Genomic DNA, 56,694 nt, shown 5'->3' on the forward strand with positions numbered 1-56,694 from the left:
AGCACCGATCCCGGACCCCTTTTTCGAGAAGTCCAACATGTCGCTGCCACCAGCGATCTTGGCGATCATATCGGATCGGTCAGCGCCGGCAGTTTCCATCTCGTCGACGAGCGTTTCGACCCCGGTATCGGCGAACTTGGCAGGATTGCCACCATCGACCTCGTCGGCTGCGGGCAACATGACGTGGACCAGTCCTGATGCCCCGATGGCCTCATCCCGGATCGCAACGCCGATACACGACCCGAGTCCGCTGGTCGTCAACACGGCCCCGTTCGTCGAGACCTCGTACTCGGCGATACCGACCTTGATCCGTTCGGTCGTACTTGCATCCGCCTGTTCCGAGCCGTCGTAGACCTTCATTGGAACAGTTCGTCGGGATCTGCCTCAGTTTTGTCTGCGCGCTCAACCATGAGTTCGTCCAGGGCCTGGCGTAACTCGCGTTCGTTGGGGAGTGCGTGAATCTCGGCTTCGAACTCGATCTCGTCAGTCCGCATCCGAGAGTCGATACTGAACGCGTGTTCCTGGTGTTGGCCGACCTGTGCAGCCAGCGGGTCGAGGATTGCCTGGCCCATATCGTGGACCAATCGCGGAGGCGTATGATCGACAGACGTCTCGAGGACGTTGGCCCAGCCGTCGACGAACCCACTGGTCATGATGTTACCCAATTCCTCGATTGCAGCGGTGTGCTGGTCCGTCAATTCGTCGCTATCGACGTCAGTTGGCATCAGCGCCTCGGCGACGTTTTTGGCCGACTGCTCGTCGAACAACACCAGAAGGAAGCCACTCGGGAGGCCAGTAAACTCCACGACAGTGCCGACGTACTGAGCGTTCCCGATCTGCTTTGGAACGTCCTCGATGCGGGCGAAGCTGATCTGGCTCACTTCCGCCTCCGTCTCGATGCCGGTCATCATCGAGACGTTGTCGGCTGCCTTCTCGGTCCCACGCTCGGTCATCCGATTGAACACCTGCAGCTTGTCGATCGGAATGGCGTCGCCCGCGGTGTCGGCGTGGGTCATCATCAGATCGGTCAGCGAGTCGTAGTCGGGCAACATGTAGATGTAAAAATCGACTGACTCTTCGAGCCACTCGATTTGACTCTTGAAGACGAACAACTGGTCGGCACCGTCGGCTGGAGTCTCAGACGGCTTCGAATCGGGAATGACGTCCCGGCCGACTCCCTCGATGTACGTCGGTGGCGAGTGATCGATCGTCGTCTCGAGGTAATCGGCCCAGCCGTCGATGAACCCACTCATCATGATGTTGCCGATCTCTTTGACGCCGCTTTCGGCCATCTCGGCTGCGGAGTCTCCCGGAAGCAGGGCGTCGGTAAGCGTCTCACTGCAGGACTGATCCATCACGAGAGCGGTCTGGCCGGACAGTTCGCCCTCGAAGTCGAACTGGACGCCGACGAAATCCCGCTCGTCCAGTTGCTCACCGATATCGTCTCGGTCGACCAGCGTGATCTTGGTCACGTCGACCGCTGCATCGATGCCTGTCATCTGGGCCATCGATGCAGTCGCTTGCTGGGCACCCTCGTGAGCGAGCTGATTGAACGTCCCGAGCGACTGAATATCGACCTTCATCGGTCAGGATGGAACGACGTCTTCGATGGCTTCCATCACGCTCGGTTTCTGGAAGGGCTTGGTGATATACCCGTCAGCACCCGCCTTGACGGCCTCTTTCATCTTCTCTTCCTGCCCGACACTCGTACACATGATGACGTTGGCACTGGGGTCTGTGGACTTGATCTCGTCTGTTGCTTCGATCCCGTCCCTGATCGGCATGACGATGTCCATCATGACGAGATCTGGGTTGTTCTCTTTGTAGGCCTCGACGGCTTCGACGCCGTTCTCGACCTCGTCGACGATCCGATGATCTTCCTCCAAGATCTCACGTAGCAGGTTCCGCATGAACTCCGAGTCGTCCGCGATCAATACTTCTGGCATGTCTTGTACCTCGCAGGTTGGCGAATTCAGCAAATAAATGCTTCCGTACGATTATCGCGATTGATACCGATTTGAGTAGCCGATAACCGAACGACGGTCCGCACAAGTGCAAGACACGCCGGGGACTCACAACTCGAAGCCATCCTCATCGACGCATTCCAGGAGGTCTCCGATCGAATCATCCGGCCCAAGGTCGTGTGATTTTACGAGCGAAGAGAGGCGCTCTGTTGGGTAACTGATCGGAACGTTCGATTCGGTGAGTAAGATCCCGAGAATTTCTTCGACTGGTGTCTCGCTATCGATGTGCTGGGCGTACCAGAGAATCAGGCTTTCGAAGATCGTCACCACGTCGTTAGACATCATCCGCCGTTGGGAGACACGCCCGTCGAACGTCGCCGTGACGTGAAAGCCGTACCGAGAATTAGCCGATTTGAAGGACTCGCGCAGCCAGGCTTCGATGTCCGCTTCCGTGAGTTCCTGAGAGTCAGTCTGCTCCGTAGTCGCTGACGGTGGGTCTGTCTCGTCGGATTGTCGCTGTGTCGAGGGCGCAGAGTCTGATTCGTCCCGTTCGTCAGGCGCATCCGCAACCGGATCAGCAGAAGTCGACGGTGCGGAGTCGGTAGTGCCGATTCCGTTAACGTCACCGATCGGATCGTTCGGAGAGACGACGTAGCGACCGTCTTCGATCTCTGCGACGTGCTCATCGTCAGATATGTCGAGCTCTTCCGGTGCGAGCACACGACCATCATCCTCGTCGTCAGGGTCGTCCCCCGTCTCCATGCATGAGATTCAGTGACGGGCGACAATAATTCCGTCGGTGGGAGGAACTTCGATAGTCAAACAGCGACACTTCGAGAGAGGGAAGGACCAAGTCGTTGTGGCAAAATACAAGAAGAAACGGAAGTCAGCTTAGAGAAGGACAGTTTTCTTCCCGGAGAGAGACTGTGGCACGACCAGCGTTGAAGTCGTCGTCCCGCCCGACCGGGTGTTGATCGTCACTTCGACCGTGTCACCTGCTTTGAGAGGCGATATTTTGTTGCTGTCGGCGCTGTTTTGGAGAGTAATGGGTGACGTGCTATCGTCAGTACTCACGAAGTGCAAGACAGCACGGTCAGTCTGAGAGTTTAGCGTGTCGTCGTTCGAGATCGATGAATCGTCCGCTCCTTCGTCGTCTCGGAGTGCCGACCAGTTGAACACAGCATCACCCTGAGGATTGTCAAGCCGATCTGAGACGAGGTTGAAACTGTCAGTATCAGTCACCCACTGGATTGTCGTCTCGTTCAGATTGACGTTGTTCGATCCTGGGGCCAGCCGCACCGTCATATTGACTCGGTCCACGGATTCGCTGGTCGTGTTCCCGACAGCGTTTTGGACGAGCAGCCGATTCGTGACCTGCTCGGCTGCTTGTTCACCACTCTCTTCGGCACTACTCTGCAGGAACCCAGCCGTGTTGATCAACACGCCCGCCGCGATCGCCGCGACCAGCACCATCGCGATGAACACGATCAGTGTGCCGATCCCGACCTGGGCCCGTTCGTTCCGATTGGTGTCGTTGCGTTCGAACATTGTCTGTCCACTTGGGCTCTACTTCTCAGAGGCTACCGAATTGTCCTCGTGTATTCACTTAAGAACAATCCCCTAATTATCGGAGTTGAAAATATCTGTATAGGCCGAAAAAACAGGCACGCAGAACCGAAAAAGACTGCGGAGTTGGCCTAGAGGGAGACAGTTTCCTTGCCGGAGAGGGACTGTGGCACGACCAACGTCGAGGTCGTCGTCCCGCCCGACCGGGTGTTGATCGTCACTTCAACTGTGTCACCCGGGTCAAGCGCCGAAACGTTATTCCCAGTAGTGATAACAGAGCCGCTAGTATCCTCATCACTGGGGAAATGCAAGACAGCACGGTCAGTCTGAGAGTTTAGCGTGTCGTCGTTCGAGATCGATGAATCGTCTGCTCCTTCGTCGTCTCGCAGTGCCGACCAGTTGAACACAGCATCACCCTGGGGATTGTCGAGTCGATCTGAGACGAGGTTGAAACTATCAGTATCAGTCACCCACTGGATTGTCGTCTCGTTCAGATTGACGTTGTTCGACCCTGGGGCCAATCGCACCGTCATGTTAACTCGATCAACTAAATCGCCGGTCGTGTTCCCGACAGCATTTTCGACGACCAGTCGATTCGTCACTTGCTCTGCTGCTTGTTCACCACTCTCTTCGGCACTACTCTGCAGGAACCCAGCCGTGTTGATCAACACGCCCGCCGCGATCGCCGCGACCAGCACCATCGCGATGAACACGATCAGTGTGCCGATCCCGACCTGGGCTCGCTCGTTCGGTTTGTCGCTTTTGCGTTCGAACATTGTATCTCCGCCTGGGCTCTACTTCCCAGACTCTATCCGAACAGTTCTCACGCGTTCACTTAAGAACAGGCCCCCGATTCTCATGGATGAAAATGTCTGTTGAGGTCGAAAAATCGGCACGCAGAACCGAAGAAGACTGCGGAGTTAGCCTAGAGGGAGACAGTTTCCTTTCCGGAGAGGGACTGTGGCACGACCAACGTCGAGGTCGTCGTCCCGCCTGACCGGGTGTTGATCGTCACTTCAACCGTGTCACCCGCTTCGAGAGCACTTATCGTGCCAGCGCCTGAGCTGTTGACGAACGAGCTAGAGCTATTTGTCTCGAAGACCAGGACTGCCCGGTCAGTTTGAGAGTTCAGCGTGTCGTCGTTCTCAATCGACGAGTCGGTCTCTCCTTCGTCATCCCGAAGTGCCGTCCAATTAAACACGGCATCGCCCTGGGGACTGTCGAGTCGATCTGAGACGAGGTTGAAACTGTCAGTATCAGTCACCCACTGAATCGTCGTCTCGTTCAGATTGACGTTGTTCGATCCTGGGGCTAGTCGCACCGTCATGTTAACTCGATCAACGTCCTCGCCAGTCGTATTCCCGACAGCGTTTTCGACGACTAGCCGATTCGTCACTTGCTCTGCTGCTTGTTCACCACTCTCTTCGGCACTACTCTGCAGGAACCCAGCCGTGTTGATCAACACGCCCGCCGCGATCGCCGCGACCAGCACCATCGCGATGAACACGATCAGTGTGCCGATCCCGACCTGGGCTCGTTCGTTCCGATTGTTGTCGTTGCGTTCGAACATTGTATCTCCGCCTGGGCTCTACTTCCCAGACTCTATCCGAACGGTTCTCACGCATTTACTTAACAATAGTCCCTCGATTATCGCACATGAAAACAACAATCACGGGCAGAAATGAGTGGTAACAAAATCGAAAACAGCGGAGAAACCACCCAACAGAAAGAGCAAGCGCGCAACGTCAAGCCGATTCGATCACGCCTCGTACGTGACGAGACTGTACATCACGAACAAGTAGCCGAACGTGGTCAGTCCACTATTGACGAGCAACAGCCCCCGCGTTCCGCTGAATCCAGTCAGGAACGCACTGATCATCGTCGACGCGGCGCCCGCGACTGCCAGGGCAAACCCCAACGACAGGTGAAGCATAGCACGACGCGACGTCTGAACGTACGCCCGCATTGCCATCCCGACCATCGTCAGGCCTGCGACGACGAAGACGAGCGTCAACACCGCATAGAGGAGTTCTATCACTGGCACCGACTGATGATTACCGAGGTCACCTATTAAATCATTCCTCGAAAATATCTGCTTTGATAATCGGCCGGTCCCGGCCAGAGTAGGCACGTATGCAGTAACAAACGACGACAATATGGCGGTAGGGGCGACGACGAATAGAAGACGGGCGACACACGCGCAGGCGCGCTAGGACTCGGATAACGTACGCCAGGCTTCGTCGAGTTTGTTCGTGACTTCCGATCGTTCTTCGACGTCGATCAGCATCGATTCCTCGAAGGAGACCTCGATTGCGTCGACGTTCCGCCGGTACACCTTGATGCGTCGACGGTCGTCCGAGAGAACGTTGTCGTGGAGCTCGAGCAGATTGTGGTCGGTGAGTTCGTCGATCCGCCGATAGCACGTCGCGATCGGGATATCCAGCTGATCGCTCAACTCTTGGGCAGATTTCGGTTCCTCGGTCGCGTCCAGAATCTCGGCGCTGTACTTGTTTCCGAGGGTCCGGAGCAAATCGACCGATACCATTGTTATCAGATAATGAAGCACAGTAAAGTAAAGGTATCGACCATGAAAGCGCGGTAAAATCGATATCCCGAGACGGAAGCGAGAAATGACGTTTGACGGCGATTGCGGTGGTGAAACGGTCGTTTTCACGAATGAGAAGAGATTCTCACTACGGGAGAGGGGCTCAGAGCGGCGACTCGGAGTCGTTCATCATCGAGAACGCACTGGCGTTGTCGTGGACCGCAATGCCACCCTGGGTTATTTCCATGGGATAGATATCTGTCTCGATATCTTGTTTGCGCATCTTCGCGACCCAGACGTAGCGGTTGACGCCAGATTCTGTCGGCGTCTGGATGAGGTAGATATTGCCGTCGGTGAGGAAGTTCTCCAGTCCGATATCAGTATCCGGGAATACCGTCGACTGCTCGTTCGTCAACAGGCTCGTCAACCCGTTTTGTTTGAGGATGTCGGTGAACTTCAGGAGATACGTCCGGTGTTCGCTCTCGTCGTCGAAAAAGAGCTCGAACATCGCAAGTGAGTCTAACACGAGCCGATCGTACTCGTCTTGCTCGATGTCGTCGAGGAGGACTTCGAGTGTGTCCGAGAAATCGTTCTCCCGCAGGAGACGACGCTTATCGTAGACCTTGATATCGCCTGCCTCGACGTGTTCGGCCCACCGATCGAAGCCGATCGACTCGGCCGCAGCGGCCAAGTCCTCACGATTTTCCTCGAAGGACAAGAAGATCCCACGCTCGTCGAACTGCTCGACGCCGTTGTAGATGAACTGCAAGCCCAGGATACTCTTGCCAGCGCCGGGCGTCCCGATAACGAGCGTCGTCGAGTTGGTGACGATCCCGCCGTTGAGGATCGAGTCGAGCCCGTCGATACCGGTTGTGGTGAGTTCAACCATCGTAGATAGTCCCAGGTTGGGTCATAGTGGATTGGTAGGCGAACAGTCAAAAAGGCTTCTGCATCGTGCGGGGACTGACCGTACGGCGACAGGCGTTACGCCGAGTGTACCGCGACTGGATCGACCCAGATCACGAATCCGTCGTCGCGTTTGACGACGCCCTTGATCGAGGCCGCGCCAGCACCGGCGGGCGAGGGGTCGACGTTCTCCTCGTCGACCGCCCGAACCTGATAGACTTCGTCGACGAGCCACCCGGCAGCTTCCTGATCGGCCGTGATTTCCGGATCGAACACGATGATCCGGCGCTGCTCTCCGGACTCTTCGATGTCGAAGACGACCTTCGGATCGACGATCGAGGTCGTGCGACCTCGGAGGTCCATGACACCCTCGACGTGGCGCGGCGAATTCGGGACGGCCGTGAGCTCGCCGACGTCGACGATCTCGGTCACGTAGTCGATACTGACACAATACCGCTCGTCGCCGAGCTTGAACTCTAGGACTTGGCCGGTCGAATTTGACATCTGTGATAGCCTCCCAGTGGCGACCGCTCCGCGGTGGGGGACGCCGCTGAATCGTTTCTGACCATTAGTTCCGCGAAAATCACCTTAAGTGTGTTCATCAGGTTATCAGCGATGATTCCGACGGCGGAGTCTTTATTTGCTGCGTTGGGCAAGATTGTCCAAGGAGTGACCCGCCAATGACCGGACGAGATCGAGCCGCGGTGATCACCTTTAACCGAACTGCCCCATAGGGTATCATACTGAATATGTCAGCACGGTCATCGCCTCGCGCCGTCGTCGCGGATGACAGCCATTTCATGCGGAGTGTCATCTCGGATATCCTCGAGGAGGGCGGAGTCGAGGTCATCGCGACTGCGAAGAACGGTCGCGAGGCAACCGAAATCGTGTGCGAGCAGGAACCGGACGTCGTGACGATGGACGTCGAGATGCCGGAGATGAACGGCATCGAAGCAGTCGAGCAGATCATGGCCGAGTGTCCGACGCCGGTCCTGATGCTCAGCGCCCATACCGACGAGAACGCCAACGTGACCTTCGAAGCCCTCGAAAAAGGGGCCGTGGACTTCTTCACGAAACCCGGCGGCGAGGTGTCCATGGAGATGTCCCGCCTGAAAGACCAGCTCGTCGAAATGGTGCGGACGGTTGCGGACGTAGACCCAGTTGCGAGGGCCGCCCGGAACAGTCAAGGAGCCACGACGGAATCGGCGACACCAGCCGGTGGTGCCGAGCAGTACGTCGACAATCCGACGCTGGTGATCGGTTCCTCGACGGGAGGGCCGACCGTCGTCGAACGGGTCCTCTCGGAGTTGCCCGTCGCGGCCAACTTACGGATCCTCGTCGTCCAACACATGCCCGACGAGTTTACCAGCCGATTCGCCAACCGACTCGATGGCCGCAGCGAGTACACGGTCCGTGAGGCCAGCGACGGCGATCGGATCGGTGGCGGTGATGCCCTCGTCGCAGCGGGCGGCTATCACATGGAGGTCTCGAACTACACGCATGGACGACTCCGCGTCGCGTTGACCGAAGACGCGCCGGTCAACAGTGTCCGGCCGTCGGTCGACGTGACAATGGAGAGTGCGGCAGCCGCGATTGACGATCCGCTCGTCGGCGTCATCCTCACTGGGATGGGCGAAGACGGTGCCAACGGCATTCGTGCGATCAAAGATGCCGGTGGCACGACGCTCGCACAGAACGAGGCGTCTTCGGCGGTCTATGGCATGCCAAAGCGAGCCGTCGAAACCGGAAAGATAGACGACGTCTGTTCGCTCGACTCGATCTCGACCCGGATCATCGAGGCAGTCAAACCGGAGGTGCACTAATCACAATGGACGATCAATACCTCGACGCCTTCATCCGCGAGAGCGAGGAGGCGATCACGCAGTTGAACAACTCGTTGCTCGAACTCGAATCGGACCCCGAAAACCAGGAGGCGATGGAATCGATCTTCCGGACGGCCCACACGCTGAAGGGTAACTTCGGCGCGATGGGCTTTGACGACGCCAGCGACCTGGCCCACGCGGTCGAAGACTTACTCGACCAGATGCGCCAGGGCGAGATGGAGGTCACCCCCGAAGTAATGGACCTCGTGTTCGCCGGTGTCGACCAGATCGAGGCCATCGTCAACGAAATCGAGCAAAGCGGTGAGCCGACAGCCGACACGACCGCCATCGTCGATGACATCCGGACCGTCATCGAGGAAGGATCCCAAGCAGCTGGATCCAGCGGCGACGAAAACAGCCAGGAGTCTGCTACCGAGGACACGGCAGACGACGACACCGACTCTACGGACAGCGACGTGACGGCAATTCTCGACCGGACCGACGTCCCAGAACCAGACGAGGGCGAGGTCTATCACATCGACGTCGACGTCGGTGACGGGAACATGCAGGGTGTCGACGCCATGTTGGCCGTCGAATCACTGGCCGAGTCGCTTGACCTGCTGGCGACCGATCCCGATCGAGATGACGTCGAGAACGGGGACTTCGAGGATCGATTCTCGGTGTTCGCCGCTGCTGGGGACGAAACAACCGTCCGAGCCGCAATCGACGAGGCAGGTTCGATCGAGCGGGCGACGGTCGACGACGTCACAGCGGCGGTCGCCGCCGCCGACACTGGGTCCGAAGACGACGATGCTGGGGCAGCCGCCTCCGCCAGCAACGGGGACTCGTCTGTCGACGAGATCAAATCCGTCCGGGTCGACGTCGGTCAACTCGATGATTTGCACGGCCAGGTCGAGCAGCTGGTGACCAGCCGGATCAAGCTCCGGCGGGCGACCGAACAGGAGAACGTGGATTCGGCGACCGAGACACTCAACGAACTCGATAAGATCACTGCCAACCTCCAGAACACGGTCATGGACATGCGGTTGATCCCGTTGCGAAAGGTCGTCGGGAAGTTCCCGCGGCTGGTCCGTGACCTCTCACGGGATCTGGGCAAGGAAGTCGAGTTCACCATCGAGGGCGAAGACATCGAACTCGACCGGACGATCCTGACCGAGATCTCCGATCCGCTGATGCACATCCTTCGGAACGCGGTCGATCACGGGATCGAGTCGCCCGACGAGCGCGAACGCGCGGGCAAGCCTCGCGAAGGGCACATCGAACTGCGCGCTCGCCGTGAGCGCGACCACGTCGTCATCACCGTCGAGGACGACGGGGCCGGGCTGGACGTCGAGGAGATCCGCGAGAAAGCCCTCGAAAAGGGGGTTCGATCCGCCGAAGAGATCGAACGGATGGACGATTCAGCGATCTACGATCTGGTCTTTCACCCCGGGTTCTCGACGGCTGAGGAGGTCACCGACACGTCGGGCCGCGGGGTCGGTATGGACGTCGTCCACGAGACAGTAACGCAACTCGATGGGTCCGTCAACGTCGAATCGACACCCGGAGACGGAACGTCCGTCTCGCTACGCCTGCCGGTGACGATGGCCATCGTGAAGGTACTGTTCGTCCAAGTCGGTGACGAGCAGTACGGCATCCCGATCAAGAACGTCGACGAGATCACCGCCGCCACGGAAGCCCGGACGATCAACGGCAGCGAGGTCATCAAACACAACGACGAGATCTACCCGATCATCCATCTCGAAGATGCTTTTGATGTCCCCGGGGAGACGAAAAACGGCGACGGCATGCTGGTTCGCGTCCGGGAATCGGAACGCAAAGTGGCCTTACGCTGTGACGAGGTCAACAGCCAGGAGGAAGTCGTCGTCAAGCCCCTCGAGGGAATCCTCTCGGGGACGCCCGGACTTTCGGGCACGGCGGTCCTGGGCGACGGGAACATCGTCCACATCCTCGACGTCGTGACGCTGTAGACCGGTGACCTCATTACCAACGAGCCATGAGAAAACATAACGTGATGCATCGATGAGTCGCCGGTCGGGATCACAGCGGGGATTCGAATCGCTGCTCGCCTACATCGGGTCGGAACTGGCCTTCGAGTCGGACTTTTACAACGACTCCTACCTGGATCGCCGGATCACTGCTCGCATCCGGCGGACCGGGAGTGACGACTACCAGGCCTACGAACGACTCCTCCAGCGCGATTCGGACGAGCAAGCAGCACTGTTAGACTCACTATCGATCAATGTCACCGGCTTCTTCCGGAACCCGGACGCCTGGGAGGGGGTGCGGTCGGTTCTCCGGACACTGACGGCTGAAAACCGCCAAGTGCAAGCCTGGAGTGCGCCCTGTGCGGACGGTCGCGAGCCCTACTCCCTGGCGATGCTCGCTCTCGACGATCCGGAAATCGACGCCCGTCGGCTGGATATTCTGGCGACAGACATCAACCCGGACATCCTCGAAGTAGCTCGGGAGGGGGTTTACGAGGCCTCACAGACGTCGGATATCGCCGAGGAATTAGCGCCGCTGACGAACAACCAGCAATACGTCGATCGTGATGCAGACACCTTCTCGGTGACCGACCGTGTGAAGAACATGGTCACCTTCGAGCAACACGACCTCATCAGAGGTGACCCGAAACAGGACCTCGACCTCCTGTTGTGTCGGAATTTCCTCATCTACATCGACGGCTCCTACAAGGACCCGATCTTCGAGACGATCCGCGGGTCACTCCGGGGCGGCGGCTACCTGATGATCGGCATGACGGAGACGATCCCGGCCGGGGCGCGCTCGGATTTCGACGCGGTCGACAAACAACACCGGATCTACGAACGCCGCTGACATGTCTCTGTTCGATCTACACCGGGAAGGCAACGTTCAGGAACTCATCAGACTGCTCCGTGAGAGTGACACCGAGGAAGTCCGCCAACGAGCCGCCGAAATGCTGGGTGAATTCGGCGAGCACGAAGATCGGCGAGACATCATCAGTGCGCTGGTCAGAGCCGCCAAAGAAGACGACGCAGACACGGTGACCGCGGCGGCCGTCGACTCACTCGAAGAACTCGGCCAGGGGGCCATCGAGCAACTGATCGAGACGATGGCTAGCGTCGATTTCGAGGGCGAGGAAGCAGAGTGGGTGCGTGCGAAGGCATTCGTCCAAGCACTGGATGCCGGCATTCCGGAGTTGCGGATGGCCGCGGCAAACGGACTCGGGCAGTTCGGGGAGAGTGACGCGGTCGAACCGCTAGTTGGGTGCTTCGAGGACGACGACCCACGCGTTCGGGCACGCGCAGCCCGGGCCTGCGGGTCGATCGGTGATCCACGAGCCTGTAGTCCGCTCGAAACACTACTCGACGACAGGGTCGCAAGCGTTCGTCGCGAGGCAGCCGATGCCCTGGGACGGATCGGTAATCGCCAGGCGTTGCAGGCGTTGCTCGAGATGTACGACGACCCGTCCGATCAGGTCCGCCGGGTGGCCGTCAGCTCGTTTGGCAACTTCGACAACGCTGCCCCAGTCGACCCGCTGGTCACGGCGCTGAGCGACGAATCGGCGATCGTCCGCCGAACGGCAGTCTACGCGCTCATCCAATTGCTTGCGAACGTCCCGACACAGAAGAGTCACCAGATCCGCGAGGAGATCGTCGACAAGTTGAGCGAGACCGACGACGAGAGCGTCGTCGTGCCTTTGGTCGAAATCATCGAAGAAGGAACCCAGGCGGCCCAGCGACGCAACACCGCGTGGTTACTCGGGCGTGTCGTGACGGACCCGGACGAGCGGGCAGTCGGCGCACTGATCACCGCACTCGAAGACGACGATCAGATGACCGCCCAATTCGCCGCGACCAGTCTGGCCGAGCTAGATGCAGACGAACGCGTGGCCGATCGGCTGCTCGACGTCGTAACCGACACGGACCGTCCGACCGACGCTCGCGCACAAGCGATTTTCACGCTCGGGAAAGTCGGCGGTGAGGAAGCCAGACAAACACTCGATACGTTGCTCGACGAGACCGACACCGAAGAGATCCGAAAGCGAGCGTTCTCTGCGATCTCGAAGCTCGGCGGTCGGTCGTGAATCGTCGCGAGTGACCGACTACACCGAGGGCGATCAGGCGAAGAGTGGAATCTTCTCGGCGGCGACAGTCTCCCAGTTGGCGTTCTTGACCGTGATACGGCCGTCACGCTCGGGTGCGATCGGGGTTTCGGCTTCGATACGGCGGATGAGCAGACTGGAAAGCAACGGGCCGTTGACCGGCTTGAGGGTCTGTGGAGCGTCGGCTAGCATCTCGTAGCCGTCGCCACCACCAGAGATGAAGTTGTTCGTGGCCAGAGCATAGGTCGTGTCGGGATCGAGTGGGTCCCCATCGACAGTCACCTCAGTGATACGCTCGCCGACCTCGTTGCTCATGTCCCAGGTGTACTCCATGCCGGCGACCTGTGGGAACCGGCCGGAGAGACGCTCGACCTCGCTGACTCCGTTCTCGAGGGCCGAGCGGAGCGTTTCGCCAGTGACTTCCAAGACAGTCAGGCGGTTGCCAAACGGGAAGATGTTGATGATGTCACGCTGGGTGAGCGTTCCGGGTCCGTACTGTTCGCTCGTTCGGATTCCGCCGCCGTTCATGAGCGCGACGTCGACATCTGCATCGAGGTGGTTGCGCATCTTCTCGGCGACGTAGTTCCCGAGGTTTGACTCCTCACGGCGAACGACTTTTTCACGCGCGTCGAGGGTCGTCTCGGTACGGCCGATTTCCTCTCCGACTTCTTCCTCGAGTTGGTCCTGATAGGACCGCACGAGGTCTGCCACTTCTGTGTTTGGTTCGAGGCCGCGATCGACCGCTTCGGCCAGCGAGTGACGGGTGAACTCGTGGGAGACGACCTCGCCGTCCTCGACATCGAGGTGAAGTTCGGCGAGATATTTGAACTCGTCTCCGATGATCGAGACGAGACTGCCGTTGACGACCTTCGGCGTCTCGTAGTCGAGTGCCGCGTGGTCGCCGACGTAGGCGTCGACGCCGTCGACTTTCGGGGCGACTTCCTCTTCGACGACCGGACTGGCCACGTGTGAGAGAACGACGACGACATCAGCCCCTTTTGTCGCATCTCCGGGACGACTTCCTGTAGCGCAGATGCCGGATCGCGCACTTCGGCGTTCCCGACCGTCGCGACGTTGGGCGTCTCTTCAGTGAGGATGCCCGTCACGCCGACTGTGATGCCATCGACTTCGGTGAGTTCGTATCGCTTTGCGCCCTCCGCTTTAGCGAACATCTCTCCCGTCTCACCGTTGATCGTGTTAGCACTGAGCCACGGAAAGTCGCTGTTTGCGACTTGCTCGCGGAACGTGTCCGGCCCCATGTCGAAGTCATGGTTGCCGAACCCATCGTAGTCGAGCGAGCCGGCGTTGAGGGCGTCGACGATGTGTTTGCCGTCGAAGACAGACGACAGGACTGACGACGCGAGGTCGTCACCGACCCCGAGGCGCAGGGCATTGGGATATTCCTCGTTGAGTTGATCCATCAACCCGATGTAGTTGGCGATGTTCTCGGTCTCGTCGAGTTCCCCGTAGCGACCCTGCAAGTGGGTATCGTGAATGATCGACACCGTACCAGTCGCCGATTCGGTTTCTGTCGGCGTTTCCGTGGGCGTTTCGGTCGCCGTCTCGGTCGGCGTCGCAGTTTGGGACGGTTCGGCCGTCTCCGTCTCGTCCGACGACGAACAACCGGCCAGGCCAACGAAGACGCCTGCCGATCCGATCGTTTTCAGCAAAGTACGTCGGGAAACGGATGTGTTATTTCGAGACACGGCTTACATTTATAATTACATACTCATATAAAGATTTGGTAAAGCGTTTTCGTTGCCGCTTCGATCTGAGGACCACAACTCGAACCGAAACGGGGCCAAGCGGAGCGAACGTGGAAAATGGATGGCGAATTTTCGCGTCGATAGAGGAGCCAAGAGAATGATCTCGATGCCCGTCAGCAACTGTCTCGTCCCGATATTCGGCTACTTTATAAGTATCTGCGTATATAAATCCCGAAGAGTATTCAGTGTCACATCGTGGCGTCGTGGATCATTCAATCTAGAAGAAAGCAGCGGGAGCCGAGATGTTATTACGGTGGCTGACCAACCGTCGTGGGACGACAGTCGAAACAAATGAGCGAAGGCGAACACACGCTCGCCGATGCCAAGGGCAGGTTCGTCCAGGTGGTCAAGGACGGCCGGAAGCTCAACGATGTCGAGTGGATTCCCGGGCGATTGGTCCTCTCGAACAAACGACTCGTGCTGGCGAGCAACGAAGGCAAGCGGACCATAAGCGTCGCAGACATTCGGAGCATCCGGACTCGCCAGAACGTCAACGAGGCGATCGCACAGGTGTCGGGCTACATTTCGATCCAACACGGCCGAGACGTATTGTTGCTCTCACCGGCCGACGAGGAACAATTCGCGACGGAACTCTTTCGTGCTCGGCTCGACCAGCAGGTTGTCCTGGCGAAGCATCCGGCCGTCAAAGGCGGCGTCGTCCAGGATACTGATTGGGAGAAAGCACGTGTCAAAGTCGGCGAAGACGCCGTCGAATTGGCGATCTCGAGTGGGCAGTTCGTCGAGATTGCACTCGACGACGTCGGGACGGTCGCCGAAACTGAACGGACCGTCATGGGCGACGAACGGACCGTCCTGGAAGCCGAGCACGCGATCGACGGCACGAGTATCAAGACGTACCTGTCTGGATCGTCCGGTGACAGTGCGGTCCTGGCATCGCTGTTACGGTCGGGTGACCAACACGTCGAATCCGATATCGATCTCAGTGACGACGAGCGTGAGGTCCTGATGGCGCTATATTCGGGCGTTTCACCGTTCGAAATCCCCGATTTCGTCGGAATAGACGTCGATGAAGTTGAGGCCATCTTCGACGACCTCGCCGAGCGCGATGTCGTCGAAAGGGTACGGACCCGCCGCGAGGTCGGCCTCAAACCACGAGGGCGGTCGATCGCCGGCGACGTGATCGGCGATCGCTAGCTCCCAGTCGGCCGGCCCCTCAATCGTTGACGTCGTCTAAGTGCTTGTTGACGATAACCCGACCTTTAGACGTGAGCGTCGGGCCGGCGTCCGTCGAAGCGAGGAGGTCTTTGCTCTGTAGGTCGTTGAGGAGCATCGTCACTTGGCTTGCCTCCCGGTCGAGAACGTTCGCCAGCGGGACGTTTTCGATATCGCCGGCGGAGTAAACCGCAACCAGTAGTTCGATCTCCGCGTCCGAGAGCTCGATGTCCTTGAGATCTGCCATGAGATCGCTGTACTCCAGCCGGATGTAGCGGCCCAAGAGTGAGAGCTTTCGAGCGGAGGGAAGAGCAGCGATCGTGGTCACAGCTTGCCCATTTGGATTGTGCTTGACAGTCAGCGTCGCTCGCTGGGCGCCGGCGACGTCGCGTGTTTCACGCGTAAACTCCGTCACCTGAGACAGTGAAACGGTGATCGCGTCGTCTGCGCGATTGAACGTCACTGCTTTGGGCCGTAACGCGAGTTTCGCAGGCGCATACGTCTGGTCGGTGACCCGGCCGCCGATCTCGGCGGGGTGTTTGACTGTCGCCTCAGTCCCGTTCAGCAACGCCTTGTACAGGACTGTCGAGAATTTATCGATCTTTTCGTCGTCAGTTTCGATGACGGCGACGAGGCGGCGATCGTCCTTCTTGAAGGCGACCGTCACTGTCGAGTCGAAAAAATCACCCAGATCGGGGGGAACGTGACCGACCGCAACATCGATGACGTCGCCCAGCGGAATCGTCGTCTTCGTCTCGTCGGCCGCGAGAACGAGTCGCTTCTGACTCAACAGCACCCGTCCAGTCGTCGGTTCGGACCGGGCGGTATGCTCCGAGTTGAACTTGCCGACGAAATCCGCGATGACTGATTCCGACATGTGTATCCGCGAGTATGTACCGGTATACGAAGGGCCAAGTATTGAGGGTTTCGTGTGAATATCAATCGAAAAAACGGCACGAGAAGATACTCGTGGACGGGTGCCGTTACTCGTCGTCGCTCAGCAGCTCGGCGACGTCGCCCTCACCGTGCTCGACGATCCGCACGTTGAGTTGGCGGACCGCGTCGCTGACTTCTCGGCCACGAACAGTCACGCGCTTGCGCTCGCCCTCCCGATCGGGGTTGAAGCCAGTTCCGCCCTCGAGAAGCACCGATTTGAGGTCGGGACCACGGACATCTTCCCGAAGCGGGCGGCCCGCATCGTCCGAGCCACCGGTCAACGAGAGCGTGAAGCCGTCGAGACCGACGGCGCTGCCTGCCACGTCGTCGCCGATTTCGCGGCCCATGAATCGATTTGCGTTCTGTCCGTCTACGTCGACCTGGTAGGTGTCGCCGGTGTCCGGGTCGGCCACCGCGACGGTGAAGTCGGCCATACCCGATCCAAGCCGGGCACGCTAAAAAAGCCCGTCGGAATGTCGCGCCGGACGATTCCGGACGCACGTCGCCGACATACCAGCGCAGCCGGTCGAAAAGAGAGGAGACAGGACAGATCTGAAAGCCCACCCCTAGATCCAAACGGCTTTGCCCGCACGTGACTGTCAGGACAGCATGGAACAGACAACCCGCGAGCGGATCGCCGACCGACTCCGCGAGAAAGCCCTCTCGGCGACAGCGATCGCCGCGGCGTTCGACCTCTCGACGGCGACCGCGATCGAGCACGTCGAACACGTCGCAGCGTCGCTGTCCGGCAGCGACGAACAGCTACTGGTCGCTCCACCCGAATGTTCCGACTGCGGGTTCACGAACTTCGACGACCGCGTGAACGTCCCGAGTCGCTGCCCGGATTGCCACAGCGAGAGCATCGACCCCCCGGTCTTCCGGATCGAAGATCAGTAACAGCTGCGTTCGACCCGACGGTCGTAGAGGCGAGCCAGCAACTGGGTGACGGGGCCGCCGCCGATCGACTGGCCATCGACACGATCGACCGGCCGGATCTCCCAGGTCGTGTTCGTCAGGAAGGCCTCCTCGGCGGCACGCAACCGTGCTGGCTCGTACCGCCCTTCCTCGACCGGTAATCCTTCCGCACGGGCGAGATCGAGGACGGTCGAGCGGGTCACACCGGGCAGGATCGATTGCTCGCTCGTCGGGGTGTGGAGCACGCCGTCAGCGACGAAACAGAGGTTGCTCGTCGCGCCCTCCGTGAGATATCCCTGGGTGTCGAGCATGAGTGCCTCCTCGCAGTCGGCGGCGAGGTCCAGACGCGCGAGAATGCCGTTGAGATAGTTATGCGTCTTGGCGCCGGCGGGGATCGCTGCCGACGGGACGCGCTCGGTATCGACGGTTGCGACGGTGGCCGGACCGTCCCAGACGGGTTGCCCGTCGACGCCGCCCCGCGGCAGCGAGTCGACGAGCACCACGATCGTCGGGTCGACGGCTGGATCGGGCGTCAGTTTGCCGGGCTGGCTGCCACGCGTGATCGAGAGCTTCACGTAGGCATCGTCGAGATCGTTGGCGAATACCGTCTCGTCGATTCGCGCACGGAGGTCGTCCCGGGACGGGATCGCCTCGGCAAATCCGAGCGTCTGGGCAGTCGCTTCGAGGCGGTCGGCGTGAGCGTCCCAGGCGAAGATCTCGCCGCCGTAGGCCCGGAGTGTCTCGAAAGCCCCATCGCCGTACTGAAAGCCCCGATCCCGGACGGAGACAGTTGCTTCCTCGGCAGGGACGATCTCGCCGTCGACGTGATACTGCATCACGCCGTCGTTGGGGCGGTCGGGGCTTGTGTGTTGGCGTTCGAGCAGGGGGCTCCCGCTACTGGCCCAAAGCCGGATATTCGAGGCGCAACTCGCCGTCGAGGGTGTACTCGGTGCTGAGGATGCCGCCGGCAGAAAGGCCCATCGTGACGTCGAAGACGACGGTCGTGGCCGACGCCGAGCGCGGCCGCACGAGCAGTTCGAGTGTGCTGATCGTCTCGTCGGCCAGGTCATCCAGATCCGTCACCTCGATCGCCGTGCCGCTCGCGCGGTCGGGCGTATACAGCCGGATCTCGGGTGGGGGCGAACTGTCGCCCTCAACCGGGGAGACGACAGCGACCTGTGGAGGCGTTTCTGCCTCGGGCAGCCACACCCGAAGTTCGACCGACTCGACGGTCGTCCCCTCGCGGTGCCAGATCTCGGTCCGGAGCGGGATCACACCGTCCGCAACCGCGCCGTCGACGCCGAAATGGCCGATCTCGGATCCCTCGTCACTGAAGTGAATGCTGGCTCGACCCTGGCCATCCGAGTGACGGGTCGGATTCGAGAGCATTTGCTCGGTACCCAATGTGCCACAACCCGCAGTCGCCGTGACACCGGCGGCACCCGCAGTCGTGAGGAAACGACGCCTACGCATACCGGTCCTCCGGTCGCGACCCACGGAGAGGTGAGATTGGCTGAGACAAATCCCCAAGCGGTGATTCAATCAGCGCTACCTTCGTCATGTGTGGCGGTCAAACGGATCGGTCAAAAACCTGGTTCACGATCAAACGTCGATTTGAGCGACCGACGCCGATCCAACGTCCCGTCAGTGGACGTATCGCTTCAGGAACGCGGCGATCATCGCTTTGCCGTGGTCGGTCAATATACTCTCCGGATGGAACTGGACACCGACATGTGGCTTCGATCGATGCCGGACACCCATGACAACTGATCGTTCGTCGTCGGTGTGGGCGGTCTCGACGAGACAGCCTGGCAAGTCATCGTGGTCGACCGCAAGCGAGTGATACCGCCCCACGTCGAAACCCTGGGGCAAGTCGGTGAAGACGCCCTCGCCATCGTGAGAGACGGTCGAGGACTTGCCGTGGACGACTGACGGCGCGTGGCCAACCGGGGCACCGTGGACAGCACACAGCGCCTGGTGACCCAGACACACCCCCAGCGTCGGCTTCGCCAGCGACTCGAAGATCGGCATCGAGACGCCCGCCGCCTGGGGCGTGCCTGGGCCGGGCGAAACGACGATCGCGTCGGGGTCGATCTCGCGGATGTCCGCGAGGTCAACGGCGTCGTTGCGCCTGACGAGAACCTCGCCATCGACGGCTGGCAGCCACGCGTCGGTCGTCACCACCTCGCCGACGTACTGGACGAGGTTGTACGCGAACGAATCGTAGTTGTCGACGACGAGGACCGTCACGTGTCGGCCCCCCGGCCTGTGGTCGTCTCCCTGTCGCCAGTGACGCCGACCTCGCGGTCCAGGGCGTCTCCGACTGCCTTGACCAGCCCGCGGGCCTTATCGAGCGTCTCGTCGTACTCCCGATCGGGGACGGAGTCGGCGACGATACCGGCCCCGACGCGCAAGTGATACTCCCCCTGGTGTCGGACCAGCGTCCGGATGATGATGTTCAGCGTCGCTCGGTCGTCGAACCCGAAGATCCCTATACTGCCTGTGTATGGACCGCGCCACGTCGCCTCAACCTCGTCGATGATCGCCATCGTCCGGGGTTTGGGTGCGCCGGTGATCGTCCCGCCAGGGAAGACGGCCCGGATCGCGTCGGCCAGATCCTGACCGGCCCGGAGGCGTCCCTCGACCAGCGAGACGAGATGCATGACTTCCGAGTACCGGTCGATGCGACGATACTCCGTGACGTCGACGCTTCCGAACTGGCTGACTTTGCCCAGGTCGTTGCGTTCGAGATCGACCAGCATCGCGTGCTCGGCACGTTCTTTCTCGTCTGTACGCAGGTCGGCTTCCAGGCCCTGGTCGCGGTCCGGCGTCTCGCCGCGAGGCCGGGTACCGGCGATCGGTTCAGTTACCAACCGGTCACCGTCCCGATCCAAGAGGAGTTCCGGACTCGCGCTGACGAGATCCGCGTCCGGGAACTCGAGCAGCCCCGAGTAAGGTGCCGGATTGACTGCTCGGAGCGCCGCAAACGTCGTCACCGGGTGGACCGCGGCGGGTGCCCGGAGTCGATGGGAGACGTTCGCCTGGAAGGTATCACCGTCACGGACGTACTGTTTGACGCGATCGACGCGATCGCTAAACGCCTCGCGACCGCAGTCACTCTCGAAGTGGACCGGACCCTCGACGGCCGGTTGCTCGATCGTCGGATCGCCGTCGTGTGCGCGTCGGGCCAACGTGAGTGCCGTCTCTCGGCCGCCCTCGAAGGCAGCGTCTGGATCGTCACCGACGCGTGGACAGACCGTCACGTGGAGAGTCACCGGCGAGTCGGCCGGTTCGCGCCAGGCGACCAGCGCGTCGTAGATGCCGACCTGCACACGCGGCAGGTTGCGGTCGCGTTCGGCGTCCGTGGGAAGGTCCTCGATTTCACGGGCGAGATCGTAGGAGAGCCACCCGATTGCCCCGCAGGGATACGGGACTGCACAGTCGCCCCGGACGAGGGACTCGTCGGCCAGTCGCTCGACCAGTGTCTCGATCGCCTGGCCGTCCGGCCCGACAGTCAGCCACTCGACGGGATCGACGCCGAAGTAACTCCAGCCCTCGGCGCCGCCGCTGGTTTCGAGAACGCAGCCGCCCGGCCCGTCACGGGCCCGACGGTAGGCTGTAAACGGGTCATCGACCGTCGTCCGCACCTCGATCGGGACGCGTGCCGTTGGGGTAGCATCGGACGCGAGGTCTCGGAACGTCGCCCGGTCAGTTACCAGCCGCGGCTCGGTCATCACGAAGAGTCAAGCAGGGCAACGACTACCGTGTTGCGGTCGATGTACTATTCGCCGGCCCGGTCGATCCACGTTGTGACGCGTGATTGAGCGATGCCTGTCTGCTCTGAGAGGGTGCCGGCGTCTGCCGCGGCCAGGTCGCCGACCGTCTCGACGTCTGCATCGGCCAGTCGTTCGGCGTAGGCCGGGCCAATACCCTTGATCGACTGGACGTCTTCGGTCGCGGTTCCATCGGGTTCAGGCGCCGTCTGGCTGGCTTCGGCGGCCGATTCGGGCTCGTCTGCGGTCGATTCTGATTCCGCAGCCGATGTCGTAGTCAGTTCGTCGTCGGCTGCCGTCGCTGTCTCCTCACTGGCGTCGGATGTCGTCTCGTCGGCCTCGTCGTCGGTCCCTTTCACCGCGTCCTCGGTCGTCGTGTCCGGTTGACGTTCGACCGTGACGCCGACGTCCTGTGCCGTCGATTCGTCACTCGAAGTCGACCGACCACCCTGACGCCGAGAGGTGTCCAATCCCAGGGCAGCCTTGATCCGTTCGATGAGTCCCATGTACGGTGATACGACCGCCACGACTTAAAGCCGTCCACGTTGACCGTCCGGCTACAACGCACGGCGGAGTGTTTCGTTCATCGCCTCGACTGGCGCGTCCCGACCGGTCCAGCGCTCGAACGCTTCGACACCTTGATAGAGGAGCATCCACGCGCCGTCGACGGTTTTCGCGCCTGCCGCGGCAGCATCGCGCAGCAATCGTGTTTCAAGCGGGCTGTAGACGGCATCCAAGACGGCAAGTCCGTCGTGGAGGGCGTCGGCCGGAACCGGCGATCGGTCCTCGTCCATCCCGACGCTGGTGGCGTTGACCAGCACGTCGGCGTCGGCGAGGAGCGCACCCAACTCGTCGAGGCTGTGGCCACTTGCCCCGGGGACATCCGCCGCCAGGTCGTGGGCTGTCTCGACGGTCCGGTTGGCGATCGAAACTGTCAGGCCTTCGTCTGCGAGGCCGAAGGCAACCGCCCGGCCGGCACCGCCCGCGCCGACGACGACAGCCGACCCCGCCAGCGTGACATCGTGGTTCTGTAGCGCACGCACCGCCCCGATCGCGTCGGTGTTGTGCCCGGTCGGGGCTTGGCCAGTCAAGTCGATCGTGTTGACGGCCCCGATGCGGGCAGCCAGGTCGTCCGGCTGGACGGCCTCGAGGACGGCCTGCTTGAACGGGATCGTCACGTTCAGTCCCGAGATGCCGAGTGTCTGGGCCGCCGCGACGGCCTCAGGGGCCTCGTCTACGGGCGGTTCGAACGTGACGTATCGGGCATCGAGGCCGAGTTCGTCGTAGCCAGCCTCGTGCATCGGCGGCGACAGTGAGTGCTCGACCGGATTGCCGATGAGTCCGTAGACATCCATGGACCGAGCAACGACGGGGACGACCAAAACCGCGGCGATTGGGCCAGAGAACGGATAGGGCCACGGCCCACACGCGACGTGTGAGAAACTGCCACGCCGATCTCGACTCCGCAAGACATTATTTCTGAGGGGCGAGACGTCTGGACGTGTCTCGTTTACGCCATCCGCTGACTGCTGTCGCCGCGGCCGTCGCACTGTCGCTGCCGTGGGTGGTCGTCGAGGGGTCTCGCCTCGCAGCCGCGACCGCATGGATACCGATCGGGACTGGGCTCTCACTGTCGACCGGGTTGACGGTGCTGGTGACGGGGCTTGCCGTCGTCGGTGCGTCCTTCCTGCTCGCCTGGGGAGCCGAGACTGCCGAGAAAGACGTCCCGCGGGCGTTCGCGCTGGCCGTCCTTGCAGTGCTTGCCGTCGCCCCGGAATACGCCGTCGACGCGCTGTACGCCTGGCAGGCAGGGGCGGGCGCCGGAACGGCCGCGGGCGCCGAGGCCGGCAACCTCGCCATCGCGAACATGACCGGGGCCAACCGAATCTTGATCGGGTTGGGCTGGTCCGGGATCGCCATGTTCACCGTCTATCGGGCCTATCAGGTTCGAGACGACAACGTCGAGAAGCGATCGGGGTTCCTCGCGGACATCGTCACGCTCGATAAGGCCTTGACGACCGAGATTACGTTCCTCTGGCTGGCGACACTGTGGGCCTTTTTGGTCCCGCTGGGCGGCGGCATCGACCTGATCGACACCGTTGTCCTCGTTGGCCTGTACGTGAGCTACATCCTCGTCATCATCCGGTCGGGCATCGAAACGGAGGACGAACAGATCGGCGTCCCTGGCTACCTGCAATCCTACCGCAAGCCCAAGCGGATCGCAACCGTACTCGGGCTGTTCATCTACTCGGGCATCATGATCCTGATCGCCGTCGAGCCCTTCGCCCACGGACTCGAGAAGCTCGGTCTCCAGTACGGCGTACCGAAGTTCTTCATGATCCAATGGATCGCCCCGCTTGCCAGTGAGTCCCCCGAGTTGATCGTCGTCGTCTATCTGGTCAACAAGGCCCGATCCTCGGCCGGGTTCAACGCCCTGATCTCCTCGAAGCTCAACCAGTGGACGCTACTGATCGGGACACTCGCGATCGTCTACTCCATCGCAGCCGGGCATCTCGGGGTCCTCGAATTCGACTACAAACAGAGCCTGGAGATCTGGATTACCGCTGCCCAGTCGTTCTTCGCGCTGGCGATCCTGGTCAACTTCAACATCAGCCTCCGGGAGGCAGTTTCGTTGCTCGTGTTGTTCGCCAGCCAAGTGTTCGCCGAGTTCATGGTGTTGAACGTCCTCTCGCTGGCCCATCCCGAAGCAGTCAGCCACCAGATCCTGCTCGGCTACACTGCAGTCTACCTCATCGCCGGGCTAGGGCTGTTCGTCCACCGCCGGCAGGCGGTCACGGAGATGCTCGCGATGACGGCCGAAGTGGTCCAGACGGCGTTTGGCCGACGGAGTGACTTCGAGCGCCTCGACGAGCCATGACCGACGCCACGGACCACACAGTCGGGATCGTCGTCTCGGCGGCCGACCGCGCGTCCGAACACATCCACGACCACCTGCTCGATCTGGCAGACTGGACGATCACCGAAGACACCGACCACCCCGCAGCCGACGGGGGAGGGGACGTCTTCCGGACCGGCGGCTTCGAGATGCGGACCTTCGAGGAGTGGCACCTGGAACTCGACGGCGTAGCAACGGTCTTCGACGATCCGGATCTCGTCGTCTTCGCCTCCCGCCACTCCGGCGAGACCGGGGCGCTGTTGACGGCCCACCACACGGGCAACTTCGGACCAGCCGAGTACGGCGGCGAGGAGCGCGCTCTCGCCCGCGCCGCACCGAACGCACAGAGCCAGGTCGTCGAGGCGCTGGCTACCCACGCCCCCGAAGCCTACGAAGTCGGGATGGAATGTACCCACCACGGTCCGACGGACGTGGGGGTCCCCTCGCTGTTCGTCGAAGTCGGGAGCGGCCCCGACCAGTGGGACGATCCCGACGCCGCGGCGGCCGCGGCGCGAGCGATCCTCGACCTCCGCGGGACGGCTCCCGACGTGGCCCGCGAGGACGGCGAGGAAAGCGCCCGCCGGCATCTCGTTGGGTTGGGTGGGAACCACTACGTCCCACGGTTCGAGCGCATCGTCCGCGAGACAGACTGGGCGGTCGGCCACATCGCCGCCGACTGGGGGCTTGCAGAGCTGGGCGATCCTGCCGAGCACGAGGATGTACTCGAGGCAGCCTTCGCCGAGAGCGGGGCCGAATACGCCTTGATCGACGGCGAGTACCCGCAGATCGAAGCGGCAATCGAGGACGCGGGACACACCGTGGTCGGCGAGACGTGGCTGCGGGCCGTCGAAGGCGTCCCGCTTCCGTTCGTCCATCGTGTCGAACAGCGACTGGCGTCCGTCGAGGACGGGCTTCGCTTTGGCGCCCCGGCCCGCGATTACGATGGCGACTTCGAAATCGTCGAACTACCCAGCGAGCTGTTGGACGAAGCCCAGGGAATCGACCGTGAGGCGACCCGCGAGGCCGTCGAGGGCGTTGGGCTGGCGTTCACGACCGAGCAAAGTGCCACGCGAGTCGGTGATCGAGCCGCCGTCGCCGACAGTGCGGACCGGGAAGCGTTGATACGCAGACTCGTGGACGTACTCCAGGTCGACTACGACGCGGTAGTCGTCGAAGACGATCGCGTCGTCGCGAGGAAAGAAGCGTTCGATCCCGCACTCGCGGCGGAAGCTGGCGTCCCGGAGGGGCCGAAATTCGGACAGCTAGCCAACGGGCAGGCTGTCGAAGTAGACGGCGAAAGCGTCGAGCCAGCGGCAGTGACTCGGGAGCGAGAAGTGACGTTCCCGGTCTGAGCGGATGAGTGTCTACCAGCCAATCAAGGGTCGACAGCGTTGGCTTTCAGCGTCTCCAGATCGATCGCTTCGAGCACGGTCTCGTTGGTCGCTTCGAGGACGACCGGCGGGGCAACCCCGGCCTCGTGGGCTTCCAGCCAGCGGCCGACACAGAGACACCAGCGGTCTTTCGGATTCAATCCAGGGAAATCACGTTCCGGCCGCGGCGTGATCAGATCGTTGCCCTGCGCGCGGGAAAACTCCAGAAACGCCTGGGTCATCTTCGCACAGAGATGGTGCTGGCCGCGGTCGCCGGGAACAGCCCTGCAGTGGCCATCGCGCTGATAGCCGGTCGAGAGCGGATCGCTGCAGGGTGCAAGCGGCTCGCCGAGGACGTTTTGCTGGGCGTCGGGGTCGCTCTGTGACATACCGGCCGTTACCACGAAGCGGGGGTAACAGTTGGTTTCGAGACGGGTTTTGCCGTAATCTCTCAGTCTTCGCCCGGTACGCTGTCGGCGTGATTACACAGCACCTCGGGCACCGTCGGCAGGCCACTGGTGTCGTGAGTCCCCGTCGGCGGCAGGTTCACCTCGGCAGCCGGCGAGTTTGTGAGGTCGACATCGGCGTCCAGTCCATCCATCTCCTCGCCGTCTCTCGTATCCTGGTCGATTCGCATCGAACAGAACTCAGCGCCACACATCGAGCAGTACCGTGCCTCCTTGTAGTTGTCTTCCGGGAGTGTCTGGTCGTGGTACTCGCGGGCGCGGTCGGGGTCGAGTGCGAGGGAGAACTGTTCGCGCCAGTCGAAGTCGTATCGCGCCTGTGAGATGGCATCGTCCCAGTCGCGAGCACCGGGTTTCCCGGCAGCGACGTCACCCGCGTGGGCGGCGATGCGATACGCGGCGAGGCCGTCGCGGACGTCTTGGGCATCCGGGAGTCCGAGGTGTTCTTTGGGCGTGACGTAACACAGCATCGCCGCGCCGTGACGGGCAGCCTCAGTCGCCCCGATGGCGCTTGTGATGTGGTCATAGCCCGGCGCAACGTCGGTCACCAGCGGACCCAGGAGGTAGAAGGGCGCGCCGTCACAGACGGCCTGTTGGTGGCGGACGTGCTCGCCGATCTCGTCGAGCGGGACGTGGCCCGGCCCCTCGACCATGACTTGGACGCCGTGGGCGTGAGCGCGTTCGGTGAGTTCGCCCAACGTCTCTAACTCCGCCAGTTGTGCCTCGTCGTTGGCATCCGCGATCGATCCGGGCCGGAGGCCGTCACCGAGGCTGATCGTGACGTCGTACTCGGCGAGGATCGCACAGATCTCCTCGAAGTGCGTATAAAACGGGTTCTGCTCGCCGTGGGCTTCCATCCACTCGGCGAGGATCGACCCACCTCGCGAGACGATCCCCGTGATCCGGCCGTCAGTCAGCGACAGGTGTTCCTGGAGGATGCCCGCGTGAATCGTCTGGTAGTCGGTTCCCTGAGCGGCCTGAGATTCGATAACGTCCAACAGGAGAGAAGCCGTCAGATCTGAAGGAGATCCCACTTGCTTCAGCGCTTCGTAGATCGGGACGGTTCCGAGCGGGACTGGTGAGTGTTCGATCTGGCCAGCACGGAGCGCCGGAATATCACCCCCCGTCGAGAGGTCCATCACCGTGTCCGCACCGTACTGGATGGCAGTGTGCAGTTTCTCCCGCTCGGTTTCGCGGTCGCTCTCGGGTTCGCTGTTGCCGATGTTGGCGTTGATCTTCGTCGCAAAGTCCTGTCCGATGATCATCGGATCGAGAGACTCGTGTTCGTGGTTGTTCGGGATCACCGCCTCGCCGGCGGCGACTTTCTCGCGAACGAATGCGGGCTCGCGGTTCTCCCGTTTGGCAACCCGTTCCATCGCCGGAGTGATCTCGCCGTCGCGTGCACGCGAAAGTTGTGTCGCTGTCATCACTGGCCCGTCGTACTACTTTGTTATATAACCTAGTGATAATCGACGAGACGAGCGGGGGCTAGTCGTGGAGCAAGATCGAAGGGAAACCAAGACGTCAGTCGCTGGTGTCGTACTTGTAGGTCGCCTCGTCAGCGTCGATACCGAAGTCCTCGGCCGTTTCTTCGGGTTCGTCGTCGCTGTCTGCAGCCGCGGCAGCCTTGAAGGCATCCCGGAACCGCTGTGGCATCGAGAACGCCGCCACTTCGATACGCATCGGGACCGCATCGGGATCGAGGGAGTCGCGTTTCGACTCCAAGCGATCCTGCAACACCCCTGGAAGATCCGTCTCGTCGATGGCCTCGAAGCCGAACTGCGCGAGATACTCGGGTTCGCCCGAAAGCGTGTAGACGGTGTCGAAGGCCTGGTCGCTCGCTTCCTGGACGAGTCGCTCGACGACGTGTGCGCCGACGCCCTGGCCGCGCCAGGCCTCGAGGACGCCGATACTCGTCAATTCACAGATGTCTTCGGCCGCCTTGTGGATGCGAATGCGCCCGAAGCCGGCACGTTCGTCGCTCCGTTCGTCGACCGCGATGACGTAATCCCGCGAACGGAAGGCCGTCTCGTCGAGGCCTAACGCCTCGATATAATCCAATAGCCAGACCTCGTCGCGGTTGCGTGCGTCCCGGACGTACATACTACGTGGTAGCACCCCCGCGGGAAAAGTATTTGCTGGCGGGACAGCGGGCGAGCCAATTTCGTCGGCGTCGCTACCGAGCGGACAGACAGACGGCCGGGCGAGCAGCTGGCTCAAAAGCCACTGCCGTCGCCCCCTTCCAGTCGATCGACAACCTCGCGGATGTCCGCAGAGTCTTCGATTGACTCTTTGACCTTCTCACGCCGGCGGACTTCGGCGGCACTGGCGTTGTAGGCCCGGACGTACTCGGCCCGAGAGTGTTCCTCGAAGGCGTGCCGGATGGCGAAGTATCCGTCGGGCAAGACCGTCCCGCAGACCGCACACTCGATGCGCTCGTGGCTGGTCGACTGATGGACGATCAAGTCCTCGACCCGGTCGAAGGACTCACCACAGCCTTCGAGCGCACATTCCCAGCGTGGCATACCCGGTCATACGCCCCACCGAGGGTAAAAACCCACCCATCGCCGTCCGCGAATCAGAACGGCTTTTGTCGCCGCCGGGATACCACCGGGCGTGACAACGACGTCGGTCGATCTCCACGTGAAAGTGCTCGACGAAGCAGTCGTGCGACGGGCCAAAGCCAGGGGACTTGACGTCCTGGTGTACGCCCCGCACTTCCAGCGCCTGCCACGGACACGAGCGACCGCCAAGAAATTTTCCGACGAGGAGTTGCTGGTCGTCCCCGGACGAGAGGTGTTTACTGGCTCGTGGCGCACTCGCCGGCACGTCCTCGCGATCGGGCTGGCCGACCCAGTACCCGATTTCATCACGCTCGAAGCCGCGATGGACGCCTTCGACCGCCAGGACGCCGCCGTCCTGGTGCCACATCCGACGTTCTTGTCTGTGAGTCTCGGTCCCACGTTGATCGACCGCTACCGGGACTCGATCGATGCGATCGAGACGTACAACCCGAAACATTGGCCCCACCACAACCGCCGGGCGCGACGGATTGCCACGGATCAAGAGCTTCCCACCTTCACCTCGTCGTACGCCCACCGTCGGCAGACAGTTGGTGAGGCGTGGGTCGAATTCGACCGCCAGATCGACGACGAAGATGATCTCGTCGAGGCCCTCAAAGACGGGGCCACGCGAGCGGTTCGCCACCGATCCGGACTCGTCCACCAGGGCCGGTGTGCACTGGAGTTTTCCCACCTCGGGTGGGAGAACTCCTGGAAGAAGCTCGATCGGATCCTACTTTCAGGCCGCGAAGCGACCCACCCCGAGGATCCGGCCTACGACGGACGCTTCGAAGAGGCGAGCGTCTACTGACGCCGGTGGATCGTGAGAGGCCACTCAGGCGAATCCGATCGCCTGCAGGCCCATCCCGAAGGCCCGTTGTGGAACCTGGTAGATGATCGCGGCGGCCACGACGAGTTCGAAGCCGGTCACGGCAAGCATCATGGGTGTCGAGTACTTGCTGTCGACGCGGACACCGATCGGCAGGTCGAACTCCCGACTGAGCAAGGGATAGAACAATGCGAGGCCGCGACGGGTCCCGAGGATGTCCAGTGCGTAGTGAGAGAGGACACCGATCCAGACGTACTGGAGATTGCCGAAATAATGCGGGTAGGCCCCCACGATCCCGAGTACGAAGAGGTTGTGAAGCGTCTTGCGGTGGGTGCCAAAAGCAGTGTCGACGTCCGGAAACAACGCTCCAAGCACCATCGGGACCGAGACCGCCGCGATCGTCACGAACGTCTCGACGTCGCCGGACGGCTCCAACAAGTACCCGATCCCGAGGCTCAACAGCAGGGCGTTGAGGACGTGGCCGCGCTTGTTCATCGATCGGGTAGACGCCGGGCGGCACCGAAAGCGTTTCTCACTCGCGACGGGCGAGGAGGGGCATCCCGCCACTCACGGCGCGCCGCCGTCGACGGCCGCCAGGAGGTCTTCTAGGGCCTGTTCGGCGATCTGGCGCTTGATCTCGGTCCGCGAGCCGTCGAACTCGTACCGACGCACGCGCGTCGACGAGTTACCACTGCCCCACGGCGCGGCGTAGGCGATACCGACGAAGACCGTTCCCACCGGCTTCTCGTCCGTCCCGCCGGTCGGTCCAGCGATGCCCGTCGTCGAGACGCCCCACGTCGTGCCCGCCCGATCTCGGACGCCCTGGGCCATCTGCCGGGCGACCGGTTCGCTGACCGCCCCTTCCGCATCGAGCGCCTCGCGACTGACCGCCAGTGCTTCTCGCTTGGCGTCGTAGGAATAGGTCACCAGCGAGCGATCAAAATAGTCGGAGGAACCGGGAACGTCTGTCAACAGTGAGCCGATCAATCCTCCAGTACAGGACTCGGCAACCGCGACTGTGGCGTCGGCCTCGCAGAGGGCCTGGCCGACGGGTTCCGCGATCGGCACCTCGGATTCCGTCATACGCGCTGGTGGGGCTGCCCGGACCAAAAGCGTCCGGTCCCGGACGGAGCGCCACTGCCCCTGGGAGCGGCGCGAGGCCTCGACGACTGCGAACGGAAAGACAAACCTGCCGGGACCGTCCACCACGAGTATGGACTACGAGACGCCGCAGTTCTACCGCGTCATGCAGTACGCGGCCGAGGCCGATCGGGACGTCGTCGATATGGTCTCGGGGAGCCCCGACTGGGGGCCACCGCCAGCCGTGCGCGATGGCCTCCGGGCGTACGCGGATCTCGACGCCGAGGCCTACGGCTACCCGCCCAGTCCCGGCATCCCGACACTCCGCGAGGAAATCGCCAAGCGTCGCGACGTCCCGACGGAAGCCGTGCTCGTCACCAACGGCGCTGGCGAGGCCAACCACCTCGCGACGGCCACGGCCCTGGACGAACGCGACGGCGACGAGGTGCTGGTGACCGACCCCGTCTATCCGTACTACGCTGGCCGGGCGAGCGTGCTGGGTGCCGAACCGCGGTTCGTGCCGACGGATGAAGACGGCCATCTCGACCCGGATGTAGTCCGAGAGACAGCCAATGGAGACACCGCGGCGATCGTCGTCACGACGCCGAACAACCCGACTGGGGCAGTCTACGGCGCGAAGACGATGGCCGAACTCGTCGCGATCGCCGAGGACAACGGCGCCGTCCTGATCAGCGACGAGGTGTACGACCACTTCGACTACTCGGGCCGGTTCGCCAGCGTACTCGACGTGGACTCGCCGGCCCGCATCGTCACGAACTCCTTCTCGAAGACGCTCTCGGTGACGGGGTTACGGATCGGCTACATCGTGATTACCGACGAACAGCTACGGGAGCGGGCACAAACGCGGCACATGCTGACCAACGTCGCGGTGAGTCGGCCGGCACAGTACGCCGTGGCCCACGCCCTCCAGAACACGACCCCGGAGTGGTACGCCAACAACCGCCAGCGCGTCCGGGACCGAATCGAGCGCTTCACCGACACGCTGGAGACGATCGGTGCCGACTACCTCGATCCCGAGGGTGCTTTCTACGTCATGGCCCGCATCGACGGCCTCGATGGCTCGATCGACGCTGCCTTCGACCTCATCGATACGGCGGGTATCTCGGCGATGCCGGGGTCGGCTTTCGGGGAGACGAAGGCTGACTGGCTCCGCTTTTCGCTGTTGACGCCACGGATCGCGGAAGCGAGTCGACGCCTGGAGGCCTTCGTCGCCAGCGAGGATTGAGCGAACGCGCCGGAACCGTCACTCGCCGCCGAGTGTGGCCGCCAGGTCGTCGAACTGCCGGCGGTAGTACGCCTCTGCGCGCGAGCGAGCAAGCGACCCCTCACCGTCGTAGAGATCGTCGAACCCGCCCATCCGCCACAGGAGCGTCGAAAACTGATAGAGGGGTTTGCTCTTCGCGTACCGCTGGTCGGGATCGAAGTCGCGCTCGGACCGATACCCGTCGTGGAGGTGCGCGCGTAATTGCTCACACTCCTCGGGGTCGCGAAAGACCGAATCGATAAACAGGAACTCCACCTGCGCGAGGTTGTACATCGGTTCGCCCGCGAGTGTTTGCTCCCAGTCGAGGACGGCCGAGATCGGCGACGTGCCGTCCGGTTCGAACAGGAGATTCCCCGGCCGAAAGTCGTCGTGGACCACGCGGGGAATGCCCTGGCGAGGCACCGTCGAGAGACGCGCTCGCAGTCGCTCTCTGGCAGTGTCCTGTAAGTCCTCGAAGGTAGTGGCGGCCAGCCCATCGATGTGCCCACGCGTCAGATCGGCGAAGTACGCCCGCCAGTCACTAGAGAAGTCACGGACGGACAGCCGCCCGTCACGAAGGGCGAGGCGGCCGTACCCTTCGAAGGCGATCGTCGAGTGGAGATCCCCCAGAATCCGGCCGACTGCTTCGAGAAGCTCGCTGCGCTGATCGAGCGCGAGGCCTTCGAAGCGCTCGTCGAGGTTGGTGCCATGCATCCGCTCGGTCACGAAGTACGGCGGGACGTCTTGGTCCGGATCCTCCTCGAAAACGAGAATCCCCGGCAGCGGCACGTCGGTCCGCTCGGCGATGAACTCGTGTAAGAACGGCTCGACGGCGAACGTAGAGCCCGTCTCCGGGGCGAACTTGACGACGACTTCGTACTCGGTGCCCTCGTACTGCAACGTCACTCGGTAGACGGCCGCTCGCGTCCCGCCGGTGAGTTGCTGAGAGGAGAACGTCTCGTAATCCGGGCCGGACTCTTCGAGGACGGCCTCGATCGCACCAGCAGACCTAGACACGGTTGTCCGTACACTCGGCGCATCACGTAATATCCCTGTCGAAATGCATCCCTGAGGAAAGATTATTGGCATCAAGGAGAGCCAAACCCGTGGGTTCAAATCCGGCTGGGCCACAGTACCGTCGATGTCACGGTCTGGGGATTCCGGCCAGCCGGACTGGGCGCAGTACTTCGGCTTTCAGGCCCCCTACGACGATCAGGCTGCGGCAATCGAGTCGGCACTACAGGCCGGCCAGTCGCGGGGCTTTCTGGCGATGGAAGGCCCGTGCGGAACTGGCAAGACGATGGCCGCCCTGACCGCGGGGGCGACCCTGATCCGGGAGGGTGATTACGAGCGGCTGCTGGTCGTCACACCGGTTAAACAGCAGCGTCGCCAGTTCGTCGAGGATCTCCGTCGGCTGAACGCGGGACTGGCCGACCCACTCGACGGCCTCGCACTCGTCGGCAAGCGCGACCTCTGTCCGTACGGCCGCGAGGACGTGTTCCCGCCGGACGCCAGCGTCCAAGATCGCTGTGAGGACCTGCGGGAGAACACGGCCGGGTTGGTCGAAAGCGACGGCCAAAGCGACGACAGACCAGTCGGCCAGGCAGCTGTCAGCCCTCGTCTCGACGATATCTGGTGGGATCCACAGGTTGCCAGCGATCTCACGAAAGCGGCCCGGACGGGCGGGATCGGCCAGCAGGCTGTCGCGGGCGCGCTCTCGACGGCCGGGGGGGAATCGCCGTATCGCCGGACCCAGCCGACCGCCCCCGATGAGATCGGTGGCGACGATCCGCCGCTGTACTGTCCCTTCGAGGCCGACTGGTTCGCCCGGAACAAGGGCTCGCCGATCGGTTTCGAGGCCGGCGATGAGAACGTCCTCACGGCCGAGGAGTACCTCCCGAATGCGGTCGAGCGCGGGACCTGTCCCCACCGGGCGATGGGTGTCCTGGTGGAAGCGGCCGACGTCGTGATCGGCAACTACAACCACCTCTTCGATCCCGGCTCACGCCCGCTGATCGAGGGGATCCTCGACGAGCGAACCTTCGTCGTCGTCGACGAAGCCCACCGCCTGGAGGGACGGGTCAGGGACTTGCTGTCGGATCGCCTCGGCCGCCAGACCATCGTCCAGGCGCGCAACGACTGCTACCAGTTGCTCTCGCAGGCGCGACAAAGTGCCGACCACAAACGCGAAGTTCGGGCCCGGCTGGGGGATCACGACATCCCGTTGGCAGTGATCGATCGGGCGCGAGATTTCTTCGACGATCTGCTTGGCTGGCTGGACGACCGCATCGCCGAATTCCTCGACGCGGAAGTGGGCCGAGACTGGCGGACTGACGAGAGTGTGTTCCCGGAGGGCAACCTGGAAGTTCCGTTACGGGACCCAGAGGAACCCGAGCCCGACGAACTGACGCGGTGGGCCGAGCAGGCGGGCTACGACGGGGACTTCTGGCGACAGCTGGATACGGTCGGGCTGGCCGTCGAAGAGACCCTGGAAGCGCTCGATATCTCGCGAGCACCCGTCGTCGCCGCCGCGGGCATGATCATGCGGCGCTGGTGGGAGCGCGATCACGCCACGACCTTCCGAGAGATCGAACTCGAACACGCGGCCCAGGACGACCAGCGAATCGATGGCTGGCGTGACACCTACACCGCCGGACTGACGCTGTTTGACTGCCTGCCGGCCCAACCGCTGGCCCGGACGTTCGACGACGTGGGCGGTGGCGTCCTGATGAGTGCGACCCTGGAACCACTCGACGTGTTCACCCGCGTCGCGGGACTGGACGCCCTGGCTGACGGTGACGACGGCCGGGAAGAACACGACGAGGGCCGCCCCGTCCTGACCCGTTCGTACGGGCTGACCTTCCCGCCCGAGAACCGCGCAAGCTGGATCGTCGACGCGACGCCCTTTACGGCGCGCAACCGCGGCGACCCCGCGACGATGGACCCGCTTGGCGGGGAGTGGAACGCGACGCGAGACGAGTACGCCCATGTCCTCCGATCGATCGCACGCAATCCTGGCAACGTCCTGATCGCAATGCCCAACTATCGGGAAGCAACCTGGGCCGGCGCGTACCTCGATGAGGTCGTCGAAAAGGCGATTCTCGTCGATGAATCCTCGAGTGAGGAAGCGACCGAATCGCTGAAGGCTGAGTTCTTCGCCGGGGAGGGGAAAGTCTTGGTGACGAGTACGCGGGGCACGCTCACCGAAGGCGTCGACTACGACGGGGCGAAGCTGCAGGCGGCCGCAGTCGTCGGGGTCCCGTTAGTCAACATCGGCTCACCGCGGGTCCGGGCCGTCCAGCGCGCCTATGGCGACGTTTTCGGCGACGAGCAGGCCTTCGAGTACGCGTTGACGATCCCTGCCATCAGGCGTGCCCGGCAGGCGATCGGCCGGGTGATCCGCGGGACCGACGAGGTCGGGGTGCGAGCGCTGGTCGGCGCGCGATATACGCCCGACGCACGCCACTCGGTCTATGGCTATCTGTCGCCGGCCGAACGCGAGGAATTCGTCCAGATGAGCCCGGAGTTTCTCGCCGACCAGATCGACCGGTTCTGGACCGAGCGGTGACTCGTCGGTCAGCGGAAACTGTCCCAACGGGTTCGCCAAGCGACCCCCCATCGCAGACGCCCAAGCACGTAGACTGGTTTCGTGACCTCCAGCAGTGTCGCCACGCAGGCGGCACGCGAAGCCACACAGAGGACCGCTGGGTTGATATGGCGGGTATTAGCCGACTGCGTCGTGGTCACGATCAGCAGGACTGACTGCCAGTCGCCCATCGCTGTGAACTGAAACGACACACTCCGAAACCAGGAACTTGACAACACCCGTCGAAGGCGTTGATGGGTCGTCGTCTTCGCCGAACAACTGACTGAGTGCCACCGCGTGTGCCCGGTCGTATCGAGAGGCGACTGCCGAACGGGCATCGCCGGTGACGGCCGAAACGGCGTCGGTGACGGCCTCGTAGAGGGGTGTCTCAGCCCCCCAGCGAGTGAGGTAGCGACCGTGCCACGGTGCGGTTGATTCGTCAGTGGGTCGGGATTGGTCGGTCATAGTGTACTTTGGCGTTTGGTTTACGCCGCAGCACATACTGAACGTTCGGTAAGTATCAATCTTTCCCCTCCGGACCCTGCCTGCAAGCGCTCTCTCAGTTACGAACCAGTAACGACTGAACGTAGGTTTAGGCCCCTCTTTCGGTCGATTCTAGCTAGAGAGGAGTGACGTCGCCTCTGGCCGTGTTCGTTGGAATCTGGACGAAGGGTTTAACACCTAACGATCGATTAGTCAGTACCATGGCACGAGAATCGCTCCGAAACAATCCAGTACTCGCTGCGTTGTTGGGAACAGTGATGGCCGGACTCGGCCACATCTATCTCCGACGGTGGTTGAGAGCACTTGGATGGCTGGGGGTGACGGTCGCTACGTCCACTCTGGCCGTCCCTGACTCTGCGGTGTCGACGATTCGTTCGGGCACACTCCCCGATCCCATCGCCATTCTGCCAATCGTCTTGATCAGTGCCGCTAGCGTCTTCGACGCGTATCTCATCGCGAAGATGAGAAGACAGACCGAGAGTGCCGACACAGACGGTTCTGTTGGGCCAGCGAAGGCGGATGCATCGCCGGCCTGTCCTACCTGTGGCAAGCCGGTCGACCCCGATCTCGAATTCTGTCACTGGTGTACGACCGAATTCGACGTCGAGGACGTCACCGAACGAACGCAACTCGACGAAAACTACTCGAACGATTGATGGCACCCGAGCAACCCGGCACACACTGGAGTTCCGCCGAAGAGGAGATCATGGAAGCGACGTATCGAGCGCTGGGTGAACACGGCTACGCCGAGCTGTCGATCTCTCGGATCGCCGCGGAACTCGACAAATCGAAGGCTGCGCTGTACTATCACTACGACACGAAAGACGACCTTCTGGTCGCGTTCCTCCAGTTCGCTATCGATAGATTCGAAACGACAATCGAAACCGAAACGGGTGATGCACCGGCAGAAGATCTCGAACACATCATCGAGAAGCTCCTCCCACTGCAACTCGACGAGGAGCGACAGCAACTTCAAACAGTGCTGACCGGACTCCGGTCACAGGCCGTGACAAACGAGGAGTTCCGCGAGCAATTCACGCAAATCGATGAGCGACTAGCGACGACCATTCGAGAGATCGTCGAGAGTGGCATCGAGGATGGGACGTTCTGTGACGTGGACTCGTCGCGGGTCGCAGAGCATATATTAGCGACCATAAACGGTGCAAAGTACGGTCGTGCGACGACAGACCGCCGCGGTGCCACGGCAGCGGCACGCGTCTCGCTGGCCTCGTACATCGATACCGAACTGAGACGACACTGATGCGGACTGGGATGTCACCGTATCGGAGACTGAGATCGCTGCCAGCGCGTGGTGGCTGTGAGGAAAGCAGCATCCGGTAGTGTGGTTGAAAATCGAGCCACTGAGCTTATTACACACGTATGTGTACTTATACCACATGACTGAACCGGCGGATATCCAAGTCCTCCACGTCGATGACGAACCGGATTTCGTGGAGTTAGCAGCGGAGATGCTCGAACGTGAGGACGACCGGTTCTCCGTCGAGACCGCCACGAGCGCCGATGAAGGATTGGATCGACTTGCTGGGAACGACTTTGACTGTATCGTGAGTGACTTTCAGATGCCCGATCAGAACGGCATCGAGTTCCTCAAATCGGTTCGTGGGGAGGATGCTGACCTCCCATTCATCTTGTACACGGGGAGAGGAAACGAAGAAGTCGCCAGCGACGCTCTCTCTGCCGGCGCGACCGACTACCTGCAAAAAGGGAGTGGAACCGACCAGTACGAACTCCTGGCAAATCGCATTCAGAACGCGGTCGAAAAGTCTCGTTCACAACGGCGAGCTGCGGAACTCGAACGGGTCCGGACGCTCGTCGCAGACGTCAATCAAGCACTGGTGCGGGCGAACTCGCGGTCCGAGATCGAAACCCGCATCTGCGAGATTATCAGTCAGTCCGATCCGTATCTGTTCGCCTGGATCGGCGAGGTAGACAGAGAGAGCGATCGCATCGAACCACGCGCATGGGCCGGCGTCGAGGATGGATATCTGAAAGATATCACGGTCACCGCAGACGAGACGGCGACGGGTCGCGGTCCTGGCGGTACGGCGATTCGGGAGCGACGTGTCGCTGCGTTTCAAAATATCCACGAAGACCCCGACTTCGAGCCGTGGCGCCAAGACGCAATCGAGCGTGGGTATCAGTCGGCCGCCGGTGCCCCGATTGAACACGAAGATTCGCTGTACGGCGTGCTGTTAGTGTACTCAGATCGTGTCGACGCCTTCGACGCGGATGAACGCGCGTTGCTCGCAGAACTCGGCAGCGATATCGGGCACGCAATCCATGCAATGGCAGTCAAAGATGGCTTGCAGACGGCCCGGCAACGAGCCGAGCGGTACTTCGAGACGGCCGGAAATATCATGGTCGTCCTGAACACAGACATGACCGTCGATCATATCAACGAGCGAGGGTGCGATCTCCTTGGCTACGAGCGTTCGGAACTCGTCGGTTCGGACTGGATGGATCTGCTCGTGCCCGAGCAGATCGAAGGCGAACTCGATGAGCTATTTTCTGCGTTCTGGAGCGAGGACGGGAACCCCGTCCAGAAGAACGTGAATGCCATCGTGACAAAGAGCGGCGAACAGGTCGTCGTCGAGTGGCACAACACCGTAATACAGGACGAGCAAGGAGACGTGACTGGCGTTCTCTCCTCCGGGATCGACATCACCGAGCGAACACAGAAAGAACAGGAAATTCAAGCCCTCAAAGAACGGTTCGACCTGGCTGTCGAAGCGGCCGAGATCGGCATCTGGGACTGGGACATGCAGACCGATACGGTACAGTTCAACGACCAGTGGGCGAGGATATTCGGGCACTCGCCAGCGGATATCGAGCCCCATTTCGACGCCTGGGAGGAGCGCATCCATCCCGACGATCTGTCGGCAGTCCAGGCAAAAATCCAGACACACATCTCCGGCGAGACGGCGTATTTCGACGACGAAAACCGGATGCGCACTGCCGACGGCTCCTGGATGTGGGTGCGTGGCGTCGGGAGGGTCGTCGATCGGGACGAACAGGGAAGTCCGGTCCGTGCGGCCGGGATTCATCAGGACATCGACGAGCGCAAGCAACGCGAGCGAGCCCTCGAAGTGAGTGAACGCCGGTATCGATCCTTGTTCGAGTCGAATCCAGCGGTCGTCTGGGTCGAGGATTTCTCGGCAGTGAGAGAGCATATCGAGACACTCCGAACCGACGTCGACGACGTGCAGGCGTATCTCGAAGCGAACCCACAAGAGGCCCAGACGGTCCTCGAACAGGTCGAGATTCTGGACGTCTCCGAGCAGGCTCTGGACCGCTACGGTGCGCCGTCGAAAGAGGCCCTGTTGGCAAACGTGGATGACCTCTTCACCCCGGAAGCATACGAGGCGAACGCCGAACTCTGGCGTCGGCTCGCGGACGGCGAGACTCACTTCAGGATCCAGACCGTCGCCGAGACGTTCGACGGCGACCATCTCGACGAGATCCTCGACATTCGGGTCCCGGACGCACACACCGACGATTACTCCCGGGTGTACCTGACGGCCATCGACGTCACGGACCGCGAACGATACAAGCGGAAGCTCGCGGCCGTACACGACATCGCGACGTCCCTCCAGGCGGGGACGTCGGCGGAGTCCGTCTACGAACGGACGATCGAGGCCAGCCGGGAAATTCTCGAGTTCGATCTCAGCGTGATCGACATCGCGGCGGACGGCGTTCTCCGGACCGTCGCTCTCTCGGCGGACACTCCAGAGCGCGCGACGGCTGAAATGTCGATCGAGAAGGGACTCGCCGGGAAGAGCTATCGGACGGGTGAGTCGCTGTTGATCGACGATATCCAGGCCCACCCGGAGGCCGAACCCCAGGGGCCGTTCCGGTCGGGGATCAGTGTCCCGATCGGTGACCACGGCGTGTTCCAGGCCGTCGCCGAGCAGCCGGGTGCGTTCGACGAATCCGACCTCGAACTGGCGGAACTTCTCGTGAGTCACGCCGAGAGTGCCCTCGATCGCCTCGAACACGAACAGCAACTCGAACGCCACAACGAACGGTTAGATCAGTTCGCCAGTGTCGTCAGCCACGACCTGCGCAACCCACTACAAGTCGCGCAGGGGCGGTTGGACCTGGCCCGAGAAGAGTGTGACAGCACTCATCTTGACGCCGTAGCCCAAGCACACGAACGGGTAGAAACACTCATCGATAACCTTCTGACGCTCGCCCAGACGGACTCTCAGATCAATGCGCCCACAGCTGTCACGCTCGCTGATGTACTCGACAGCAGTTGGCAAGCCGTCGAGGCGACAGAGGCGACCCTCACCAGCGAGATAGACAAGACGATCCAGGCCGACCCGAACCGACTGCAACAATTGCTAGAGAACCTGTTCCGCAATGCGGTCGAACACGGAGACGAAGACGTGACTATCAGGATCGGCCCACTGCCCGAGGGGTTTTACGTCGAGGACGACGGCCCTGGTATCCCCGAAGGCGAACGTGAAGATATCTGGGAGGATGGCTACTCAGGGACCGAAGAAGGGACCGGGTTCGGGTTGGCTATCGTCGAGCAGATCGTGGAAGGCCACGGGTGGAACATCCGTCTCACCGACGGCTCGGATGGTGGAGCACGGTTCGAAATCACTGGCGTCGAATCCGCTACTGAATGAACGCCGCTGTCTCTACAGTACCACCCACCCATCGCGTTCTCGCTATCGATTACCCCACGTGCACCGAGCAAATCGCCGTCGGAATCGAATCGAGGTTCTCACGGATTTGGGCGTGATCGAGCCCCCACTAGCCGAGTCGGTACTCGAATCCGGGCGTCGAAAGCACCTCGGAGAACGCCCAAGACCCGGACCGATCGCTGAGGGGATCGCGCGCGTGCAACGACCGAGAAGTTCTCAAGGCCAGGCGGAAAACACCGCACATGAACGATATCGACGTCGAAGCCGTCGAAGAAATCGACGAATCTGTCGTGCCAAGCGGGATCGAAGGGCCAGAATACGTCCTCTATGGCGGGAAAGGTGGCGTCGGCAAGACGACGATGGCGGCGGCGACCGCCCTCGCCAGCGCCCGTGACGATACCGCGACGCTGGTCATCTCGACCGATCCCGCCCACTCGTTGTCAGACACCCTGGAGACAGACATCCCCGCCGAGCCCGGACGGATCCGTGAGGACATCCCACTCTATGCGGCCGAGATCGATCCCGAGGCCGCGCTGGGCGACGATCCGCTCGGAATCCAGGACGGAATGGGTGGGCTCGACAAACTGCTGGGCGAAGACGTTACCGATCCGTTCACGAACGCCATGCCCGGGACCGACGAGGCGGCGGCGATTCGGCTCTTGATCCGCTATCTCGACGACGAGCGCTTCGATCGGGTCGTAGTCGACACCGCGCCGACCGGTCACACACTCCGTTTGCTCGAACTCCCGGAAGTCATGGATTCGATGGTCGGGAAGTTCCTCTCCTTTCGGGAGCGCCTGAGCGGGATGATGGGATCCATCACCGGGATGTTCGGCGATGCCGACGAACAAGACATCGAGGAGGGCTTAGACGACCTGCGCGTGCTTCGAGAGCGCATCGAGCGTCTCCGTTCGATCCTCCAGGACCCCACGAAGACGGACTTCCGGGTCGTCATGGTCCCTGAAGAGTTGAGCGTCATGGAGTCCGAACGATTGCTCGATCGCCTCGCCGCTTTCGACATTCCAGTCGAGACTGTCGTCGTCAATCGCGTGATGGAAGACCTGGCTGACGTGGCAGACGTCGACGCCGACTGGTACGTCTCGCCGAACCTCGAAACGTGTGAGTTCTGCCAGCGCCGCTGGAACGTCCAACAAGAGGCGCTCGAACGGTCACAGGACGTCTTCCGGGGTCACGACGTGCGTCGGGTACCGCTGTTTGCCGACGAAGTTCGGGGCGAGCAGTTGCTCCGGGTCGTCGCCGCGTGTCTGGAAGAGTGAAAGCGATCGGTGCGTGACGATACTACTCGTTGATCACGAACACGCGCAAGTCATTGACGTTGGTTCCCGTCGGCCCGGTTTCGATCACCGCGTCGCTCGCTTCGAGAGGCCTCAACGCATCGTTTTCGACCAGTGCCGCCCGGCCACGCTGGGGGTTTTCGAGCGTCTGCCCGTCGACGATCGCCCCCGCGATATCGGTCCCGCCGTCCTCGCCGTCGGTGTCGACGCTGGCACAGACGACCCGCTCCGGTCGCTCGATGGCCACCCGGAGCGCGAACTCCAGGTTCGGTCCGCCATCGCCGTTGCCCGTGACCGAAACTGTCGTCTCGCCCCCCGAAAGGAGGACGGCGGGCGGTTCGACCGGTGTGCCGGTCGCCGCCGACTCCGCTGCGATCGCCAGTTGTGACAGGGCGGCCTCGGTCGCCTCGCCCCGGACCCGGGAGGAAACGACCAGGGGCTCGTAGCCGGCCTCGCGGGCGGCATCGCGGGCCGCTTCCAGCGCGGTCCAGGCATCGGCGAGGACGTGATTGTCGACGTGAGCCAGTGCCGCGGACTCGGCCGGCGTCTCCGCACGCTCACCGGCGGCACCAGCTTCGAGATGTGCACGGACCGGCGCGGGCACGCCCACGTCGTAGCGGTCCAAGATATCGAGGGCGTCCGCGTAGGTCGTCTCGTCGACGGCGGTCGGTCCGCTGGCGATCACGCCGGGATCGTCACCGACGACATCTGAAAAGAGGAGTCCGACCACTGTCGCTGGCGCGGCCACCCTGGCCAGGCCGCCACCCTTGATCGCCGAGCAGTGCTTGCGGACAGCGTTGATCTCACGAATCGAGGCCCCGCTCTCGACCAACTGCTCGGTCGCATCCTGCAGATCCACGAGCGTAATATCGCCAGCCGGCAACGCCAACAGCGCGCTGCCACCACCCGTGATCGGGGCCAGAACCAGCGTCCCCTCGCCCAATCCCTTCGCCCGTTGGAAGACGCGTCGAGCGCCTTCCAGGCTGGCTTCGTCCGGGATGGGATGGCTGCCGGCTGCCGTCTCGACGGTCTCCGTCGCGACTGGGGTCGTCGAGACAACAAGCCCCCGGTCGAGGTACCCCTCAAGTGTTCGTTCGAGTTCGCGTGCGACCATATCGGCTGCTTTGCCACCGCCGAGGACGACCACCGAGTCGTAGGCCTCGAGGTCGTACTCGCTGTCGGCGACAGTGAGAATGTCGTCCTCGACGATGAGTGACTCTCGCAAGACGTGCTGGGGCGTCGCCGCCTCGATCCCCGCCTCGATGGAAGCGAGTGCAACCTCGTGGGCCGGCGTCTTCGCCAGCCGATCGCGATCGGCGATCATCGCCCGAGGCTCGTCGCCTTCCGTACCAGGCGGAAGGCAGCGTCTCGCCACCGGTCGGGGAGATATCGCAACGCCAGGATCAGCTTCGCGCCGCGCCCGATCGCGTAGCGTGGGTCCGGATCAGTCATCGCCGCGGCGTCGAAGATGGCAGTCGCGACGTCTTCCGGAGGGATTCCGAACAGGCCGTCGTACTCGATGGCTCGGCGATCGTCCTGGCCCTCGTAGACCGCCTCGTAGGCGCCGGATTCTTCGAGTCGCTCGCGGGTGGCGTCTGCCGTGTCGGCAAAGTCCGTCTCGACGACACCCGGCTCGACCAGCACGACGTCGATTCCGTGTGGGTCGACCTCGGCACGGAGGGCGTCGCTCATCGCTTCGAGAGCGAACTTCGAGGCCGAGTAGACGCCCATCCCGGGCGTGGTGATCCGACCGTACAGACTCGAGACGTTGATGATCGTCCCCGCCTCTCGGTCGCGCATGTGGGGCAACACTGCCCGCGTCAAGCGGTGTGGACCGTAGACGTTCACGTCGAACTGATCGTGGAAGCCGTCGGTCGGCACGTCCTCGACGGGGCCAAACTGGCCGTACCCGGCGTTGTTGACCAGACAGTCGATCCGGCCCTGTTCGTCGACGATCCGATCGACGACGCGCTCGACCGCGCGCGCGTTCGTCACGTCCAGATTTGCCGTCTCCGCGCCGGCCTCGGCGAGGTCGGCGAGGTCGTCAGTGTCCCGGGCAGTCGCATAGACCGTCCAGTCTTCTTCGAGGAACCGTTCGGCGCTGGCCCGGCCGATGCCCGAGGAACAGCCCGTGATGAGTGCGATACGGTCGTCCATACCGTCGCCTCGGGTGCCCGCAAGTAAGCCCTGGCGGTCGATTGCCGAATCGCTACCCATCGAGGCACTCACGTTTGTGCCGGTCGGCCGCCCGGTCGGCGAGTCGTGTCGGCTCCGGGAGTTTGTACCCGCCAGCACACTGGGTCACGAGGTCAGCAGCCGTCGCCGCGCACACGCGATGGCCGGGACTGACGGACAGCGGATTGATCGACGTCGACCCGGACTCGTACTGACGGGTCTGGACGGCGTGGCCGATGACCGTCCCTGACTCGGCGGTCACGTCCGCGTCGGCCGCGATCGGAACGCGCTCGCCCGCCGGCATGCGGTCGGGGATCGACTCGACCGGCGTCCCACAGAGCAGGTTCTTCGCGACACCGATCGCCGGGACGTCGACGGTCACACCGACGTGGGTCGCCAGCCCCGCCTCCCGGAAGTGAATGCGACCGCTCCCGTCGACGACCAGAAGATCGGGTTCGACAGTGAGATTCGAGAGCGCGGCCAGAATGGCTCCGCCCTCGCGGAAACTCAGAAGGCCAGGAATGTACGGGATTTCGGTGTCGACGACTGCGTGCGTCCGGTCGACGATTGCCCCGTCCTGCAGGGCGACGACGGCACTCAGGGCGCGGTCGCCGTCGTCGAGAAACGCCTGATCGACGCCGGCGACGATCGGACCGTCGTCCGTGAGTCGCTGCTGGGTGTCGTCGAGCAGTTCGACGGGCGAATCGACGGCGACCGCCGCCGGATCGAAGTCGAAATCATCGTCGAAAACTGCGGCGTCGGCGATGTCACGCTGAAGGGCTTTCATCGCCTCGTGAGACAGCGACGGATCGGGGACGAACTCGGGGCGAACGGACTCCATCACTCAGAACGGGCCGCGACGGCGACCGGGACCGCCAGGGCCGCCGGGACCGCCCGGGCCACCGCCGAACTGCAACTGGTTGGGGACTCGGATCTGGCTCTGGACGCGTCGGCCATAGATAAGTCCAATTGCCAGTCCGACCAGGTGGGCCACGTTGGCGACGCCTTGTCCGCCCGTGCCGAAGATACCGAGGACGTTGATCGCGACCAGGCCGATCGTCAACATCCAGATCGGGATCGGGAAGATGAAGTACAAGTACACGCGCAGGTCAGGGTTCAACACCGTCAGCACGCCCATGATCGCCAGGGCGGCACCCGACGCGCCGAGGACGGGTGCCAGATTCCCCTGTATCGACATGATCGCGATCTGGCCGAGACCGGCCAGGACACCACTTCCCAAAAATAGCAGTGTGAAGTCTCTGGAGCCGATGTACTGCTCGACCAGACGGCCGAAAAAGAAGATCACGATCCCGTTGACGACGATGTGGCTGACCCCACCGTGGGCGAAGATCGACGTGAACCACGTCCAGACGTACTCGGGATTGCCAGGCTGGAGGGTAAAGATCGTGTGATAGAGGTCCCAGGCCTCCGGTGTGGTCGTGATTATTCCCCCTGGAACCTGTTTGAATTCGACGAAGAACGCCTTGAACAGCTCCTGGGCAAAGAACGTTACTGCCATCAGGATCAGGAACACGTAGGTCATGTTCCCACGGAAGTATCCGAGGACACCACCTGGTCCAGTGTCGGGCTTCAAGCGGTCCAACGTACTCCTCGACGAACTGGTAGTGGACCCGCTGCCAGTCGTCACACTCTCGTCGAACCCGCTATCGAAGACACCTTCTGGGTCACCCCAATCCTCTAGGCCCGGACAGTCGTGATTCTCGGGCAGGCGATGTTCGGCGCAGAAAGTCCCACCGCAGTGTTTGCAGTGATACGGCATGTTCGTCTGTGTGCTACAGACGTCACAGGTCGTCATTGCTGGTGCGTAACGGACCCTCGGGCAAAGAGATTGTGCTTGCCGCGACCAACTCGGGCAAGCTAGACGGCCGTCCCAGATGATCTCGTCCCGACGGAGAGGTTTTTGTCACTTGCACTCGGAGACGTCCCTGTGCACGACTACGAGCGCAAGCAACTCCTCGAACGGATCGAGCGCGAGGGGGCCACGGTCGGGACCGAGATTCCCGAGACCATCGAGATCGACGGGGAGCCCCTCAGCCTGCACGCGTTCGTCTTCGAGACGCGACAGCGCGACTCCATCCCGCCGGCCCACCGCGAGCGTGTCGAGGACGTCAAGACGACGCTCAGACGCGAACGAGGAGCCCGCAAGGAACGCCTCGAATCTGCGGATCTATCCCGGGAGACCGGCGAGGGACTCGCCGAATCGATCGTCGGCATCGACCGGGCGCTGAACGCCCTGAACGATCTCGGCTCTGCCGATCTCGAACAGGAACGGGCGGCCGCCGAAACGGCCGACCAGAAGCGTTGGGTGCGATTCCTCAAGCAGGCACTCGGCCAAGACGACACCGACGATCGACGGGCACAGGGTGGTGTCGAGCCATGAGTGCCAACGCAGCGATCGCCGACCGCCTCGAAGAGTTCGCCGACCGCCTCGAGGCCAAAGACGTTGCGTACAAACCCCGGGCCTACCGTCGGGCCGCCGAAAACATCGCTGCCTACCCGGGCGACGTCGCGACGCTCGCCGAAGACGGGACGGACGCCGTCAAAGAAGTCGAGGGCGTCGGCGATGCGATCGCCGCCAAGGTCGTCGAGTACGTCGAGACTGGGACCATCGAGGAACTCGAAGACCTTCGCAAGGAGTTGCCCGTCGATATGGACGCCCTGACGAGCGTCGAGGGAGTCGGTCCGAAGACGGTCGGGACCCTCTACGAGGCGGTGGGCATCGAGACGCTCGACGATCTCGAAGCAGCAGCCGAGGCCGGCGACATCCAGGCAGTATCGGGATTCGGCGCGAAAACTGAACAGAACATCCACGACGGGATCGACTTCGCCCGCCAGGCCCACGAACGCCAGTTGCTCGGTGAGGCCCGGCCACAGGGCGAAGCCGTCAAAGAGTATCTGGAAACTGTCGATGCCGTCCAAGCGTGTGAACTCGCCGGATCACTGCGGCGCTGGAAAGCCACGATCGGCGACGTCGACGTGCTCGTCGGCAGCGACGACGCCGAAACGGTCCTCGAGGCCTTCACCGACTGGGACGGGGCCGACAGGACGATCGAAGCCGGCTCCCAGAAGGCAAGTCTCCGGGCCGGCGGCGTCCGGATCGACCTCCGGGTCGTCGCGCCCCCCGAATTCGGCGCTGCCCTGCAGTACTTCACCGGGAGCAAAGATCACAACGTCGCGGTCCGCAACCGGGCCATCGAACGCGATCTGAAGGTAAACGAGTACGGCGTCTTCGACGTCGCCGACGTCGAGGACGACGACCAGCGGGCGGGCAACCGGATCGCCGGCGAGACCGAACAGGCGATGTACGAGGCCCTCGATCTACCTTGGATTCCGCCGGAACTCCGGGCGAACCGCGGAGAGGTCGAAGCGGCAGCCCAAGACGCGCTTCCGAACCTCGTCGAGACTGAGGCCGTCCGTGGCGACTTCCACGTCCACACGAACTGGTCGGACGGCAACAATTCGATCGAGGAGATGGTCGAGGCGGCCGCCAAGCGTGGCGACGAGTACGTCGCCATCACCGATCACGCGACCGGGCCGGGGATGGTCGGCGGCGTCGGCGTCGCGGACGAGCAACTCCGCGAGCAACGCACCGAGATACGGGCGATCGACGACGACCGCGCGGACATCACGGTCTTTGCCGGCGTCGAGGCGAACATCGACACCGACGGGACCGTTTCGGTCGCCGACGAGTTGCTCGCCGACTTGGATCTCGTGGTCGCCTCACCCCACGCTGGGCTGGACGGTGACGGGACCGAACAGTTGATCGCCGCTGCCAAGCACCCACACGTCGATATCATCGGCCATCCCACCGGCCGCTATCTCAACCGCCGGCCGGGACTGGATGTAGACGTCGAGCGACTCGCAAGTGTCGCCGCCGCCCACGATACAGCCCTGGAGGTCAACGCCAACCCCCAGCGGCTCGATCTGGGCGGGAACGCCGTCAAACAGGCCGTAGAAGCTGGGGCGACCATCGCCGTCAACACCGACGCCCACCGGCCCGCAAACGACGAGTACGTGCGATTTGGCATCCACACGGCACGGCGTGGCTGGGCCGAGGCGGAAGACGTACTCAACACCTGGCCAATCGAAGACATCCGGCCGTTTCTGTCCTGAACGGAGGGGCGCCGACGGTTGAGAAGGGAGACAGTAGCCGAAACCTACCATTTTACCATTCATATAATATTTCGTATCTATTTCGAACGGCCGAGATCGATGACTCCTCGGACTGGCAACGATCGAAACACACCGATATCGTAGGATACCGCCAGAGAGTGCTAATTTCGGCGACTTGCAGCTATCTGTCGTCCCGGAGACGAGTGATCGGGGGCTTCGATCACCTCTCGATCAGGGACCGCTCTGTATAGACGGATCCGCCAGTCAAAAAGGCGCTCGAAACGCATATCTATACCAACGTTGGACGGCTGACTGCTGAGTCGCTACACAGTCGGGTGACCGAGCAAAACAGTCAAAAATTACACCGTACTCTATTTATACCATATTGACTATCTTTTGTCTATGTCGATGCCAGTCACCACTCGGCATCGAGTTTGTCGACGACGTACTCCCGGACGAGATCGGCTCCCCGGTAGAACGACAGCCAGATCGCACCGGCAAAGACGAAACCTGCAACGAGCGTATCCAGTACCGTCGTGAGCAGGCCCTGCCAGCCCACGATCAGAGAGAGAGTGGCGTCGAGGACAACCGTCCCGAAAAACAGCGGGGCGAAGTAGACGACGATGCGAACGAGGGGCTGTTCGCGCGCCCACTGGTCCCAGTTTTCAACGACGAGGACGTAGAGGACGGCCGAGGAAAAGACGAGCCACAAGCCCGTGATCACCATGCCCTGGCGGGCAGTCTGAACGGTGATCAGGGATCCGGCGGTAAAGGCCGTGAGAATGCCCAAGCTGATCGCCCAAATCACTGCTTTCCCTCGACTGAAAGCTTCGCTCATCGGTCGATCGTTGGATCAGCTACCTCAAAACGTTGCCGCTCGTCAGCCCCGAGTCTGTGGCTGTCGGGGTGAAAAATAGAAGACGCGTGGTGGACAACCGGACCGCGGAGTTCGCCGGGAGACCTTACGTCGCGATCCCTTCGGCGAACTGTTCGGCGAACAGCACGTAGATGACGATCGTCGGCAGCGCCGCGAGGAACGCTGCAGCCATCCGGAGCGGGAAGTTGACCCCGCTCAGGTCAGCACCGATCCCCGAGAGGATGAGCGTGATCGTCGCCGCCTGGTCCGAAGAGCTCCCGATCAGCGTCAGCGAGAACAGGAACTCGTTCCAGATCTGGGTGAACTGGTAGATCAACACGACGCCGATCATCGGTTTCGACAGCGGCAGGACGATGCGCGTGTAGATCTTCGTGATGCTCGCACCGTCGACTTTCGCGGCCTCGACCAGTTCCGTCGAGATCGTCTTGTAGTACGACCGGAACAGGAGGAAACAGATCGGAATCCCGTAGGCGACGTGGGTAATCGTCAGCTCTGCCAGCGTCCCCCAACGTTCGTTCGCCGGGATAATCGTGATTCCTTCGATGATCAGACCCTCCGAGAGCGGGAAGATGTTGACCCAGAAGTCGCTCAGCGGGACCAAGATCGCCTGGTAGGGCAGGAAGATGCCGAAGACGAACAGCAACACGACCGGCATCTGGCGACGCCAGTCGACCAGGGTGAGCCCGTAGGCAGCCGTACTCCCGAGAATCACGTCGAGTATCGTCGAGGGAATCGCCATCGCGAAGCTGTTGACGAACCCGCGAGCTAACTGATCGAACGCCTGGCCCCAGCTTTCGAGCGTGAAGTTACCGGGGGTTGGTGGAAGGAACGGCGTCGTCGCGGCTCCGCTCGCTTTCAGTGACGTGACCAGTCCCGTATAGATCGGCGACAGGAAAAACGCCACGAAGGCGATGATCACGAAGTACAGCCCGAGCCGGCGGTAACTGATCTCCGGCAGGAGGCGTGCGACACCGTCGCGTTTCGAGGTGGTTGATTGACTCATTTTAGAGCGCCCTCGCTTTGTACTGGTAGTAGAGGTACGGCGCGACCACGAGCAGTCCCATCGCCAGCAGGATGGTCGCGATCGCGGCGGCATACGCCCAGTGCTGGAGGTTGAACGCCTCGCGCACCATCAGCGTCGCGAGCACGTCAGTCCCTTTGGGGGGTCGGTACGTCCCGAACATCGCATAGAGGAACGTGAAGATCTTCAGCGCGAAGATCATCAGCACGACAGCTGCACTCACCGAGGCCGACTTCAACTGCGGGATGATGACCCGCCAGTAGGTCTTGATGATGCTCGCGCCGTCGACCTTCGCGGCCTCGAACTGGTCGTTGGGAATCGACTGCAAGCCGGCCAGGAACACGACCATACAGTAGCCGCTGAACTGCCATATTAACGCGAAGATGACAGCTCCCAGCACCAACTGTGGATCCCCGATCCAGTTGTACGGTCCGAGGCCGAACAACCCGATGAAGGTGTTGACGAGTCCGTTTTCGAAGTTGTACATCCACAGCCAGAACTGGGCCGTCACGACAAAGGAAAGGGCCATCGGCAACAGGTAGATCGTCTGGATCGCGCCCTTCTGGCGGATGTCTCGATCGAGGAGAATCGCCAGGAACAGGCCCAGGATGAGCGAGATGCTCGTGAACGCGACCAGCAGGACGAACGTGTTCCTGCCGGTCGAGAACACGGCCGGATCCGCCAACGCCTGGGCGTACATCTCAAAGTCCAGTTGGCTGTAGTCCGGCGGTTGGAGGAACCCCTCGTAATCCGTCAACGAGATCAAGAAGTTCCAGATGATCCCGCCGTAGACAGCCAGCCCCATCAGCAGTAATGGGATCAGCCAGAACGGCGAGGATCGAACGAAGTCACTCTTCCAGAACCGCCGTAAGCGTTCGCGCCTATCGGTCTCAGTAGCGTGGCCACCGCTAGCACCGGGTCCAGCTACCGTGTCTTGTGAACCTGCCATGATTGAAACGATGAGGTGAAGATTTGGGCGTTACTGTGAGACAACGTCGGTAAGGCCCGACACTGTCTGGTCGACGTTGTACGGCCCCATGAAGTTACTTCCAATCACGTCCTTTGCCTCACTCAGCTGCTCTGGCGAGACGGCCAGGCCGTGTGCGATCGTGGGCGGGAACTTCTCTTTGTTCGCCAGGTGGTCGGCGTTCATCTCGAGGAACGGCGTCAGCCGACTCGAATCGATATCGGTCCGGAGCGGGATCGCACCCTTGCGGTTCCCGAACTCGACCTGGGCGTCTTTCGTCCCCAGGAACTTCGCCCACATCTTCTGCTTGACCGGCGTGTTGGTGTCACGGGCGAAGGTGAACGCGTCGATGTGGAGCATGTACATGTCGCTCGTGCCCGGATACGCGATCCAGTCCCAGTCTTCCTGGTAGGAGACGCCACTGTCCTCGGCACGGTACATGCCGTACGCCCAGTTCCCCTGCTGGATGCAACCGGCGTTGCCATCCATCATCTGCTGGTTGCCCTCGGTGAAGGCGATCGTCGCAGCGTCACTGTTGATATGGTTTTCCAGCATCTCCTTGGTGACTTCGAGAGCGTTCCGGAGGTGGTCCTCGTCGACGTCCCCCTCGATGTAGTTCATGTAGGCGTCGTAGCCGCCATCCATGCCAAGGAAGTTCTGGAAGACCAGCTGGAGGGTCGTCCACGCACCCGACATGGCGTGAGCCATCGGGTCGGCGTCGGTTTCTTGACCGATCGTTTCGAACGCGTCGAGGAGATCGTTCGGATTGTCGATCGCACTCGGATCGACACCGGCATCATCGAAGACGTGCACGTTGTAGAACAGATTGTTCATCCGGTGAGAGACCAGCGGCATCGACCGGTACTCGCCGTTGAGCTGGGACTCCGTTGCCGCCCTGGAGTTCATCGTCTCCGTGTAGTTGTTCTCCTCCCAGACGTCGGTGATGTTTGCCAGCAACCCACCGTACTGGGTGATGTTCTGGCCGGGCCAGGCCTGCCAGGCTGCCGGCGGGTCCCGGTTGGCGAGCCGTCGCGCGACCACAGAGTCGAGGTTGACGTTCCCCGTCCCGCCGATCGGCCGGAAGTTGGTCGCCAGATCCGGGTACTCCTCTTTGAACATCGAGGTCAACTTCTCGACGGCCGCCGCACCGTCCCCGCCGGTCCAGGCGTGGAGGACTTCGAGCTCGGTATCGTTGGGTGTCGGCTCACTGCTCTCGGTCGTCGTATCTGTGTCCGCGGGGGCCTCGGTCGTCGTATCGCCACCGCCACAACCGGCCAACCCAGCCATGGCAAGCCCTGCTGACGCTCCGAGAACACTCCGACGGGAAACGGTGTCGCCACCGGTACTGGTATCTTCTGTCATACATTTCTGTGTTCAACGTACTCCTATTTAGTAATTGTGGTAGAATTTTTATGTTGAATAGCGAGCCCTGAGACTCACAGACGGCAAAACAAACGACCAACTGCTCGCCGCGACCGATTCAAGCCGGTTTTGCGCCTTTGAGTGGCCGGTCACCTTCGATCTCCCCGAGACTCCGATTGTGCAACGATTCGCCCGTTTCGGCATCGAAGAGGTGGATCGCACTCTCGGGCAGCCCGATCCCGATCGATTCGAGTTCGTCGACGTTTCGCATCCCGCTGATCGTCGACGTCAGCGCGGATTCAGTCCGGTCCTGACTCTCGAAAGCGAGGTGGACCGTGTTCTCGTCGCCCATCGGTTCGACGACGTCGACGGTAGCCGGGAACTCGTGTCTCCGTTCCGCTGCATCGAGAATCTCGACGTCCTCGGGCCGAATGCCAAAGACGAGCTCGTCGTGACCCTCGATGTTTGCCAGTACGTCGTCGCTGAGCGGGTACTCGAAGTACTCGCCGACGAGACGCCCATCTTCGAGCGTGACCTCGAGGAAGTTCATCGACGGATCGCCAATGAAGCCGGCGACGAACTGGTTGTTGGGCCGGTGATAGCACTCCAGTGGCGTCCCGACCTGCTGGAGTTCACCGTCGTTGAGGACGGCGATTCGATCGGACATCGTCATCGCCTCCGTCTGGTCGTGAGTGACGTAGATGGTCGTCGTATCGAGATCCTCCTGGAGGTGTTGGAGTTCCGTCCGCATCTCCGAGCGGAGTTTCGCGTCCAGATTCGCCAGCGGTTCGTCCAGCAGGAACGCCTCCGGTTCGCGGACGATCGCTCGGCCAAGCGCGACCCGCTGCTGTTGGCCCCCCGAAAGTTCACCGGGTTTCCGGTCGAGCAGCGCGTCGATCCCCAGCATCTCGGCGGCGTCCTCGACTCGTGTACGGATCTCATCTTTCGAGAGGTCAGTGGCTTCCTCGAGCCCGAAGGACATGTTCCCGCGGACCGTCATGTGGGGGTAGAGAGCGTACGACTGGAAGACCATCGCCACGTCACGTTCCTGGGGCGAGAGGTTCGTAATCGGCTTATCGTCTAGACTGATCGTGCCCTCGGTGGGCATTTCGAGCCCGGCGACCATCCGAAGGGTCGTCGACTTACCACACCCTGACGGACCGACCAAAACGAGGAACTCACCGTCCTGAATGTTGAGATCGAGATCGTCAACCGCGATAATCTCGCCGCTCTGATCCTGGAATTTTTTGGTCACTCCGTCGAGTATTACGTTCGCCATGTTCGATTGTGCGGTATTCTGGTATAAATAATTTATTGTGTCTAACGATCACGATCGCAGACGGAGCCGAAACCCCGACACGAGGAGGGAGTCGTCCGGGGCCAACCCACTCAGTCCGCCGAGAGGTCGCCGACGTAGAGGTCGCCCTCGCTGTCGGTGTCGAACTCTTCGAGGGCGTCGTGGAGCGGGCGCGCGTATTGGGTGAGGTCTTGGGCACGTTCGGACACCGCAGTGAGTTCCGAGGCTTGTTCTTCGGCCGCACCGGCGACGATGCCCGATTCCGCGAGCGTCTCCTCACTCAGGGTCGCGACCTCACCGACCCGGGCGGCGATCTCGTTGAGACGATCGACCTGTTCGTCCACGTCTTGGTCAGTTTCCTCGGCAGCAAGCTGCTCGAAGCTGTCGGCCAGGTCGTCGATCTCCGCTGAGACGTCCTGAAGGCGCTCTTTTTGATCGTCGGCATCGTCGGCGATCCGCTGGACAGAATCGGCAACGTGACCGCTCGCGACGCGAACGCTGTCGGAACTGGCCTGGAGGACCTCGCCGGTCTCCTCGACCCGGACGGCGAACTGTTTCAGTTCCTCGGTGGTCCGCTCTAGTTCCGCGACCATCTCGTTGAACGACGTCGCGATCTGATCCATCGCTTCGTTCTCCCCATCCGGGTCGAGACGTTGGGTCAGATCCCCGTCTGCACACTGTCGCATCGTGTCTGAGTATTCCTCAGCCTTCTGCTGGAGGTACTCGTTCATCCGCATCGCCTCTGCTCGGGAGACTTCGGCCTCTTTGCGAGCCCGTTCGGCCTCCGTTATCTGCTGGTTGAGCGACGAGCGCATGTTCTCGAACCCGTCGTACAGTTCACCGATAGCGTCGATCCGGGACGTCCCCGCTGTCGCTTCGAGATCGCCATCGCGAAGCTTGCCTGCCCAGTGGCGTAAGCGATTGAGGTCACGTGTCGTGTTGTACCCGATCGCGGCCCCCAAGACACCGACGAGGATGACGCCGCCGAGGGTAGCAAGCCGCCCCCATCGCGAGATGGCCCAGACGAACCCGTAGACGCTCGACCGGGGTTCGTGGACGAGGACAGTCCAGTTCAGCGGGACGTTCGTGACACTGATCGGAGCATATCCCACAGTGTATTGTTCGTCGATAACAGCCGTTTTGGCCGCCATATCGGGGATCACACCAGCCGGCCGATCGGTGCCACGCAACGTCGCTGCGAGCGTGACCGGGTGCAGTGCCCGCTGGTCGCCGTACTGGCCGAGGACCTCCGCGCTCTCGCCAGCCACCTGTACGATACCGTCGTCGTTGACGACCTGCGTGAAACGATCGTCACTGGTCGTGTCGATCGACGACGCCAGGTCAGCGACGGAGTACTCCATGACGAGGTACCGATCTGGATGGTCAGCGGCTGGGCTGACGAACGCGACGACAGGCGTCTCGCCAACCCGATGGACGTCAGTGACGTGGACGTCCATCACGTCCAGCGAATCGAAGGGGGTAGACTGAATCCACGCGCGGGTCGTCTCTGAGAGATTCATCTCGAAAGAGATCTGCGGGCTGGCGACGACCCGGGGAGCATGCTCGGAATAATTCAGCAGATAGATGCCGTGAACGCCGTAGACGTTCCCGGCTGTCGTTGCCAGTTCCTGTTGGATATCGAATCGAGACCCCGGGTCTGTTCGACTCAACGCGGTGTCTTTCGATGCGAGTTTCACCGAGATAGAGTTGCGCTCGACCCACGTTTCGATCGCGTTTGCCTGTTGAGACGCCAGATTCTGGTACTCCTCTTTGACGTTCTGTTCGACCTGCTCGGCGACGGCCCCGGTTGCCGTCGCTCCGATAACGCCGATCGCCAGGCCCATGACCACCAAGATGAGTGCGAACTTGAGCGTGAAGCGCCGGCGGATGAAATTCGGCACGACTCGACTGAATACGGACCCCCCATCGGACCCAGCCGTCGAATCGACCTCCCGATCATCTGTCATCGTTTATCCTCGTGATTGTACCCATGTGGTATGGCCCCGTATATGTTTCTCAAAGCAGTTTTGCACAGTCCCGGGACCCATATTGTTAGACAAAAATCATAATGGTCGTTCAAACGTTTGCGATGGGCGAACAGTAAGAGCCCACTAGAATCGGACGAGACGGATGAATCCAAACACACAGACCGCCTACCCCGAACTCGCTCGCCACCCGTCGGAATACCGAGCTGAAGGGGTGCAAATCGTTCATTGTTTGCAAACGCTAATGATTGCGATGCAGTAGGGGAGTCCGTGGCACAGCCGATCGGAGTGGGCCTCACCACCAGCGCCAAGACGTACTCTGCAGACCGGTCAGAGATGTCGCCCATCGGGCGAGGTACGCACTGGAGTACCCATCGCGTCGACGACGGTCGGCACGAAGACTGGGCCAGACGTCCAAAGCGAGCTGGTCCGAATTCGTTTCCACATCGTGAACGAACGAGGAGTATCCGAAGACGACGAACCGTCATACGGAGCGTATCGTTTCCAGTCAGTGAACGGGTCGGGTCGAGCGACCAACGTAACAAGCGTACGTTTGTAATACCAAATTCCCGACACACGAATCAGGGGCTCTCAGGCTGGGGAAGTCGTCGAGAATCCGGTCCGTAGTGGGCTACTGGAGGGCCTCCGCCGGGATCCGGTCGTGACGGTCGGCCACCGCCTGGGCATCCTCGGGAAGCAAGGCGACGAGCAAGACATCGACGTACTCCGAGAAATGATCGACGAGTTTCGACGTTCGCTCGGCGTCGATCGCTTCCAAGGAGTCGAGAAGGATGAACGGGACGTCCTCGTAGACTTCGTGGGTGAGATACCCAGCGAGGGCGAAGACGAGCCCGATCAGTTCGCGCTCGCTTTCGCTCA

At 61.9% G+C, this 56,694-nt stretch carries 56 protein-coding genes (2 of these 56 running past the window's edge); 17 read left to right on the top strand and 39 right to left on the bottom strand.

Translation table 11 applies throughout. The annotated features are described in order from the left end of the window. From Hrd1104_RS07665 to Hrd1104_RS07715, 11 genes are all read right to left on the bottom strand, one after another. Positions 1-360, bottom strand: partial view of a chemotaxis protein CheD gene (locus tag Hrd1104_RS07665; protein ID WP_154552201.1) — the 5' portion only. 156 nt of this gene lie to the left of the window's left edge; 360 of the gene's 516 nt are visible here — the first part of the coding sequence; it begins with the start codon at positions 358-360; its stop codon lies beyond the left edge, outside the window. Next, positions 357-1,583, bottom strand: coding sequence for a chemotaxis protein CheC (locus tag Hrd1104_RS07670; protein WP_154552202.1), 1,227 nt, complete (start codon positions 1,581-1,583; stop codon positions 357-359). Before Hrd1104_RS07670 ends, Hrd1104_RS07665 begins: the two co-directional genes overlap by 4 nt. 3 nt (positions 1,584-1,586) lie before the next feature. Then, a complete protein-coding gene (gene cheY, locus Hrd1104_RS07675) occupies positions 1,587-1,946 on the bottom strand; it encodes a chemotaxis protein CheY (protein WP_154552203.1) in 360 nt (119 codons plus the stop codon). Between the two features lie 126 nt (positions 1,947-2,072). Next, complete coding sequence (locus Hrd1104_RS07680; RefSeq protein WP_154552204.1) at positions 2,073-2,726, bottom strand: hypothetical protein; 654 nt, start codon at positions 2,724-2,726, stop codon at positions 2,073-2,075. 129 nt (positions 2,727-2,855) lie between these two features. Beyond that, entirely contained in the window at positions 2,856-3,512 is a 657-nt protein-coding gene (locus tag Hrd1104_RS07685) for an archaellin/type IV pilin N-terminal domain-containing protein (protein ID WP_154552205.1), read from the bottom strand. A gap of 149 nt (positions 3,513-3,661) precedes the next feature. After that, the gene (locus Hrd1104_RS07690) at positions 3,662-4,306 is read right to left on the bottom strand and encodes an archaellin/type IV pilin N-terminal domain-containing protein (RefSeq protein WP_154552206.1); all 645 of its coding nucleotides are present in this window, start codon (positions 4,304-4,306) and stop codon (positions 3,662-3,664) included. 149 nt (positions 4,307-4,455) lie between these two features. Further along, entirely contained in the window at positions 4,456-5,100 is a 645-nt protein-coding gene (locus tag Hrd1104_RS07695) for an archaellin/type IV pilin N-terminal domain-containing protein (RefSeq protein ID WP_154552207.1), read from the bottom strand. A 189-nt stretch (positions 5,101-5,289) separates the two neighbouring features. Further along, positions 5,290-5,568: a hypothetical protein gene (locus Hrd1104_RS07700; RefSeq protein ID WP_154553218.1), complete on the bottom strand. Its 279-nt coding sequence runs from the start codon at positions 5,566-5,568 to the stop codon at positions 5,290-5,292. A 171-nt stretch (positions 5,569-5,739) separates the two neighbouring features. After that, a complete protein-coding gene (locus Hrd1104_RS07705) occupies positions 5,740-6,075 on the bottom strand; it encodes a helix-turn-helix domain-containing protein (protein ID WP_154552208.1) in 336 nt (111 codons plus the stop codon). Between the two features lie 163 nt (positions 6,076-6,238). After that, positions 6,239-6,964 carry an ATPase domain-containing protein gene (locus Hrd1104_RS07710; RefSeq protein ID WP_154552209.1) on the bottom strand — a complete coding sequence of 242 codons (726 nt, stop codon included), beginning with the start codon at positions 6,962-6,964 and terminating at the stop codon, positions 6,239-6,241. A 95-nt stretch (positions 6,965-7,059) separates the two neighbouring features. Continuing rightward, a complete protein-coding gene (locus tag Hrd1104_RS07715) occupies positions 7,060-7,485 on the bottom strand; it encodes a chemotaxis protein CheW (protein ID WP_154552210.1) in 426 nt (141 codons plus the stop codon). Between the two features lie 245 nt (positions 7,486-7,730). Between Hrd1104_RS07715 and Hrd1104_RS07720 the strand changes: the two genes are divergently transcribed. Genes Hrd1104_RS07720 through Hrd1104_RS07735 form a run of 4 tightly spaced genes read left to right on the top strand, consistent with a single transcriptional unit; the run spans position 7,731 to position 12,894 of the window. Then, a complete protein-coding gene (locus Hrd1104_RS07720) occupies positions 7,731-8,804 on the top strand; it encodes a chemotaxis response regulator protein-glutamate methylesterase (RefSeq protein ID WP_154552211.1) in 1,074 nt (357 codons plus the stop codon). Positions 8,805-8,809: 5 nt separating this feature from the next. Further along, positions 8,810-10,795 (top strand): chemotaxis protein CheA, encoded by a 1,986-nt coding sequence (cheA, locus tag Hrd1104_RS07725; protein WP_154552212.1) that lies wholly within the window; start codon positions 8,810-8,812, stop codon positions 10,793-10,795. A gap of 52 nt (positions 10,796-10,847) precedes the next feature. Then, positions 10,848-11,663 carry a protein-glutamate O-methyltransferase CheR gene (locus tag Hrd1104_RS07730; RefSeq protein WP_154552213.1) on the top strand — a complete coding sequence of 272 codons (816 nt, stop codon included), beginning with the start codon at positions 10,848-10,850 and terminating at the stop codon, positions 11,661-11,663. Between the two features lies 1 nt (position 11,664). After that, the gene (locus Hrd1104_RS07735; RefSeq protein ID WP_154552214.1) at positions 11,665-12,894 is read left to right on the top strand and encodes a HEAT repeat domain-containing protein; all 1,230 of its coding nucleotides are present in this window, start codon (positions 11,665-11,667) and stop codon (positions 12,892-12,894) included. 33 nt (positions 12,895-12,927) lie between these two features. Here the strand turns inward: Hrd1104_RS07735 and Hrd1104_RS07740 are convergent, their stop codons facing one another. Further along, positions 12,928-13,878: a bifunctional UDP-sugar hydrolase/5'-nucleotidase gene (locus tag Hrd1104_RS07740; RefSeq protein WP_195837559.1), complete on the bottom strand. Its 951-nt coding sequence runs from the start codon at positions 13,876-13,878 to the stop codon at positions 12,928-12,930. Positions 13,879-14,969: 1,091 nt separating this feature from the next. Between Hrd1104_RS07740 and Hrd1104_RS07745 the strand changes: the two genes are divergently transcribed. Beyond that, positions 14,970-15,833, top strand: a complete 864-nt coding sequence (locus tag Hrd1104_RS07745; protein WP_154552216.1) for a CheF family chemotaxis protein — start codon at positions 14,970-14,972, stop codon at positions 15,831-15,833. Positions 15,834-15,852: 19 nt separating this feature from the next. On the opposite strand, the gene Hrd1104_RS07750 is transcribed toward Hrd1104_RS07745, so the two are convergent. After that, the gene (locus tag Hrd1104_RS07750; RefSeq protein WP_154552217.1) at positions 15,853-16,728 is read right to left on the bottom strand and encodes a CheF family chemotaxis protein; all 876 of its coding nucleotides are present in this window, start codon (positions 16,726-16,728) and stop codon (positions 15,853-15,855) included. Positions 16,729-16,834: 106 nt separating this feature from the next. After that, positions 16,835-17,221, bottom strand: coding sequence for a 30S ribosomal protein S6e (locus tag Hrd1104_RS07755; RefSeq protein ID WP_154552218.1), 387 nt, complete (start codon positions 17,219-17,221; stop codon positions 16,835-16,837). A gap of 175 nt (positions 17,222-17,396) precedes the next feature. Here Hrd1104_RS07755 and Hrd1104_RS07760 point away from each other — a divergent pair, with 175 nt between their 5' ends. Then, positions 17,397-17,684 (top strand): transcriptional regulator, encoded by a 288-nt coding sequence (locus Hrd1104_RS07760; RefSeq protein WP_154552219.1) that lies wholly within the window; start codon positions 17,397-17,399, stop codon positions 17,682-17,684. On the opposite strand, the gene Hrd1104_RS07765 is transcribed toward Hrd1104_RS07760, so the two are convergent. The 6 genes from Hrd1104_RS07765 to Hrd1104_RS07790 all read right to left on the bottom strand — a co-directional run bounded on the left by Hrd1104_RS07765 (position 17,678) and on the right by Hrd1104_RS07790 (position 22,830). Then, positions 17,678-18,538: an aminotransferase class IV gene (locus Hrd1104_RS07765; RefSeq protein WP_154552220.1), complete on the bottom strand. Its 861-nt coding sequence runs from the start codon at positions 18,536-18,538 to the stop codon at positions 17,678-17,680. The genes Hrd1104_RS07760 and Hrd1104_RS07765 overlap by 7 nt on opposite strands. 58 nt (positions 18,539-18,596) lie before the next feature. Continuing rightward, entirely contained in the window at positions 18,597-19,175 is a 579-nt protein-coding gene (locus Hrd1104_RS07770) for a hypothetical protein (protein WP_154552221.1), read from the bottom strand. A 171-nt stretch (positions 19,176-19,346) separates the two neighbouring features. Further along, positions 19,347-19,952: an aminodeoxychorismate/anthranilate synthase component II gene (locus Hrd1104_RS07775; RefSeq protein ID WP_154552222.1), complete on the bottom strand. Its 606-nt coding sequence runs from the start codon at positions 19,950-19,952 to the stop codon at positions 19,347-19,349. Beyond that, entirely contained in the window at positions 19,949-21,436 is a 1,488-nt protein-coding gene (gene pabB / locus Hrd1104_RS07780; RefSeq protein ID WP_154552223.1) for an aminodeoxychorismate synthase, component I, read from the bottom strand. The genes Hrd1104_RS07775 and pabB overlap by 4 nt, the downstream gene beginning before the upstream one ends. A 47-nt stretch (positions 21,437-21,483) precedes the next feature. Continuing rightward, positions 21,484-21,981 (bottom strand): helix-hairpin-helix domain-containing protein, encoded by a 498-nt coding sequence (locus Hrd1104_RS07785; protein WP_154552224.1) that lies wholly within the window; start codon positions 21,979-21,981, stop codon positions 21,484-21,486. A gap of 51 nt (positions 21,982-22,032) precedes the next feature. Beyond that, complete coding sequence (locus tag Hrd1104_RS07790; protein WP_154552225.1) at positions 22,033-22,830, bottom strand: shikimate dehydrogenase; 798 nt, start codon at positions 22,828-22,830, stop codon at positions 22,033-22,035. 146 nt (positions 22,831-22,976) lie between these two features. Here Hrd1104_RS07790 and Hrd1104_RS07795 point away from each other — a divergent pair, with 146 nt between their 5' ends. Together Hrd1104_RS07795 and Hrd1104_RS07800 are read left to right on the top strand one after the other, a co-directional pair. Continuing rightward, the gene (locus tag Hrd1104_RS07795) at positions 22,977-24,353 is read left to right on the top strand and encodes a sodium:calcium antiporter (protein WP_154552226.1); all 1,377 of its coding nucleotides are present in this window, start codon (positions 22,977-22,979) and stop codon (positions 24,351-24,353) included. After that, positions 24,350-25,723, top strand: a complete 1,374-nt coding sequence (locus Hrd1104_RS07800) for a D-aminoacyl-tRNA deacylase (RefSeq protein WP_154552227.1) — start codon at positions 24,350-24,352, stop codon at positions 25,721-25,723. The genes Hrd1104_RS07795 and Hrd1104_RS07800 overlap by 4 nt, the downstream gene beginning before the upstream one ends. Before the next feature lie 23 nt (positions 25,724-25,746). Here the strand turns inward: Hrd1104_RS07800 and Hrd1104_RS07805 are convergent, their stop codons facing one another. From Hrd1104_RS07805 to Hrd1104_RS07820, 4 genes are all read right to left on the bottom strand, one after another. Then, a complete protein-coding gene (locus tag Hrd1104_RS07805; RefSeq protein ID WP_154552228.1) occupies positions 25,747-26,130 on the bottom strand; it encodes a DUF2237 family protein in 384 nt (127 codons plus the stop codon). Positions 26,131-26,192: 62 nt separating this feature from the next. Next, positions 26,193-27,632 carry a phosphomethylpyrimidine synthase ThiC gene (gene thiC / locus Hrd1104_RS07810; protein ID WP_154552229.1) on the bottom strand — a complete coding sequence of 480 codons (1,440 nt, stop codon included), beginning with the start codon at positions 27,630-27,632 and terminating at the stop codon, positions 26,193-26,195. A 97-nt stretch (positions 27,633-27,729) separates the two neighbouring features. Beyond that, the gene (locus Hrd1104_RS07815; RefSeq protein WP_154552230.1) at positions 27,730-28,308 is read right to left on the bottom strand and encodes a GNAT family N-acetyltransferase; all 579 of its coding nucleotides are present in this window, start codon (positions 28,306-28,308) and stop codon (positions 27,730-27,732) included. Between the two features lie 113 nt (positions 28,309-28,421). Then, positions 28,422-28,730, bottom strand: a complete 309-nt coding sequence (locus tag Hrd1104_RS07820; protein ID WP_154552231.1) for a hypothetical protein — start codon at positions 28,728-28,730, stop codon at positions 28,422-28,424. A gap of 91 nt (positions 28,731-28,821) precedes the next feature. On the opposite strand from Hrd1104_RS07820, the gene Hrd1104_RS07825 reads away from it, so the two are divergent. After that, the gene (locus Hrd1104_RS07825) at positions 28,822-29,577 is read left to right on the top strand and encodes a PHP-associated domain-containing protein (RefSeq protein WP_154552232.1); all 756 of its coding nucleotides are present in this window, start codon (positions 28,822-28,824) and stop codon (positions 29,575-29,577) included. A gap of 24 nt (positions 29,578-29,601) precedes the next feature. On the opposite strand, the gene Hrd1104_RS07830 is transcribed toward Hrd1104_RS07825, so the two are convergent. Continuing rightward, positions 29,602-30,090, bottom strand: a complete 489-nt coding sequence (locus tag Hrd1104_RS07830; protein ID WP_154552233.1) for a metal-dependent hydrolase — start codon at positions 30,088-30,090, stop codon at positions 29,602-29,604. Positions 30,091-30,162: 72 nt separating this feature from the next. Continuing rightward, positions 30,163-30,678 (bottom strand): CinA family protein, encoded by a 516-nt coding sequence (locus Hrd1104_RS07835; protein ID WP_154552234.1) that lies wholly within the window; start codon positions 30,676-30,678, stop codon positions 30,163-30,165. A gap of 130 nt (positions 30,679-30,808) precedes the next feature. On the opposite strand from Hrd1104_RS07835, the gene Hrd1104_RS07840 reads away from it, so the two are divergent. Then, entirely contained in the window at positions 30,809-31,921 is a 1,113-nt protein-coding gene (locus Hrd1104_RS07840) for a pyridoxal phosphate-dependent aminotransferase (RefSeq protein WP_154552235.1), read from the top strand. An 18-nt stretch (positions 31,922-31,939) separates the two neighbouring features. Here Hrd1104_RS07840 and Hrd1104_RS07845 read toward each other — a convergent pair whose 3' ends face one another. After that, positions 31,940-32,956, bottom strand: coding sequence for a phosphotransferase family protein (locus Hrd1104_RS07845; RefSeq protein WP_229770439.1), 1,017 nt, complete (start codon positions 32,954-32,956; stop codon positions 31,940-31,942). Between the two features lie 124 nt (positions 32,957-33,080). Here Hrd1104_RS07845 and Hrd1104_RS07850 point away from each other — a divergent pair, with 124 nt between their 5' ends. After that, positions 33,081-35,507: an ATP-dependent DNA helicase gene (locus Hrd1104_RS07850; RefSeq protein ID WP_154552237.1), complete on the top strand. Its 2,427-nt coding sequence runs from the start codon at positions 33,081-33,083 to the stop codon at positions 35,505-35,507. Between the two features lie 156 nt (positions 35,508-35,663). Here the strand turns inward: Hrd1104_RS07850 and Hrd1104_RS07855 are convergent, their stop codons facing one another. Further along, the gene (locus Hrd1104_RS07855; protein WP_154552238.1) at positions 35,664-35,990 is read right to left on the bottom strand and encodes a HalOD1 output domain-containing protein; all 327 of its coding nucleotides are present in this window, start codon (positions 35,988-35,990) and stop codon (positions 35,664-35,666) included. A gap of 239 nt (positions 35,991-36,229) precedes the next feature. Between Hrd1104_RS07855 and Hrd1104_RS07860 the strand changes: the two genes are divergently transcribed. The 4 genes from Hrd1104_RS07860 to Hrd1104_RS07885 all read left to right on the top strand — a co-directional run bounded on the left by Hrd1104_RS07860 (position 36,230) and on the right by Hrd1104_RS07885 (position 41,979). Then, on the top strand, positions 36,230-36,685 hold the full coding sequence (locus tag Hrd1104_RS07860) for a zinc ribbon domain-containing protein (protein ID WP_154552239.1): 456 nt from the start codon (positions 36,230-36,232) through the stop codon (positions 36,683-36,685). Beyond that, positions 36,685-37,290, top strand: a complete 606-nt coding sequence (locus tag Hrd1104_RS07865) for a TetR/AcrR family transcriptional regulator (RefSeq protein ID WP_154552240.1) — start codon at positions 36,685-36,687, stop codon at positions 37,288-37,290. Before Hrd1104_RS07860 ends, Hrd1104_RS07865 begins: the two co-directional genes overlap by 1 nt. Positions 37,291-37,426: 136 nt before the next feature. Then, positions 37,427-40,684: a PAS domain S-box protein gene (locus Hrd1104_RS13305; protein ID WP_229770440.1), complete on the top strand. Its 3,258-nt coding sequence runs from the start codon at positions 37,427-37,429 to the stop codon at positions 40,682-40,684. A 260-nt stretch (positions 40,685-40,944) separates the two neighbouring features. Continuing rightward, positions 40,945-41,979: a TRC40/GET3/ArsA family transport-energizing ATPase gene (locus Hrd1104_RS07885; protein ID WP_154552241.1), complete on the top strand. Its 1,035-nt coding sequence runs from the start codon at positions 40,945-40,947 to the stop codon at positions 41,977-41,979. Between the two features lie 22 nt (positions 41,980-42,001). Here Hrd1104_RS07885 and Hrd1104_RS07890 read toward each other — a convergent pair whose 3' ends face one another. From Hrd1104_RS07890 to Hrd1104_RS07905, 4 genes are read right to left on the bottom strand one after another with little or no spacing between them, the layout of a single operon-like run. After that, on the bottom strand, positions 42,002-43,321 hold the full coding sequence (locus Hrd1104_RS07890) for a glycerate kinase (protein ID WP_154552242.1): 1,320 nt from the start codon (positions 43,319-43,321) through the stop codon (positions 42,002-42,004). Continuing rightward, positions 43,318-44,154 carry an SDR family NAD(P)-dependent oxidoreductase gene (locus Hrd1104_RS07895; protein ID WP_154552243.1) on the bottom strand — a complete coding sequence of 279 codons (837 nt, stop codon included), beginning with the start codon at positions 44,152-44,154 and terminating at the stop codon, positions 43,318-43,320. The genes Hrd1104_RS07890 and Hrd1104_RS07895 overlap by 4 nt, the downstream gene beginning before the upstream one ends. Before the next feature lie 52 nt (positions 44,155-44,206). Further along, complete coding sequence (locus Hrd1104_RS07900) at positions 44,207-45,013, bottom strand: endonuclease V (RefSeq protein ID WP_154552244.1); 807 nt, start codon at positions 45,011-45,013, stop codon at positions 44,207-44,209. A 3-nt stretch (positions 45,014-45,016) separates the two neighbouring features. After that, on the bottom strand, positions 45,017-45,988 hold the full coding sequence (locus Hrd1104_RS07905) for a rhomboid family intramembrane serine protease (protein WP_154552245.1): 972 nt from the start codon (positions 45,986-45,988) through the stop codon (positions 45,017-45,019). A gap of 132 nt (positions 45,989-46,120) precedes the next feature. On the opposite strand from Hrd1104_RS07905, the gene Hrd1104_RS07910 reads away from it, so the two are divergent. Further along, positions 46,121-46,573, top strand: coding sequence for a DUF5788 family protein (locus Hrd1104_RS07910; protein ID WP_154552246.1), 453 nt, complete (start codon positions 46,121-46,123; stop codon positions 46,571-46,573). Then, positions 46,570-48,306 carry a DNA polymerase/3'-5' exonuclease PolX gene (gene polX, locus Hrd1104_RS07915; RefSeq protein ID WP_154552247.1) on the top strand — a complete coding sequence of 579 codons (1,737 nt, stop codon included), beginning with the start codon at positions 46,570-46,572 and terminating at the stop codon, positions 48,304-48,306. The genes Hrd1104_RS07910 and polX overlap by 4 nt, the downstream gene beginning before the upstream one ends. Positions 48,307-48,721: 415 nt before the next feature. On the opposite strand, the gene Hrd1104_RS07920 is transcribed toward polX, so the two are convergent. The 7 genes from Hrd1104_RS07920 to Hrd1104_RS07950 form a co-directional block, all read right to left on the bottom strand. After that, positions 48,722-49,144 (bottom strand): hypothetical protein, encoded by a 423-nt coding sequence (locus Hrd1104_RS07920; protein ID WP_154552248.1) that lies wholly within the window; start codon positions 49,142-49,144, stop codon positions 48,722-48,724. Between the two features lie 124 nt (positions 49,145-49,268). After that, entirely contained in the window at positions 49,269-50,186 is a 918-nt protein-coding gene (locus Hrd1104_RS07925) for a carbohydrate ABC transporter permease (protein ID WP_154552249.1), read from the bottom strand. A 1-nt stretch (position 50,187) separates the two neighbouring features. After that, on the bottom strand, positions 50,188-51,153 hold the full coding sequence (locus Hrd1104_RS07930) for a carbohydrate ABC transporter permease (protein ID WP_154552250.1): 966 nt from the start codon (positions 51,151-51,153) through the stop codon (positions 50,188-50,190). 30 nt (positions 51,154-51,183) lie between these two features. Next, on the bottom strand, positions 51,184-52,533 hold the full coding sequence (locus tag Hrd1104_RS07935) for an ABC transporter substrate-binding protein (protein WP_154552251.1): 1,350 nt from the start codon (positions 52,531-52,533) through the stop codon (positions 51,184-51,186). A 118-nt stretch (positions 52,534-52,651) separates the two neighbouring features. Then, a complete protein-coding gene (locus Hrd1104_RS07940; protein WP_154552252.1) occupies positions 52,652-53,812 on the bottom strand; it encodes an ABC transporter ATP-binding protein in 1,161 nt (386 codons plus the stop codon). Positions 53,813-53,922: 110 nt separating this feature from the next. After that, a complete protein-coding gene (locus Hrd1104_RS07945) occupies positions 53,923-55,797 on the bottom strand; it encodes a methyl-accepting chemotaxis protein (RefSeq protein ID WP_154552253.1) in 1,875 nt (624 codons plus the stop codon). Positions 55,798-56,446: 649 nt separating this feature from the next. After that, positions 56,447-56,694 carry the 3' portion of an archaea-specific SMC-related protein gene (locus Hrd1104_RS07950; protein WP_195837560.1) on the bottom strand. Its footprint extends 1,684 nt past the window's final position, so only the last 248 of its 1,932 coding nucleotides appear in the window; its start codon lies off the right edge, out of view; it ends in the stop codon at positions 56,447-56,449.

Origin of the sequence: Halorhabdus sp. CBA1104 (assembly GCF_009690625.1) — an archaeon.
GTDB lineage: Archaea > Halobacteriota > Halobacteria > Halobacteriales > Haloarculaceae > Halorhabdus.

Bases quoted from the DNA above. Each gene is read 5' to 3' on its own strand.
- Hrd1104_RS07820 (WP_154552231.1), bottom strand. From the start codon at position 28,730: ATGCCACGCTGGGAATGTGCGCTCGAAGGCTGTGGTGAGTCCTTCGAC.
- Hrd1104_RS07720 (WP_154552211.1), top strand. From the start codon at position 7,731: ATGTCAGCACGGTCATCGCCTCGCGCCGTCGTCGCGGATGACAGCCAT.
- Hrd1104_RS07885 (WP_154552241.1), top strand. From the start codon at position 40,945: ATGAACGATATCGACGTCGAAGCCGTCGAAGAAATCGACGAATCTGTC.
- Hrd1104_RS07730 (WP_154552213.1), top strand. From the start codon at position 10,848: ATGAGTCGCCGGTCGGGATCACAGCGGGGATTCGAATCGCTGCTCGCC.
- pabB (WP_154552223.1), bottom strand. From the start codon at position 21,436: ATGACCGAGCCGCGGCTGGTAACTGACCGGGCGACGTTCCGAGACCTC.
- cheY (WP_154552203.1), bottom strand. From the start codon at position 1,946: ATGCCAGAAGTATTGATCGCGGACGACTCGGAGTTCATGCGGAACCTG.
- Hrd1104_RS07935 (WP_154552251.1), bottom strand. From the start codon at position 52,533: ATGACAGAAGATACCAGTACCGGTGGCGACACCGTTTCCCGTCGGAGT.
- Hrd1104_RS07685 (WP_154552205.1), bottom strand. From the start codon at position 3,512: ATGTTCGAACGCAACGACACCAATCGGAACGAACGGGCCCAGGTCGGG.
- Hrd1104_RS07920 (WP_154552248.1), bottom strand. From the start codon at position 49,144: ATGAGCGAAGCTTTCAGTCGAGGGAAAGCAGTGATTTGGGCGATCAGC.
- Hrd1104_RS07755 (WP_154552218.1), bottom strand. From the start codon at position 17,221: ATGGCCGACTTCACCGTCGCGGTGGCCGACCCGGACACCGGCGACACC.
- thiC (WP_154552229.1), bottom strand. From the start codon at position 27,632: ATGACAGCGACACAACTTTCGCGTGCACGCGACGGCGAGATCACTCCG.
- Hrd1104_RS07895 (WP_154552243.1), bottom strand. From the start codon at position 44,154: ATGGACGACCGTATCGCACTCATCACGGGCTGTTCCTCGGGCATCGGC.
- Hrd1104_RS07830 (WP_154552233.1), bottom strand. From the start codon at position 30,090: ATGAACAAGCGCGGCCACGTCCTCAACGCCCTGCTGTTGAGCCTCGGG.
- Hrd1104_RS07925 (WP_154552249.1), bottom strand. From the start codon at position 50,186: ATGAGTCAATCAACCACCTCGAAACGCGACGGTGTCGCACGCCTCCTG.
- Hrd1104_RS07760 (WP_154552219.1), top strand. From the start codon at position 17,397: ATGGAACAGACAACCCGCGAGCGGATCGCCGACCGACTCCGCGAGAAA.
- Hrd1104_RS07765 (WP_154552220.1), bottom strand. From the start codon at position 18,538: ATGCAGTATCACGTCGACGGCGAGATCGTCCCTGCCGAGGAAGCAACT.
- Hrd1104_RS07945 (WP_154552253.1), bottom strand. From the start codon at position 55,797: ATGACAGATGATCGGGAGGTCGATTCGACGGCTGGGTCCGATGGGGGG.
- Hrd1104_RS07695 (WP_154552207.1), bottom strand. From the start codon at position 5,100: ATGTTCGAACGCAACGACAACAATCGGAACGAACGAGCCCAGGTCGGG.
- Hrd1104_RS07735 (WP_154552214.1), top strand. From the start codon at position 11,665: ATGTCTCTGTTCGATCTACACCGGGAAGGCAACGTTCAGGAACTCATC.
- polX (WP_154552247.1), top strand. From the start codon at position 46,570: ATGAGTGCCAACGCAGCGATCGCCGACCGCCTCGAAGAGTTCGCCGAC.
- Hrd1104_RS07835 (WP_154552234.1), bottom strand. From the start codon at position 30,678: ATGACGGAATCCGAGGTGCCGATCGCGGAACCCGTCGGCCAGGCCCTC.
- Hrd1104_RS07680 (WP_154552204.1), bottom strand. From the start codon at position 2,726: ATGGAGACGGGGGACGACCCTGACGACGAGGATGATGGTCGTGTGCTC.
- Hrd1104_RS07710 (WP_154552209.1), bottom strand. From the start codon at position 6,964: ATGGTTGAACTCACCACAACCGGTATCGACGGGCTCGACTCGATCCTC.
- cheA (WP_154552212.1), top strand. From the start codon at position 8,810: ATGGACGATCAATACCTCGACGCCTTCATCCGCGAGAGCGAGGAGGCG.
- Hrd1104_RS07905 (WP_154552245.1), bottom strand. From the start codon at position 45,988: ATGACGACCTGTGACGTCTGTAGCACACAGACGAACATGCCGTATCAC.
- Hrd1104_RS07805 (WP_154552228.1), bottom strand. From the start codon at position 26,130: ATGTCACAGAGCGACCCCGACGCCCAGCAAAACGTCCTCGGCGAGCCG.
- Hrd1104_RS07705 (WP_154552208.1), bottom strand. From the start codon at position 6,075: ATGGTATCGGTCGATTTGCTCCGGACCCTCGGAAACAAGTACAGCGCC.
- Hrd1104_RS07790 (WP_154552225.1), bottom strand. From the start codon at position 22,830: ATGGATGTCTACGGACTCATCGGCAATCCGGTCGAGCACTCACTGTCG.
- Hrd1104_RS07785 (WP_154552224.1), bottom strand. From the start codon at position 21,981: ATGGGACTCATCGAACGGATCAAGGCTGCCCTGGGATTGGACACCTCT.
- Hrd1104_RS07890 (WP_154552242.1), bottom strand. From the start codon at position 43,321: ATGATCGCCGATCGCGATCGGCTGGCGAAGACGCCGGCCCACGAGGTT.
- Hrd1104_RS07900 (WP_154552244.1), bottom strand. From the start codon at position 45,013: ATGGAGTCCGTTCGCCCCGAGTTCGTCCCCGATCCGTCGCTGTCTCAC.
- Hrd1104_RS07850 (WP_154552237.1), top strand. From the start codon at position 33,081: ATGTCACGGTCTGGGGATTCCGGCCAGCCGGACTGGGCGCAGTACTTC.
- Hrd1104_RS07670 (WP_154552202.1), bottom strand. From the start codon at position 1,583: ATGAAGGTCGATATTCAGTCGCTCGGGACGTTCAATCAGCTCGCTCAC.
- Hrd1104_RS07940 (WP_154552252.1), bottom strand. From the start codon at position 53,812: ATGGCGAACGTAATACTCGACGGAGTGACCAAAAAATTCCAGGATCAG.
- Hrd1104_RS07865 (WP_154552240.1), top strand. From the start codon at position 36,685: ATGGCACCCGAGCAACCCGGCACACACTGGAGTTCCGCCGAAGAGGAG.
- Hrd1104_RS07840 (WP_154552235.1), top strand. From the start codon at position 30,809: ATGGACTACGAGACGCCGCAGTTCTACCGCGTCATGCAGTACGCGGCC.
- Hrd1104_RS07745 (WP_154552216.1), top strand. From the start codon at position 14,970: ATGAGCGAAGGCGAACACACGCTCGCCGATGCCAAGGGCAGGTTCGTC.
- Hrd1104_RS07855 (WP_154552238.1), bottom strand. From the start codon at position 35,990: ATGACCGACCAATCCCGACCCACTGACGAATCAACCGCACCGTGGCAC.
- Hrd1104_RS07800 (WP_154552227.1), top strand. From the start codon at position 24,350: ATGACCGACGCCACGGACCACACAGTCGGGATCGTCGTCTCGGCGGCC.
- Hrd1104_RS13305 (WP_229770440.1), top strand. From the start codon at position 37,427: ATGACTGAACCGGCGGATATCCAAGTCCTCCACGTCGATGACGAACCG.
- Hrd1104_RS07715 (WP_154552210.1), bottom strand. From the start codon at position 7,485: ATGTCAAATTCGACCGGCCAAGTCCTAGAGTTCAAGCTCGGCGACGAG.
- Hrd1104_RS07770 (WP_154552221.1), bottom strand. From the start codon at position 19,175: ATGCGTAGGCGTCGTTTCCTCACGACTGCGGGTGCCGCCGGTGTCACG.
- Hrd1104_RS07860 (WP_154552239.1), top strand. From the start codon at position 36,230: ATGGCACGAGAATCGCTCCGAAACAATCCAGTACTCGCTGCGTTGTTG.
- Hrd1104_RS07750 (WP_154552217.1), bottom strand. From the start codon at position 16,728: ATGTCGGAATCAGTCATCGCGGATTTCGTCGGCAAGTTCAACTCGGAG.
- Hrd1104_RS07930 (WP_154552250.1), bottom strand. From the start codon at position 51,153: ATGGCAGGTTCACAAGACACGGTAGCTGGACCCGGTGCTAGCGGTGGC.
- Hrd1104_RS07815 (WP_154552230.1), bottom strand. From the start codon at position 28,308: ATGTACGTCCGGGACGCACGCAACCGCGACGAGGTCTGGCTATTGGAT.
- Hrd1104_RS07690 (WP_154552206.1), bottom strand. From the start codon at position 4,306: ATGTTCGAACGCAAAAGCGACAAACCGAACGAGCGAGCCCAGGTCGGG.